General features: G+C 69.6%; 57 protein-coding genes, 1 tRNA gene and 1 pseudogene (2 of these 59 running past the window's edge). 45 read left to right on the top strand and 14 right to left on the bottom strand.

From position 1 onward, the window contains the following. On the top strand, positions 1 to 1,334 hold the 3' portion of the coding sequence (locus ACFZDK_RS41250; RefSeq protein WP_390980536.1) for a beta-1,3-glucanase family protein. Its footprint begins 25 nt before the window's first position; 1,334 of the gene's 1,359 nt are visible here — the last part of the coding sequence; the start codon falls outside the window, past its left edge; its stop codon occupies positions 1,332 to 1,334. Between the two features lie 364 nt (positions 1,335 to 1,698). Beyond that, on the top strand, positions 1,699 to 2,757 hold the full coding sequence (locus ACFZDK_RS41245) for an HNH endonuclease (RefSeq protein WP_390980534.1): 1,059 nt from the start codon (positions 1,699 to 1,701) through the stop codon (positions 2,755 to 2,757). Positions 2,758 to 3,049: 292 nt separating this feature from the next. Here the strand turns inward: ACFZDK_RS41245 and ACFZDK_RS41240 are convergent, their stop codons facing one another. Further along, the gene (locus tag ACFZDK_RS41240) at positions 3,050 to 4,612 is read right to left on the bottom strand and encodes an AAA family ATPase (protein WP_390980532.1); all 1,563 of its coding nucleotides are present in this window, start codon (positions 4,610 to 4,612) and stop codon (positions 3,050 to 3,052) included. 200 nt (positions 4,613 to 4,812) lie between these two features. Here ACFZDK_RS41240 and ACFZDK_RS41235 point away from each other — a divergent pair, with 200 nt between their 5' ends. After that, complete coding sequence (locus tag ACFZDK_RS41235; RefSeq protein WP_390980530.1) at positions 4,813 to 5,274, top strand: GntR family transcriptional regulator; 462 nt, start codon at positions 4,813 to 4,815, stop codon at positions 5,272 to 5,274. 1 nt (position 5,275) lies between these two features. Continuing rightward, the gene (locus tag ACFZDK_RS41230) at positions 5,276 to 5,842 is read left to right on the top strand and encodes an HD domain-containing protein (RefSeq protein ID WP_390980528.1); all 567 of its coding nucleotides are present in this window, start codon (positions 5,276 to 5,278) and stop codon (positions 5,840 to 5,842) included. Here the strand turns inward: ACFZDK_RS41230 and ACFZDK_RS41225 are convergent. Together ACFZDK_RS41225 and ACFZDK_RS41220 are read right to left on the bottom strand one after the other, a co-directional pair. After that, positions 5,830 to 6,303 (bottom strand): NUDIX domain-containing protein, encoded by a 474-nt coding sequence (locus tag ACFZDK_RS41225; protein WP_390980526.1) that lies wholly within the window; start codon positions 6,301 to 6,303, stop codon positions 5,830 to 5,832. The genes ACFZDK_RS41230 and ACFZDK_RS41225 overlap by 13 nt on opposite strands. Before the next feature lie 2 nt (positions 6,304 to 6,305). Next, a complete protein-coding gene (locus ACFZDK_RS41220; protein WP_390980524.1) occupies positions 6,306 to 7,064 on the bottom strand; it encodes a helix-turn-helix domain-containing protein in 759 nt (252 codons plus the stop codon). A gap of 490 nt (positions 7,065 to 7,554) precedes the next feature. Between ACFZDK_RS41220 and ACFZDK_RS41215 the strand changes: the two genes are divergently transcribed. From ACFZDK_RS41215 to ACFZDK_RS41125, 19 genes are all read left to right on the top strand, one after another. Then, complete coding sequence (locus ACFZDK_RS41215; RefSeq protein WP_390980522.1) at positions 7,555 to 8,004, top strand: transcriptional regulator; 450 nt, start codon at positions 7,555 to 7,557, stop codon at positions 8,002 to 8,004. A gap of 93 nt (positions 8,005 to 8,097) precedes the next feature. Next, entirely contained in the window at positions 8,098 to 8,388 is a 291-nt protein-coding gene (locus ACFZDK_RS41210) for a hypothetical protein (RefSeq protein WP_390980694.1), read from the top strand. Then, a complete protein-coding gene (locus ACFZDK_RS41205) occupies positions 8,385 to 9,503 on the top strand; it encodes a conjugal transfer protein (protein ID WP_390980520.1) in 1,119 nt (372 codons plus the stop codon). The genes ACFZDK_RS41210 and ACFZDK_RS41205 overlap by 4 nt, the downstream gene beginning before the upstream one ends. Continuing rightward, positions 9,500 to 10,114 (top strand): diguanylate cyclase domain-containing protein, encoded by a 615-nt coding sequence (locus tag ACFZDK_RS41200; protein ID WP_390980518.1) that lies wholly within the window; start codon positions 9,500 to 9,502, stop codon positions 10,112 to 10,114. The genes ACFZDK_RS41205 and ACFZDK_RS41200 overlap by 4 nt, the downstream gene beginning before the upstream one ends. Further along, positions 10,111 to 10,452, top strand: a complete 342-nt coding sequence (locus ACFZDK_RS41195; protein WP_390980516.1) for an RRQRL motif-containing zinc-binding protein — start codon at positions 10,111 to 10,113, stop codon at positions 10,450 to 10,452. The genes ACFZDK_RS41200 and ACFZDK_RS41195 overlap by 4 nt, the downstream gene beginning before the upstream one ends. An 84-nt stretch (positions 10,453 to 10,536) precedes the next feature. Beyond that, on the top strand, positions 10,537 to 12,768 hold the full coding sequence (locus ACFZDK_RS41190; protein ID WP_390980514.1) for a cell division protein FtsK: 2,232 nt from the start codon (positions 10,537 to 10,539) through the stop codon (positions 12,766 to 12,768). A 141-nt stretch (positions 12,769 to 12,909) separates the two neighbouring features. Next, positions 12,910 to 13,161 carry a hypothetical protein gene (locus ACFZDK_RS41185; RefSeq protein WP_390980512.1) on the top strand — a complete coding sequence of 84 codons (252 nt, stop codon included), beginning with the start codon at positions 12,910 to 12,912 and terminating at the stop codon, positions 13,159 to 13,161. 24 nt (positions 13,162 to 13,185) lie between these two features. Then, positions 13,186 to 13,440 (top strand): hypothetical protein, encoded by a 255-nt coding sequence (locus ACFZDK_RS41180; RefSeq protein WP_390980510.1) that lies wholly within the window; start codon positions 13,186 to 13,188, stop codon positions 13,438 to 13,440. A 15-nt stretch (positions 13,441 to 13,455) separates the two neighbouring features. Next, positions 13,456 to 13,650 (top strand): hypothetical protein, encoded by a 195-nt coding sequence (locus ACFZDK_RS41175; protein WP_390980508.1) that lies wholly within the window; start codon positions 13,456 to 13,458, stop codon positions 13,648 to 13,650. Positions 13,651 to 13,667: 17 nt separating this feature from the next. Continuing rightward, positions 13,668 to 14,135: a hypothetical protein gene (locus ACFZDK_RS41170; protein WP_390980506.1), complete on the top strand. Its 468-nt coding sequence runs from the start codon at positions 13,668 to 13,670 to the stop codon at positions 14,133 to 14,135. A gap of 14 nt (positions 14,136 to 14,149) precedes the next feature. Then, positions 14,150 to 14,482: a hypothetical protein gene (locus tag ACFZDK_RS41165; RefSeq protein WP_390980504.1), complete on the top strand. Its 333-nt coding sequence runs from the start codon at positions 14,150 to 14,152 to the stop codon at positions 14,480 to 14,482. 91 nt (positions 14,483 to 14,573) lie between these two features. Further along, the gene (locus tag ACFZDK_RS41160) at positions 14,574 to 15,290 is read left to right on the top strand and encodes an SAM-dependent methyltransferase (RefSeq protein WP_390980502.1); all 717 of its coding nucleotides are present in this window, start codon (positions 14,574 to 14,576) and stop codon (positions 15,288 to 15,290) included. Beyond that, positions 15,287 to 16,165: a bifunctional DNA primase/polymerase gene (locus tag ACFZDK_RS41155; protein WP_390980500.1), complete on the top strand. Its 879-nt coding sequence runs from the start codon at positions 15,287 to 15,289 to the stop codon at positions 16,163 to 16,165. Before ACFZDK_RS41160 ends, ACFZDK_RS41155 begins: the two co-directional genes overlap by 4 nt. Further along, complete coding sequence (locus tag ACFZDK_RS41150) at positions 16,162 to 16,485, top strand: hypothetical protein (RefSeq protein ID WP_390980498.1); 324 nt, start codon at positions 16,162 to 16,164, stop codon at positions 16,483 to 16,485. Before ACFZDK_RS41155 ends, ACFZDK_RS41150 begins: the two co-directional genes overlap by 4 nt. Continuing rightward, positions 16,482 to 18,044, top strand: coding sequence for a DUF3987 domain-containing protein (locus ACFZDK_RS41145; RefSeq protein WP_390980496.1), 1,563 nt, complete (start codon positions 16,482 to 16,484; stop codon positions 18,042 to 18,044). The genes ACFZDK_RS41150 and ACFZDK_RS41145 overlap by 4 nt, the downstream gene beginning before the upstream one ends. 342 nt (positions 18,045 to 18,386) lie before the next feature. Beyond that, positions 18,387 to 18,614, top strand: coding sequence for an excisionase family DNA-binding protein (locus ACFZDK_RS41140; RefSeq protein WP_390980495.1), 228 nt, complete (start codon positions 18,387 to 18,389; stop codon positions 18,612 to 18,614). 85 nt (positions 18,615 to 18,699) lie between these two features. Continuing rightward, positions 18,700 to 19,983: a tyrosine-type recombinase/integrase gene (locus ACFZDK_RS41135; RefSeq protein WP_390980493.1), complete on the top strand. Its 1,284-nt coding sequence runs from the start codon at positions 18,700 to 18,702 to the stop codon at positions 19,981 to 19,983. A 202-nt stretch (positions 19,984 to 20,185) separates the two neighbouring features. Beyond that, positions 20,186 to 20,764, top strand: a complete 579-nt coding sequence (locus ACFZDK_RS41130; RefSeq protein ID WP_390980491.1) for a hypothetical protein — start codon at positions 20,186 to 20,188, stop codon at positions 20,762 to 20,764. 41 nt (positions 20,765 to 20,805) lie between these two features. Next, the gene (locus ACFZDK_RS41125) at positions 20,806 to 21,318 is read left to right on the top strand and encodes a hypothetical protein (RefSeq protein WP_390980489.1); all 513 of its coding nucleotides are present in this window, start codon (positions 20,806 to 20,808) and stop codon (positions 21,316 to 21,318) included. Between the two features lie 165 nt (positions 21,319 to 21,483). Here the strand turns inward: ACFZDK_RS41125 and ACFZDK_RS41120 are convergent. Then, positions 21,484 to 21,555: transfer RNA gene (locus ACFZDK_RS41120), tRNA-Cys, on the bottom strand. 184 nt (positions 21,556 to 21,739) lie between these two features. Here ACFZDK_RS41120 and ACFZDK_RS41115 point away from each other — a divergent pair. The 5 genes from ACFZDK_RS41115 to dapE all read left to right on the top strand — a co-directional run bounded on the left by ACFZDK_RS41115 (position 21,740) and on the right by dapE (position 29,010). After that, the gene (locus ACFZDK_RS41115; RefSeq protein WP_390980487.1) at positions 21,740 to 23,188 is read left to right on the top strand and encodes an MFS transporter; all 1,449 of its coding nucleotides are present in this window, start codon (positions 21,740 to 21,742) and stop codon (positions 23,186 to 23,188) included. Between the two features lie 120 nt (positions 23,189 to 23,308). After that, the gene (locus ACFZDK_RS41110; protein WP_390980485.1) at positions 23,309 to 25,108 is read left to right on the top strand and encodes a DEAD/DEAH box helicase family protein; all 1,800 of its coding nucleotides are present in this window, start codon (positions 23,309 to 23,311) and stop codon (positions 25,106 to 25,108) included. Positions 25,109 to 25,448: 340 nt separating this feature from the next. Further along, positions 25,449 to 26,090: a helix-turn-helix domain-containing protein gene (locus ACFZDK_RS41105; protein ID WP_390980483.1), complete on the top strand. Its 642-nt coding sequence runs from the start codon at positions 25,449 to 25,451 to the stop codon at positions 26,088 to 26,090. Between the two features lie 428 nt (positions 26,091 to 26,518). Further along, positions 26,519 to 27,967 carry an amino acid permease gene (locus ACFZDK_RS41100; protein ID WP_390980481.1) on the top strand — a complete coding sequence of 483 codons (1,449 nt, stop codon included), beginning with the start codon at positions 26,519 to 26,521 and terminating at the stop codon, positions 27,965 to 27,967. Continuing rightward, entirely contained in the window at positions 27,964 to 29,010 is a 1,047-nt protein-coding gene (gene dapE, locus ACFZDK_RS41095; RefSeq protein WP_390980479.1) for a succinyl-diaminopimelate desuccinylase, read from the top strand. The genes ACFZDK_RS41100 and dapE overlap by 4 nt, the downstream gene beginning before the upstream one ends. On the opposite strand, the gene ACFZDK_RS41090 is transcribed toward dapE, so the two are convergent. Beyond that, positions 28,988 to 30,535, bottom strand: a complete 1,548-nt coding sequence (locus ACFZDK_RS41090) for a helix-turn-helix domain-containing protein (RefSeq protein WP_390980477.1) — start codon at positions 30,533 to 30,535, stop codon at positions 28,988 to 28,990. The genes dapE and ACFZDK_RS41090 overlap by 23 nt on opposite strands. Before the next feature lie 123 nt (positions 30,536 to 30,658). Here ACFZDK_RS41090 and ACFZDK_RS41085 point away from each other — a divergent pair, with 123 nt between their 5' ends. The 3 genes from ACFZDK_RS41085 to ACFZDK_RS41075 all read left to right on the top strand — a co-directional run bounded on the left by ACFZDK_RS41085 (position 30,659) and on the right by ACFZDK_RS41075 (position 33,423). Then, positions 30,659 to 31,441 (top strand): chorismate synthase, encoded by a 783-nt coding sequence (locus tag ACFZDK_RS41085; protein ID WP_390980475.1) that lies wholly within the window; start codon positions 30,659 to 30,661, stop codon positions 31,439 to 31,441. Next, complete coding sequence (gene menC / locus ACFZDK_RS41080) at positions 31,438 to 32,547, top strand: o-succinylbenzoate synthase (protein WP_390980473.1); 1,110 nt, start codon at positions 31,438 to 31,440, stop codon at positions 32,545 to 32,547. The genes ACFZDK_RS41085 and menC overlap by 4 nt, the downstream gene beginning before the upstream one ends. Positions 32,548 to 32,634: 87 nt before the next feature. Further along, positions 32,635 to 33,423: a S16 family serine protease gene (locus ACFZDK_RS41075; RefSeq protein WP_390980471.1), complete on the top strand. Its 789-nt coding sequence runs from the start codon at positions 32,635 to 32,637 to the stop codon at positions 33,421 to 33,423. 74 nt (positions 33,424 to 33,497) lie between these two features. Here ACFZDK_RS41075 and ACFZDK_RS41070 read toward each other — a convergent pair whose 3' ends face one another. The 4 genes and pseudogenes from ACFZDK_RS41070 to ACFZDK_RS41055 form a co-directional block, all read right to left on the bottom strand. Continuing rightward, entirely contained in the window at positions 33,498 to 33,674 is a 177-nt protein-coding gene (locus ACFZDK_RS41070) for a hypothetical protein (protein WP_390980469.1), read from the bottom strand. A gap of 10 nt (positions 33,675 to 33,684) precedes the next feature. After that, entirely contained in the window at positions 33,685 to 34,269 is a 585-nt protein-coding gene (locus ACFZDK_RS41065; RefSeq protein ID WP_390980467.1) for a helix-turn-helix domain-containing protein, read from the bottom strand. A gap of 90 nt (positions 34,270 to 34,359) precedes the next feature. Continuing rightward, positions 34,360 to 34,710, bottom strand: a pseudogene (locus ACFZDK_RS41060) (glycine betaine ABC transporter substrate-binding protein); the annotation flags it as partial. Between the two features lie 20 nt (positions 34,711 to 34,730). Then, entirely contained in the window at positions 34,731 to 35,210 is a 480-nt protein-coding gene (locus ACFZDK_RS41055) for an Lrp/AsnC family transcriptional regulator (protein WP_355711284.1), read from the bottom strand. A gap of 121 nt (positions 35,211 to 35,331) precedes the next feature. On the opposite strand from ACFZDK_RS41055, the gene hppD reads away from it, so the two are divergent. Next, positions 35,332 to 36,480: a 4-hydroxyphenylpyruvate dioxygenase gene (gene hppD, locus ACFZDK_RS41050; protein WP_390980464.1), complete on the top strand. Its 1,149-nt coding sequence runs from the start codon at positions 35,332 to 35,334 to the stop codon at positions 36,478 to 36,480. A 137-nt stretch (positions 36,481 to 36,617) separates the two neighbouring features. Here the strand turns inward: hppD and ACFZDK_RS41045 are convergent, their stop codons facing one another. Beyond that, positions 36,618 to 38,102, bottom strand: a complete 1,485-nt coding sequence (locus ACFZDK_RS41045) for a tetratricopeptide repeat protein (protein ID WP_390980462.1) — start codon at positions 38,100 to 38,102, stop codon at positions 36,618 to 36,620. A gap of 92 nt (positions 38,103 to 38,194) precedes the next feature. On the opposite strand from ACFZDK_RS41045, the gene ACFZDK_RS41040 reads away from it, so the two are divergent. Then, positions 38,195 to 39,601: an FAD-linked oxidase C-terminal domain-containing protein gene (locus tag ACFZDK_RS41040; RefSeq protein WP_390980460.1), complete on the top strand. Its 1,407-nt coding sequence runs from the start codon at positions 38,195 to 38,197 to the stop codon at positions 39,599 to 39,601. 30 nt (positions 39,602 to 39,631) lie between these two features. Here the strand turns inward: ACFZDK_RS41040 and ACFZDK_RS41035 are convergent, their stop codons facing one another. Then, positions 39,632 to 40,045 carry an SsgA family sporulation/cell division regulator gene (locus ACFZDK_RS41035; protein WP_390980458.1) on the bottom strand — a complete coding sequence of 138 codons (414 nt, stop codon included), beginning with the start codon at positions 40,043 to 40,045 and terminating at the stop codon, positions 39,632 to 39,634. Between the two features lie 242 nt (positions 40,046 to 40,287). On the opposite strand from ACFZDK_RS41035, the gene ACFZDK_RS41030 reads away from it, so the two are divergent. Next, entirely contained in the window at positions 40,288 to 41,826 is a 1,539-nt protein-coding gene (locus ACFZDK_RS41030; RefSeq protein WP_390980456.1) for an RDD family protein, read from the top strand. Positions 41,827 to 41,898: 72 nt separating this feature from the next. After that, entirely contained in the window at positions 41,899 to 42,594 is a 696-nt protein-coding gene (locus ACFZDK_RS41025) for an RDD family protein (protein WP_390980454.1), read from the top strand. A 95-nt stretch (positions 42,595 to 42,689) separates the two neighbouring features. On the opposite strand, the gene ACFZDK_RS41020 is transcribed toward ACFZDK_RS41025, so the two are convergent. Next, the gene (locus ACFZDK_RS41020) at positions 42,690 to 42,983 is read right to left on the bottom strand and encodes a hypothetical protein (RefSeq protein ID WP_355711291.1); all 294 of its coding nucleotides are present in this window, start codon (positions 42,981 to 42,983) and stop codon (positions 42,690 to 42,692) included. A 424-nt stretch (positions 42,984 to 43,407) separates the two neighbouring features. Here ACFZDK_RS41020 and ACFZDK_RS41015 point away from each other — a divergent pair, with 424 nt between their 5' ends. After that, a complete protein-coding gene (locus ACFZDK_RS41015) occupies positions 43,408 to 45,756 on the top strand; it encodes an immune inhibitor A domain-containing protein (RefSeq protein WP_390980451.1) in 2,349 nt (782 codons plus the stop codon). A gap of 122 nt (positions 45,757 to 45,878) precedes the next feature. Continuing rightward, complete coding sequence (locus ACFZDK_RS41010; RefSeq protein WP_390980449.1) at positions 45,879 to 46,208, top strand: hypothetical protein; 330 nt, start codon at positions 45,879 to 45,881, stop codon at positions 46,206 to 46,208. Between the two features lie 98 nt (positions 46,209 to 46,306). Here ACFZDK_RS41010 and ACFZDK_RS41005 read toward each other — a convergent pair whose 3' ends face one another. After that, on the bottom strand, positions 46,307 to 46,891 hold the full coding sequence (locus tag ACFZDK_RS41005) for an isochorismatase family protein (RefSeq protein WP_390980447.1): 585 nt from the start codon (positions 46,889 to 46,891) through the stop codon (positions 46,307 to 46,309). Between the two features lie 148 nt (positions 46,892 to 47,039). Continuing rightward, positions 47,040 to 48,386 carry a nicotinate phosphoribosyltransferase gene (locus ACFZDK_RS41000; RefSeq protein WP_390980445.1) on the bottom strand — a complete coding sequence of 449 codons (1,347 nt, stop codon included), beginning with the start codon at positions 48,384 to 48,386 and terminating at the stop codon, positions 47,040 to 47,042. A gap of 57 nt (positions 48,387 to 48,443) precedes the next feature. Here ACFZDK_RS41000 and clpS point away from each other — a divergent pair, with 57 nt between their 5' ends. The 8 genes from clpS to ACFZDK_RS40960 all read left to right on the top strand — a co-directional run. Next, the gene (gene clpS / locus ACFZDK_RS40995; protein WP_359226597.1) at positions 48,444 to 48,761 is read left to right on the top strand and encodes an ATP-dependent Clp protease adapter ClpS; all 318 of its coding nucleotides are present in this window, start codon (positions 48,444 to 48,446) and stop codon (positions 48,759 to 48,761) included. 70 nt (positions 48,762 to 48,831) lie between these two features. Further along, positions 48,832 to 49,437, top strand: a complete 606-nt coding sequence (locus ACFZDK_RS40990; RefSeq protein WP_390980442.1) for a DUF2017 family protein — start codon at positions 48,832 to 48,834, stop codon at positions 49,435 to 49,437. A 354-nt stretch (positions 49,438 to 49,791) separates the two neighbouring features. Beyond that, positions 49,792 to 51,252 (top strand): amino acid permease, encoded by a 1,461-nt coding sequence (locus ACFZDK_RS40985; protein ID WP_390980440.1) that lies wholly within the window; start codon positions 49,792 to 49,794, stop codon positions 51,250 to 51,252. 133 nt (positions 51,253 to 51,385) lie between these two features. Beyond that, positions 51,386 to 51,808, top strand: a complete 423-nt coding sequence (locus ACFZDK_RS40980) for a Mov34/MPN/PAD-1 family protein (protein WP_390980438.1) — start codon at positions 51,386 to 51,388, stop codon at positions 51,806 to 51,808. Between the two features lie 99 nt (positions 51,809 to 51,907). After that, positions 51,908 to 52,003: a putative leader peptide gene (locus ACFZDK_RS40975; protein WP_338059066.1), complete on the top strand. Its 96-nt coding sequence runs from the start codon at positions 51,908 to 51,910 to the stop codon at positions 52,001 to 52,003. An 87-nt stretch (positions 52,004 to 52,090) separates the two neighbouring features. After that, on the top strand, positions 52,091 to 52,369 hold the full coding sequence (locus ACFZDK_RS40970; protein ID WP_089106666.1) for a MoaD/ThiS family protein: 279 nt from the start codon (positions 52,091 to 52,093) through the stop codon (positions 52,367 to 52,369). 7 nt (positions 52,370 to 52,376) lie between these two features. Further along, positions 52,377 to 53,327 (top strand): cysteine synthase, encoded by a 951-nt coding sequence (locus ACFZDK_RS40965; RefSeq protein ID WP_365693035.1) that lies wholly within the window; start codon positions 52,377 to 52,379, stop codon positions 53,325 to 53,327. Positions 53,328 to 53,571: 244 nt separating this feature from the next. Then, a protein-coding gene (locus tag ACFZDK_RS40960; RefSeq protein WP_390980435.1) for a putative Ig domain-containing protein crosses the window boundary here: on the top strand, positions 53,572 to 55,522 show its 5' portion. The gene runs 122 nt beyond the window's last position; 1,951 of the gene's 2,073 nt are visible here — the first part of the coding sequence; it begins with the start codon at positions 53,572 to 53,574; its stop codon lies beyond the right edge, outside the window.

Genomic DNA, 55,522 nt, shown 5'->3' with positions numbered 1-55,522 from the left:
CCCGCAGACCCCCGTCCGGCGTCGCGCACCCACGCGCGGCTCTCGGTCTGGTCGTCGTCCTGATCGCCGCCTTCTTCGCCGTCCTCGCACCGTCGCCGCCCGCGCACGCCGCCGACCAGCTGCTGTCCCAGGGCAGACCCGCCACCGCCTCCTCGACCGAGAACGCGTCCTTCCCCGCGAGCGCGGCGGTCGACGGCAACACCGGCACCCGCTGGTCCTCGGCCTTCGCCGACCCGCAGTGGCTGCAGGTCGACCTCGGCTCCGTCCAGCAGCTCAGCAGCGTCACCCTGAACTGGGAGGCCGCCTACGCGAAGGCCTTCCAGATCCAGACCTCCACCGACGCCGCCACCTGGACCACCGTCTACTCCACCACCACCGCCACCGGCGGCACCCAGAACCTGACCGTCACCGGCAGCGGCCGCTACGTCCGCCTCTACGGCACCACGCGGGCCACCCCGTACGGCTACTCCCTCTGGGAGTTCCAGGTCTACGGCCCCGGCTCCACCACCCCGCCGGACGACTTCTGGGGCAGCACCAGCGACATCCCCGCCGCGAACAACGCCGTCGAGGTGAAGATCCTCAACCGCACCAACGGCAAGTACCCCGACAGCCAGGTCTACTGGAGCTTCAACGGCCAGACGCACTCCATCGCCGAGCAGCCCTACCTCGACATGCCGGCCAACTCGGCCGGCCGCATGTACTTCTACCTGGGCTCGCCCACCAGCGCGTACTACGACTTCATCGAGTTCACGGTCGGCGACAACGTCTTCAACGGCAACACCACCCGCGTCGACGCCTTCGGCCTGAAGCTGGCCATGCGCCTGCACACCGAGGACGGTTACGACACCGAGGTCGGCGAGAACCGGCAGACCTTCGCCGAGGACCGCGCCACCACCTTCCAGCGCTTCACCGACGCCGTGCCGAGCCAGTTCAAGGTCCTGGCCCAGACCCAGGCCCCGTACCGGATCATCGCGCCCGGCAGCGACCCGAGCTTCCGCGCGGGCGGCACCGACGCGAACTACTTCACCTCGTACGCCCAGTCGGTCGGCGTGACCGCGGCCACCTCCGACATCTTCGGCTGCGCGGCCTCCCTGGCGGCCAACCCCACCATGTGCGCAGCCCTCAACCGCCACGTCGCCACCCTGCCGGCCTCCCAGCAGTCCGACTCGGCCCAGTTCTACACGGCGGCCCCCGCCAACTACTACGCCAAGTTCTGGCACGACAACGCCATCAACCACCTCGCCTACGGCTTCCCCTACGACGACGTCGCCGGCCAGTCCTCCTTCATCTCCCACACCAACCCGCAGTGGCTCCTGGTCGCCGTCGGCTGGTAACCGGAAGGGCGGCACCCCCGCGAGGGTGCCGCCCTTCCGTTCTGCCTGGTCAGGCCAGATAGAGGCCGTGGCGGGAATTGAACCCACGTACCTCGCTTTGCAGGTTTGTCCGTGCTGATCAGGGCATGATCCGGGGTCGTTCAGAGGGGTTCAATCCCGTGCGGACGGCATGGCCGGCGGGGCTGAGCGAACGGTCCTGAACGGACGCGTACGGCTACGAACGAGACGGAAACTGAGACGGACGCGGGGTGTCCGGCCTGCATGGATGGATGGGCAACCGCGAGACGGCTTGCGGCCGGTCGGCTGCCGCGGTGCGTAGCGCAACTCTGAGGACGCTGTCACAGCCGAACCGTAGGCTTCTGCCATGGAAAAGGGAGCCATATCGCGGGACGACGTCCTGAAGACCATGCAGGAGTACGACGCGTTGGGGGGATCAGAGTTCCTCAACCTGTACGGCTTCAAAGCAGCCAGGAAATTCCTCATCCTGCACGACGGCAAGGAGTACGACTCCAAGGCCATCGCGGCCGTCGCTCACAAGCACCAGCACGGTAGGCCCCTCACCTGGCAGGAGCTAAGCGGAGGAGTAGGCCACGCCGTTGACTGGCTCAAGCGCGAGGGGTTCAAGATCGGTGTATCACGCAGCCCGAAGTGGACGCGCGACGAACTGATCCTGGCTTGTGACGTCGTCACGCGGAACGGCTGGCAGGGCTTGTCTGCCTCCGATCCGCGCATTGCGGAGCTGTCCGAACTCCTTCAGCTTCTGGGCGCCTATCCTCCTGAGGAGCGAGCGGCTGAGTACCGCAACCGCAACGGTGCCGCCTTGAAGACGATGAACATCGCCAGCTTCCATCCGGACTACCCGGGCACGCCGACGAACGGCGGGCAGCTGGATCGCGAGGTATTGCAGGATTTTCTTGCACGCCCGGAAGAGATGGCGAGGGCCGCGGCGCTGCTGCGTGAGGGGCTGCGCTCTGGGACTCTTCAGCCCGTGCTGCCTGAGGACGACGGAGCTGATGACGATGACGTCAGCGCACCGGAAGGCCGCGTGCTCTACCGCCGCCATCTCACACGCGAACGGAACAAGAGGCTCCGCCTGAAGAAGATCACCGCTGTCCTGAAAAAGGGCGGCATCCTGGCCTGCGAGGTGTGTGCCTTCGACTTCAACGCGGTCTACGGCGAGCGGGGGCAGGGCTATATCGAGTGCCACCACGTGGTGCCGCTTCACGAGGCAGGGGAGGGCACGACGAGGCTCGCAGACCTTGCCCTGATCTGTTCGAACTGCCACCGCATGATTCACCGCTGCGCGCCGTGGCCCACGCCGGCAGAGCTGCGTGAGTTGGTGCAGGAGCAAGCCCGTGTAGTGGCAGCGGCCGTGCCGAAGCCGCGGCTGGCGCCGGCCGGCACGCACCTCCTTGCCACCTGAGCGATGCCCAGTGCGTTTTCATGTCCCACCCGGAGCACTGAATCCGGCACGGACAGACGGACAAGCCCAGGGGGCCGGACCACTTTCGCCGTCCGGCCCTCTGGGCTGGCGGAACTCGTTAGAGGGTGTCCCCCAACATGCTTTTCAACTGTGCGCGCGGCTGTTCGGGGGCGTTCATAGAGGTTCGCGGAGCAGGTCAGAGGGGGTGCGCGTACGGTGGCGTCCGTCGGCGCACTGGACAAAGACCAGGGCAATGAGTGGCTCAGAGCAGGAGGCCTCAGGTCCCGTACGTTCAGCGAGGTGGGAACAATTCTGCCTCGATCTCTTGCAGGACCGAAATAACCTCGGCTGCCGACTCGGCAAACTCGGTTTGGGCGATATCTCGGTTTGCGTCACACCATTCTTGAACAACTTGCCTTAGGGCACTCTTGGCCTCTTGTTGTTCCACTCCTTTAGGGATGCTGAATGCGGTATCAATCTTTTCCTGGAACCGAGACGGATAGTAGTCCTCAAAGCGCTCCTTGGTGAAGCATCTGAACCGGTCGGTGGGCCACGCCTCGTATTTTTTCTTGAGTTTTTCGACCACGTCTTGTCCACTCTGATCGCCATCTACGATCACCCACGCGCGATGCTTCAATACTTCTTCCCGGTGGATGAAAAGGACGAGCTTAGCGAACTCCTTGAAGGTTGGGGCAACATCGCCTGTTCCCCCAGCGCCGATCGTGCGGACTCGTGTGAGCTTAGGTGCAAACCAAGGAATGAGATAATCACGGATAATGCGTTCGGCAGACGACTCTTCGAAGATAATCCAGCCTTCCGCTAGATCGAAATCGTGAAGATCGTATCCGAGATTTCGCAGTACAGTGCCTCGCGCTTCGGAAGTTTCGATAGCGTTGACGGTGGAAGTGGGCACCCCAGTTTCGTTGACGCTTTGTGTCACGTTAAATAGTCGACTGTGCGCGGCAGACGCGAGGTACTTGACGACAATGTTGGAGTGAGTAGATACGATGAACTGATTGGTTTCTGATTTTTCTATGATGACGTCAAGTAGGTCCTTCAGGCCTTGAGGGTGAATATCGTTTTCCGGCTCTTCGATGAGGAAGAGGTTGTTTTCTGCCGCGCACAAGTCGGTGATCAGGCCAAGTATGCCGGCGACGCCTTCACCCATTGACTCAATGGTGATTGTCCCGAGTTTTCCAACGTTGAAGCCGACCAGTTGGCCATTGTCAACTGGAATGGCCCCAAGATTCAACCCCAATAGTCGATTGACCAGCTGGAAAAATTGCACTCCCCCTGGCTGTCCTGGACTACCTAGGCGCGCTACTTTGGCGGGTAGTTGCTGCAAATTTCCAGTGACTTGAGAGGCTCTCTGTCGGTCTACCGTTCGATCGTAGCTTGGCACCTTTCGCTTTGAAAGGTAAGGGTAGATGTAGTTATTTGGCTCGGCTGGAGCCGTTTGCGGTTGTCCACTCCATTGATTATCGGGTCCGTGCAGGACGCTTGCCGTAGAGGCCCATGCGCGCTCTGACGATTGGGTAATAGAGACTTCCACTGTGACTTCCGGAATAATTTGACTGCCGTCCGGTCCAGTTAGTTGGTGCGTCGCGAATAGCTCTTTGGAATAAAGTGCGGCATCATAGTTCTCGATGGTGTAGTTGATTCGCGCATTCGGGGCACCTAGTCGGATATCGCCTGCCGGTACGTTAGGGCCCCCGTTTTGGAGGAACTGGGCGGCGCGTAGGAGTGCTGACTTGCCGCTATTGTTGCGCCCAACCAAAACGTTGATCTGTGTCAACTCCATGGTGGCTTCAGCGAAACTTTTCCAGTCGATTACGGTCATTGTCTTAATTCGCATGCGCGGATTGTAGGGGTAAGGGGTGAGCTTGGGCTACCTATTTGACGAAAAAGTCGCCGCGGGCATGGTCGTGCGCCGGATCTGAACAGACGTACGTCTGCGTGTGACTATTGTTGACAAGCCAGAACTTGGGATCTGTAACACAGAGGCAGTGCGTGGGAAGCTTGGGTCAGACGACGGCTACAGGAGAGGGGGCGTGAGTGTCGCAGGCAGCGAGTCCGCGCGGTACCTTCCACCAGATCGCGGACGCGTTGAAGTCGCAGATCGACGATGACCGTGAGATGGCTGAGTTGCCATCGGTCTCGGTACTCATGGACAAGTACGACGTCTCACGTGGTGTGGTGCTCCGGGCGTTCCAGGTACTTCGTGGGAGCGGTGATGCAGAGCCCGTACCCGGTGGGCGCTGGCGTGTGCTCAGGCGGGGGGACACCGTGGACCGTCGGCCGCTTGAGGAGCAGATCGCGGCCGTCATCACGGATGAGCGCTTGAAGGTCGGGGCACCGTTTTTTAGTGCGTCTGCGCTCGCCACCAGGTTCGGAGTCTCACGGCCCACCGTGACCAAGGCTCTCGACAAGCTGGAGGCGGCTGGCGTGCTGGAGAGCGGTGGGCAGGGCAAGGTGCGGACCGTCCGCGCAGTGCCGAATCGAGAGGAGCGTTCGTAGCTTGTCGGAGCTGACGGAGTGGGCCTATCCCCTGGCTGAGTCCCTGCTGGCTGAACCGTTGCCGCGTCGATGGAAGCATTGCCTCGGAGTGGCCGAGCGGGCGCGCACCATCGCGCTCATCCTCGGGGAAGATGCCGAGTTGTTGGAAGCCGCGGCCGTACTGCACGACATCGGCTATGCGCCTGACCTCGCCAAGACCGGTTTCCACCCGCTCGATGGCGCCCGCTACCTGCGGGACGTCGCCAACGCCGACGAACGGGTCGTGCACCTGGTGGCGCATCACTCCTGCGCGTGGATGGAGGCTGAAGCACGCGGCATGCGCGAGGAGTTGGAGGGAGAGTTCCCGCGCGAGAGCGCGCACCTGAACGACGCCCTTTGCTACTGCGACATGAACACCACGCCGGACGGCACTCCCACGAATCCCGTGGACCGGATCAACGAGATCGCCGGCCGGTACGGGCCGGAAAGCCTGATCGGTACGTTCATCCGTCGCGCTGAACCTGAGATTCTGGCGAGCACGGCACGCGTCTTCGAAAGGGTGGCTGCCGCCAAGCGTCAGCCGATGTAGGGAGTCGCCCGGGCCCGGTCCATCGCGTGCTCGATACGCAGACGCATGGTGGGGTGGACGTCCAGTTCAGCTAGGTCCGCTGGGTCCACCCAGCGGACTTGCGTTGTCTCGTTGCTGGTTCGCAGGTCGCCGCCCACTGGCCGGGCGCGAAAGCAGATGCTGAACTGCTGTCGTACCTCGCCGTCGTCGTACTGCATGACGTGCCCCGGGTCGGTGTAGATCCCGGACATGTCGACGACTTCGGCCTTGATGCCGGTCTCTTCCCAGACTTCGCGGACCACCGTGTCACTGATGGATTCACCCACGTCGTGACCGCCGCCCGGAAGTGCCCAGCGCCCGTTGTCGGATCGCTGAATCATGAGCACCTGCCCCGCGTCGTTCTGGACGAACGCAACGACTGAGGGAACGACCGAGTTGGCCGGCGGGGCGTCCGGGTCGTGCAAGTAGTCAATGCGTCCCATGATCAAGCTCCTGTGATGTCGTGCTCGGTTACTGGCCTGGCGCCTTCCCAGGTCTGCTGAACGCTATTGGCAAAGGTGTCGAACAGGCTGCCTCCGGGGAGTTGCCGCAGGTGAAGAACGGGCGCCATGTAGGCGCCGATGCCGTACACGTGCGTGTTGGCCAACATCTCGTCATCGGCGCGATAGATCGAGTTGTAGAGCACTGTGTCGTGCAGCCGGAAGGCAATCTCGGGGTGGCTGCTGAACAACGGGCGATAGTTGACCAGCGCATTGCGGATTTTTCCGTCCATGACGCGGTGTCCTTCGTCAATGCCGCGTCGAATGACGGCTTCGCACTCCGGGTCGCCCATGAGCACCCGGATGCGGACGTCGCTCTCGGCCCTCTCCTTCAGGGTTGAGAAGAAGAGCGGGTCTTCTGCCAGATAGATGCCGGCATATACAAGGATGTCAATGCGCTCCGTGGCACGCTCGCACATCTCTCGCCAGAGACCTGCCGGCACGACGTGCCGATGTGGGTAGACGGTCAAGATCTCCGCCTTGCTCAAGTCGGCAGCGGAGTCGTGCGTCCGGGAGTCCTCCCACAGCGTCGTCACGTCGACCTTGAGCGCTGCCGCGGTTGCGTACTGGTGGCGTCGGTACGGCACCTTGTCCTGGGTGATCCAGCGTTCAACTGTCTTCGGGTTGACCTCAATCGCGTCCGCGAGGCTCTGAACGGTCATGCCGCGGGCTAACAAGGCTGATCGCAAACGCTCGTTGGGCATCTGTACCCCTTCGAGGGACATCTAGGGACCTCTTGACGGTAGTGAGCTGATCGGGAGCTGTCCACGCAGGGGGTGACCAACTCCCCTGACCTGCGGCGATGCTGAGTGTGCGCCAAGAAGGTCCGGCGCGAAGCCAAGAGGTTCCGTCGATGTACTTGACGGATCCACATGCAGTACCTGTAAAACAGGTACTGCAACGACGACGCCCGGAGGGCCCTCGAAAGGGGCTCGAAGGAAGCGCCTGTTCCTTGAGAACTCAACAGAGTGCTTTGAGATTGGCGGGTCCTGTCCCCGTCCCCGTGACGGCCGGGTGATGACCGTCGGCCCCGGTATCCAGCCGTGAGGGCGCGGATTCGACGTCCGCCCGGGGTCACTTGGCCTGCCGTGACGTGCGGCGTTGGCCAGCACTTCCGGTCGCGGCGGCACTCCCGGACAGGACAGCCCGCCGCGCTGGAGATCCCGTCCCGACGTAGTCAGGAGATCTCACCCGATGCACGCTGCCACGTTCGCCGCCGTGTTCATCGCCCTGTACGTCGCTCACAGCGTGGGTGACCACTGGGTGCAGACCTCGCACCAGTCCGCGCTCAAGGGCCGTCCCGGCTGGGTCGGTCGGCTCGCGGACGCCCGTCACGTCGCCACTTTGACGCTCACCAAGCTCGCCGTGCTCATCCCGGCCGCCGCGCTGCTGGGGCTGCACCTGTCGGTGGTCGGCGTCGTCGCCGGCCTCGCGGTGGACGCGGTCTCGCACTGGTGGGCCGACCGCCGCACCACGCTTGCGTGGCTGGCCCGGGTGACCCGCAAGGGCGAGTTCTACCGGCTCGGTGCCCCGCGCGCCGGCCGCGACGACAACCCGCACATCGGTACCGGCGCCTACGCGCTTGACCAGTCTTTCCACTACCTGTGGCTGTTGGTCGCCGCGCTGGTCATCGCCACCGTCTGACCCCGTTCTTCGCGGGGCGGTTCGCACTCCCGGACAAGGACAGCCGACCGCCCCGCGCCCTTCCCGACGTTCAAGGAGAGACCCACCATGCGTATGCGTACCTTCGTCGCCGGCCAGGAAGTGCACGGCGACACGGAGTTCGCGGAACTGGCGCTCGGCATCGACGTCGACCTGTTCCGGGGCCCGCTGGAGTTCGAGACGGACGACGACCGTACGGCCCGCGAGGACGTGGCCCGCGAGGCCCTGCGGGACATGTTCGAGCAGGCGCGGGCTGGCGACGAGATCGCCGGTTGGGACGCCCTGTACGCCGGCGCGCTGACCCGTACGGTGCCGTTCCTGCGCGCCGCTCGCGGCTTCCGGCCGGGGACGGGGGAAGCGGCATGAGCGAGCCCCGCAAGCCCCTGACGAACATCCAGATCGGTGTTCTGACCGCCGCATTCGTTCCGATGCTCGCCACGGGCGTGGTCGGCGGGATCGGTACCTACAGCAACATCGGGCACGCCTACGGCACCGGCACCGCCCTGGGCGCCCTCGGTGCCGGTGAGGGTGCCACGGCCGTCCTCGCCCTGGTCCTGCTGGGGTTGACCCTGCTGGGGCAGTCCTCGCCGCGTGTCGTCCGGATCGGGCTGTGGGCACTGCCGGCCGCCGCCGCCGTCATGGGCGCGATGGCCGCACCCGACCCCGGCCGGACCGTGATCTACGCCCTGACTCCGCTGGGCATGTCGGTGTCCGCCGAAGGCATGGCGTTCCTCGCCCGCCGGATCGTCGTGCACACCGACGGCCGCGACGCGGAACACGAGCAGCGCACCGCCGACATCGTGCAGGCCCTCGCCTACCACCGCGCCCGTGCCGCCCACCACCCCAGCGATCGGGTCAAGTGGTGGTCGGAGCGCAAGTCGTGGCGTCTGGCCCGCAAGGTCGGTGTCGGGGACGTGGCGCTCGGATCGAGGCTGCTGGACGTGCAGCGGGACCGGATCACGGACGGCGCGGACGCGGCTCTCGCCTCGATGTTCGGTACCGCCGCCCCGATTCCTGTCGCAGTCACGAATGCGGAGGAATCGACCGGAAGCAGTCGAGAACGGTCTACCTCTGATCTGCCTGTATCGACCCCGGCCACGGTCGTGGTGACGCGGCTTTCGGTGCCCGATCCGGCGCCGGTCGACCTCGGCAAGTCGGGTGTCGGCGTGAAGCCGATGCCTGCCGTCGTCCCGGCCGTGAAGCCGGTCCCGATCGCCCCGGCGCCCGCCCGTTCGGTGCCGGCCGCGTCGACTTCGCCGCGTCGGGCGACGGGCCGTGTCCCGGTCGCCGCCAAGTCGACCCGCACGCGCCGCACCCCCGAACAGCTCATGGAGCAAGCGCGGAAGGCGACGGCCGGATGGGCGGACGCTGAGGTGACCGGGGAGGGCATCCGCCGGGCCCTGCGCACCTCGCCCGCCAACGCCCGCATGCTGCGTGACGCCCTGCTCGCCGAACGCGCCACCCAGGTGGTGACGCCGTGAGCACCCTCGCCGCGCTCTTACCGGCCGTGCCCGCTCTCGGGTGGGCGGTCCACGCCCGGTGGCTGCACTCCCGGTTGACCACGGCCCGCCGTGACCCGCTTACCGGGCTGTGGACGCGGGACGCGTTCACCCGCCGGGCCCGCCGCCTGCTGCGCGACCCCCGCGCCGTGGTCGTGCTGGCGGACGTCGACCATTTCAAGCAGATCAACGACACCCACGGCCACGCGGCCGGTGACGCGCTGCTCACCACGGTCGCCGCCCGCCTCGCCCACGGCACCACCCCCGGCGGTGTCGCGGGACGGCTTGGCGGGGATGAGTTCGCCGCCGTCGTCGTCGACCGCGACGGCACGATGGCCGACCGGCTGCACACCCTCGCCCGTGTGCTGGCCCGGCCGGTCGACACCGCTCCCGACGTGCACACCACGGTGTCCCTGGGGTGGGTACGGGCCGGTGACCATCAGGGCGAGGACCTGTCCGCGCTGCTGCGCCGTGCCGATGAGGCCATGTACGCGGCCAAGCGGTCCGGCCGGTCCGGACCCCGCCGGGCCCGCCTCGGGCGGCTGCTCGGGTCGGTGGCCGGTCGCCGTCCGGGACGGCGCGGCGCGGCGTGAGTGGGCTGCCGGTCTTCCGGTGGCACCTCGCCCCGGACGGCTACGCCACCCGCCGCCAACTGCGGGCCCGCAACCTGCGCCCCGGAGGGCAGGGCGTCGCCGCCCAGCTCGAACGCCCCCGGCGGCGGGGCCGACCGCCCCTGGTCGCCTACCTGTACCGCGTCGACCTCGCCAAACCGCTTCGGCCGATGACACCGGGCCGATGGCGGGCCCACGCCGCGATGATGCGCGCCCGCCGCACCTGCCCCGAGTGCCGCCGGGACGCCGGATACGTCATCCCGCCCACGCTCGGAACCTGCGTGACCTGTGCCTACCCCGAGGAACAGCGCGTCGCCTGAACCACCCTGCATCCCGGGTCCGGCCGCCCGACCTTCCACAGCAAGCCGGCCGGACCCTTCGACTCCCGAAGGAGTACGCACATCGTGACGGAAACCACCGCCTTCACGCCCCCGGACCACCCGGAGGGCACCGAGCAGGAGACGGCCGCCGTGCTGCCGTTCCCGCTGACCAAGCCGACCACCACCCCGGCCCCCGCCGCCCCGAGCGAGGGCGAGGCCAAGCCGGGCGAGTGGGAGGCCGAACTCCCCGACACCGAAGACCCCGAGGCCGAAGGGCTGACCGATGGGGCGCCGGTCGACCCGCCGCGCGAGGTCTACCCGCCCTCGGTCGCAGAGTGGATGGAGGCCAAGGACAAGGCCCGGCTGCCGGTGCTGCCGGACTGGGTGAAGCTCCCTGACCAGCGCACGGCCGTCCGCAAGTGGGCGATCCGGCACTACTCCGCCGTGGCCGGCTATCACGCGATCCGGCTGCCGCTGGTCTACACGCCGAAGATCTGCATGTACTCGCCGCGCGGCGCGTGGCGGTGGTCCACCGCGATCGGCCGGTGGGTGTCGGACGCAGAGGGCAAGTCGCTGCGCCTGGCGGCCGTGGCCGACGAGAACGCGGCGGACTACCTGAAGCTGTCGCGGCAGCGCAACGACCGCGTGAGGCTGCGGGGGATCGTGGCGACGATCGGCGGTTTCATCGGTCTGGCCGCCGCGCTGACCCTGTACGTCATGGCGCCATCGTGGCTGCTCGCGCTGGTCGTGGCGACGCTGACCACCACGCTCGGGGCGGTGGGGGCGCCGGCGGACCGGCCGCTGATCGATATGGCCAAGGTGACGTTCCGCAAGCGCAAGCTGTCCTCCGACATCGTCATCCGCGCCCACGAGGTGGCCGGGCTGACCACGAAGGATCAGACGATCGCGTTCCCGCGCCCGATCGGCCGGGACGGCGACGGATGGCGGGTCGTGGTGGACCTGCCCTACGGCAAGTCCTTCAAGGACGCGCTCAGCGCTCACACCAAGGTCGCGTCGGGCATGGACATCGCCGCCACTCAGCTCTTCCTGGACAAGGACGAGACGAGCGAGCGCAGGGTGTCGTACTGGATCGCCGACCGTGACCCGCTCGCCGTCCCGTCGGGCAAGTCCCCGCTGCTGGGGGCAACCCGGGTGGACTTCTGGAAGCCGTTCCCGTGGGGCGTGGACGAACGCGGCAACCCGGTCATGGCGACCATGCTGTGGCTGTCGCTGCTGGTCGGTGCCGTGCCGCGTCAGGGCAAGACGTTCTCCGCCCGCACCATTGCCCTCGCCGCCGCGCTGGACCCGTACGTCAGGCTGTACCTGTTCGACGGCAAGGCGTCGCCGGACTGGCGGAAGTTCGCGCTGGTCGCGCACCGGATCGGGTTCGGCATCGTGCCCAAGAACGGGGTTGACCCCGTACAGCATCTGCTCGCGTCGCTGCGGGAGTTGAAGGCGGACGTCGAAGACCGCTACCACCGGCTGTCCGAACTGCCGCTGCACGTCTGCCCGGAGGGCAAGCTCACCCCGGAGATCAGCCGGGACAAGAAGCTGAACATGCCCCTCACGCTGTTCGTGGTGGACGAGGTGCAGGAGTACCTGACCCACCCCGAGCACGGCAAAGAGATCCTGTCCCTGCTGGTCTACCTCGCCCGGGTCGCCCCCGCGGTGGGTGTCTCGGTGATGACGTCGACGCAGAAGCCGGACGACAAGGCGTGCCCCTCCGAGCTGCGTGACCAGCACCAGGCCCGGTTCGCCCTGCGGGTCGGCGCCTACCAGGTCTCCGACGTCATCCTCGGTGCCGGCTCGTACTCGGAGGGCTTGGACGCGTCCAAGCTGCTCAAGTCCCACAAGGGCGTCGGTCTGCTCAAGGGCATGTCGGACGACGCGGGGATCGTGCGCACCTACCTCGCCGACGGCCGCGACGCCGAACGCATCCTGACCCGTGCCGCCGCGCTGCGGAAGGCGGAGGGAACGCTGTCCGGCGACGCGGCCGGCGAGGCCCCGGCCCCGGAGACGTCCGCGACGATCCTGGACGACGTCGCCGCCGTCCTCGGCAAGGACGAGGCCAAGGTGTGGTCCGAGACCATCGTGGACCGGCTTGCCGACCTGCGCCCGGAGGTCTACGGCCCGTGGGCCGAACTGGAGCCCAAGCCCAAGGCCGAAGCGCTCACCGCCGCCCTCAAGCCGTTCGGCATCAACACCGTGCAGATCAGCCGGCGCATCGACGGCGAGCAGGTCAACAAGCGCGGCATCAAGCGCGACGACATCGCCACTGCGATTACGGAGCGCAACAACAAGAGGGACGCCGGATAGGTCCCGAACCCTGCTACCGGTAGCGGCCAGCGTCGCTACCGGTAGCAACCCTGCTAGCAACCCAAACCGCCTCTGATCAGGTCGCTAGCACGTAGCACCCCACCTGCGAAAACCCCTCCAAAGCCCGCTGAGAGGCCCCTGATGAGCCTTGCCACCCTCGCTACCTCCTTCCTGCTGGCCGTCACTCTGTGTTATGGCGTCAAGTGCTGGCTGAGCCCGTTCGGGGACTGCCGCAAGTGCGCCGGCATGGGCCACGCCATCACCACCGACCGCAAGGGCAAGACCAAGCGCGGCCGGGACTGCCGCCGCTGCCAGGCGACCGGCAAGCGCATACGCGTCGGCCGCTGGATCTACAACCGCGCCGCGCGCACCTACCGCGCCGACCACCGCTGACCCACCGCCCGAAGGAGCCCTGCAATGCGCAAGACCCTCGCGGCTGCCACGGCGACCATCGCCGCCGTCGCGGTCCTGACCGCGTGCAGCCCCACCTACGCCCCCGGCCCGGCCGGGACCGTGAGCGACCGCAACGCCGCCTACTTCAAGTCCGGCGGCTGGCACTACCGGCTGACCGTCACCACGAACGACGGCCGCCGCCACGACTTCCGCGTCACCCGCGCCGACTACCGGCACTGCTTCCGAGGCTCCGCCTATCCCACCTGCACCCACCGCTGACCCCTGGGAGGTCTCGTGACCCTCACCATCCCCCTGGTTCTGTTGCTCGCCGTCGTCGTCGTGCTGCTGCTGCGGTTCAAGGCCGTCGGCGGCGGAGCGCTGGTCGTCGTCGCCCTGTTCGGCTTCTACCTCGCCCACACCGGCGCGGCCGGCACCGTCAACCAACTCGTCACCGCCGTCACCGACGCCCTGCCCGGCGTCGGCCACTGACCCGAAGGGAGCGCACCGTGAACGAACCCACCGCGTACGGCCGCCCGGCCGGATGGGAGACGGCGGCCGTGGAAGTCCACACCCCCACCCCGCTCGCCCCCGCGCACACCGCCCCGCTCATGCCTGTGCAGCCGGGCGCCATCCCGACCGTGGCGAGCGTGGTCCTGCCCGACGGCCGGATCATCACCGGCTACGCCATCGAACCGGCCAAGGCAGAACCGCCCGCCGCCAAGCCGGCCGTCTCCCGCACGGCGGTGAACATCGCCCTCGGGGGCATCGGGTTCGGCGCGGTGTGCGGCGGACTGTTCCTGCTGACCACGTTCATCGCCGCGCTCGCCGCGCTCATCCACCAGCTCATCGTCCTCGCCGCCGTCATCTTCGGGGGCTGGGTCGCCGTGCAGGTGTTCAGCGCGAGCGGCCACCGGGGCGGGACCACGGTCAACATCCGCAAGGCCGTCATCAAGCGCAACAAGTTCTACAGCTGACAGGAGAAACCCACGTGAGTGCCATTCTGATCCCCGTCGCGGCCCGCATCGCCGCCGCCCTGAACGTCACCAACGGCGAGGACGAACACGAGGCCGCGATGCGGCTGATGAAGGTCGCTGAGGAAGCCGGCGAGGCATCCGCCGCGTACATCGGCATGACGGGCCAGAACCCCCGCAAGGGCATCAGTCACACCACCGCCGATGTCGCCGACGAACTGTGCGACGTCATCATCGCGGCCACCGTCGCCCTTCACTCCTTCACCGCGACACCGGCCGCCGACCTGACCGCCAAGCTCGACGCGGTTGCCCGCCGTATGGCGGGCAACGCCGCGCAGCGCGGCCTCTGAATGCGCCCGTGGGCGGTGGCACTCCCGGACAAGGACAGCCCACCGCCCACGGTCTCTCAGTCCCGACGTAGCAGAACAGGAGAGCTACAGCATGACCCAACTGCGCGTTTTCGGCGAGGGCCCCTCAGCCCCTGCCACCCGTACGGGGCGAGTGTCCGGCCGACGGCCGCGCCTGCTGGATCTGTACTGCTGTCAGGGCGGCGCGGCCAAGGGGTATGCGGACGCCGGATTCGACGTGACCGGCGTCGACATCGCCCCTCAGCCGCGCTACCCGTACCGGTTCGTGCAGGCGGACGCGATCGCCTACGTGCTGGAGCACGGCACGGAGTTCGACCTGATCCACGCGTCGTGCCCGTGCCAGTTCTACAGCGACACCCAGCGGCTCATGGGCAACCACCACCCCGACCTGATCGCTCCCACCCGCACCGCCCTGCAAGCCATCGGACGGCCGTACGTGATGGAGAACGTGCGCGGCGCCGTCCCGTACCTGCACGATCCGGTGATGCTGTGCGGGGCCATGTTCAGGGTGGAGACCTACCGCCACCGGTACTTCGAGACCGGTGGCTTCACGCTCACCCCGCCGCCGCACCCGGAGCACATGGCGCCGGTCGCCAAGATGGGCCGCCCGATCCCGCCCGGCCACTACGGGCAGTTCGTCGGCAACTTCTCTGGCGTCGACCACGCCCGCCGCGTCCTCGGGGTGCCGTGGATGAACCGCGACGGCATCCGCGAGTGCATCCCGCCCGTCTACACCGAATGGATCGGCCGCGGATTCCTCGCCGCCCGCACCGTGCGGGAGGCGGCATGACCACGGTCCCTGAACTCTTGCGGGCTGCCCTCGCCATCGCGGCGGCTGGTGTCCCGGTCCTGCCGCTGCGGGCAGGAAAGGTCCCGTTCGGCAACTGCCGTACCTGCAAGGACAACGAGTGCGGCGGACGGCCCAACATGAAGGCGGCGGGCCCCTGCCGGTGCCCCGCGCCGTGCCACGCGTGGGCCGCCGCGACAACCGACCCGCACGTCCTCACCTCGCCCGCATGGGCGCCGGTGTGGCGTGAGGCGGTGGCGGTCGCCTACCACCCCGGCGGGGCCGGGCTGACCGTGGTCGACCTGGACAACGCGGCGGCCGTTGCATGGGCCCGCGAGACCCTGCCCACTACCCGCACCGTGCCCACGACGCGCGGCGAACACTGGATTTACCGGGGCACTATGCCGTCATCGAACGCGGTCCGACCGGGTGTCGACATCAAGTCCGCGACCCAGTACGCCCGTTGGCTCGGACCCGGGACCGGCCGTATGGCCGTTCTCCCGTCGGCCGTCCGCGCCCTGCTGGTGAAGGAAGACACCACCCCCGCGCCGGGCGGGGTGGCCTCTTCTCTCCCCGCCCGCGCCCCGTGGGGCCGGGCGGTGGCCACCGGGTGCCGCCACACCGAGCGCTACGTCCGCACCGGTCTGGAACGCGGCCTCGCTATGGTGCGGGCCCGCACTGAATCCGGCGCCGGCTCGCAGGCGTTCGGCGTGGCCCGGTTCCTCGCCGCACAGCACACCGCGTGCCCCGGCCCGTGCGGACTCCCGGAGATCGGCGAGGAGATCACGGCCGCCGCCGTCGCGGTGGGCGTCCCGGAGGCCTACGCGCGCCGCGCGGTCACCAACGGCCTCGGGGCGGCCGTGGAGCGAGCGGCATGACCAAAGCGTCCCGAACCCCCGCGAACGGCCCTCAGGGCGCCGTACAGGGTCCGCCACGGCCGTCCGTGGGCGAACCGAAGGGCGTCGCCCGCAAGGGCGCCCATATCGCTGTTGGTTCTGACCCGCAGACGGTCACGGTCACCGGCATCACCCCGGGGTTTCAGATCCAGTGCGAGGGCGTACCGGTCGCGGACTGGCTCTGTGCCTGCGGGCAGCACGAACGCGCCCGGGGCCGTGCCGCCGTCATCAGGCTCACCGCCCGCGTTCTCGCCCGTGTCTGCCTGCACGAGGCGGCCGACGAAGGGAGGGCCGCGTCATGACTCCACAGGCTGTGGACAGTCCCGACCTGTGGGCCGGACTACCTACCCTGGAAGACCCGTCCGACGAGGACGACACGGCACCGGACGTGTGGGAGGACCCCATCCCCCTCACCGGCCGCCGCGAGCGTCCGCCGTTCCCCGCCCACGTCCTCCCGACATGGCTGGGGGAGTTCGTGACGGCCGTCGCACACGAGACGCAGACCCCCGTGGACCTCGCCGGTTCGATCGCCCTCGCCGTGCTCGCCACGGCTGCCGGCGGCCGGTCCGTGGTCCACGTACGCGGCAACTGGCGCGAGCCCACCAACCTCTACACCGTGGTCGCGCTGCCGCCGGCGAACCGCAAGTCGGCCGTCTTCGCGCTGCTGACCAACCCCCTGTATGAGGCGGAGAAACAGCTCAAGACGGCGATGAAGCCGGTGATCGTGGAAGCGGAGCTGACGGCGAGGCTGGCCAAGGAAGCGGCGGACAAGGCCGCTGCCAAGGCCGCGTCCGCCGACGGCGACAAGCGCGATGACATGGTGGCCACCGCGGTTGGTCTCGCGCAGACTGCCGACACGCTCACCGTGCCCGCCGAACCGGTCCTGCTGGCGGACGACTCGACACCCGAGACGGTCACCTCGCTCATGGCCGAACAGGGGGGCCGGCTTTCGGTGATGAGTGCCGAGGGCGGCATTTTCGACATCATCGCCGGCCGCTACTCCGGTGCCCCCAACATGGAAGTCTTCCTGAAAGGGCACGCGGGGGACCGGCTGAGGGTGAACCGGCAGACCCGCCGCGAGTACATCGACGCCCCCGCTCTGACCATCGGCCTCGCCGTACAGCCGGACGTCCTGAGGGACATCGGCAAGGTGAAGGGGTTCGAGGGACGTGGACTGCTGGCCCGGTTCCTGTACTCCCTGCCGGTGTCCACGGTCGGTGAACGCGAGATCATCACCGACCCGGTCCCCGTGCAGACGGCCGCCACCTACACCGCCCGGGTCATCGACCTCTCCCTGTCCCTGGCGGAGTGGACCGACCCGGCCGTCATCCAGCTCACCCCCGAGGCGGACGCGGCACTGATCGCGTATCAGAAGCGCATCGAACCGCAGCTCAAGGCACGCGGCGGCAAGCTGGGCCACATCTCCAACTGGGCCGGAAAGCTTGCCGGGGCGACCGCCCGCATGGCCGCGCTGTTGCACCTCGCCGAACACGGCGGCAACGGCTACGCCCACCCGGTCACCGAAGACACCATGCGCGCGGCGATCGTGCTGGGGGACTACTACACCGCCCACGCCCTCGCCGTGTTCGACGTCATGGGCGCCGACCCGGTCCTGTCCCGCGCCCGCAGCGTGCTGGAAGCGCTGAAGGACAACGGATGGGACGACGTCAGCCGGCGGGACGTCTTCACCGTCCTGTCCCGCAGCGAGGTGCCCACCGTCGCCGACCTGGAACCGGCCCTCGCGCTGCTGGAAGACCACGGCTACCTGCGGTCCTACCAACCCGAGCGCACCGGCAAGCGCGGACGCCCCCCGGCACCCCGCCTCGCCGCCCACCCGTCCCTGCGCCACGGCGGCCGGTGACCCTCGCCCTCGCGGACAACCCCTCCCGCACAAACCGCGAAATCCGCAGAAACCCCCGAACACCTCGCTGACCTGCGACGGGTCCCCACGCCGACCCCGGACGGGACCCCGTCGCACAATCCCGCGATATTCCGCAAAAAACCGAGCGCCCCCCCTGCCCCTGGCGACCGGCTCACGGCCGCCCCTGATTTTTGCGGAATATCGCGGGTTTCTGCGGAGTACCACCCGCCGCCAGCCGCGCACCGCATCACCGCAGGTCAACTGCCCTCCCCGGGTTTTCTGCGGATTTTGCGGTTTGTGCGGCGGCACTTGCCCCTGAACTCAGCCTCACAGGAGTGAGCCGTGGACGAACCCACCACCCTGCCCCTCGCCCTCGCCGACGACCCGACCCTGGTTCTCCTCAAGGTCGAAGAGGCCGCCCACCGACTCCGAGTCGGCCGCACCACCTGTTACGCCCTCATCCGCACCGGCGAACTGGAATCCGTGATGGTCGGCACCCTGCGCAGGGTCCCGGCCGCCGCCGTTCCTGAGTACGTCACCCGTCTCCGAACCGCCCAACGCGCCGCTTGACGACGCCCGGGGCGGCGGCACTCCCGGACAAGGACAGCCCGCCGCCCCGGTCTCCCACCCGACACCCAGAAACAGGAGTCTGCCTGTGGCAGAGGACAAGAAGAAGCGCACCCGACAGCCCAACGGCCGTAGCTCGATCTACCTCGGCAAGGACGGCAAATGGCACGGTCGCGTGACCGTCGGCGTCCGCGACGACGGCACGCCGGATCGTCGCCATGTCGAGCGCAAGACCAAGACCGAAGTAGCGGAGGCTGTTCGAGAGCTGGAGAAACAGCGCGACGCCAAGACCGTGAAGAAGCCCGGCAAGGCGTGGACGGTCAAGGCGTGGTTGACGCACTGGGTTGACAACGTCGCATCCCTCGCCGTGAACGACAACACGATGGTCGGGTACGGCGTTGCGGTCCGGAAGCACCTCATCCCCGGCTTGGGCGCTCACCGGCTCGACAGGCTCAAGCCCGAGCACATCGAGACGTTCTACGCCAAGATGCAGGCCAACGGCAGTAAGCCCGCCACCGCGCACCAGGTGCACCGAACCTTCCGCACCGCCCTCAATGAGGCCGTACGGCGCGGCCATCTCGGCAAGAACCCCGTCCTGTTGGCCAAGGCACCGAAGACGGGGGATTACGAAGTAGAGCCCTACAGCGTCCAAGAGGTACAGCGACTGTTGAAGGCCGCTGACCAGCATCGCAACTCCGCACGGTGGGCCGTCGCGCTCGCCCTCGGATTGCGCCAAGGGGAAGTACTGGGGCTGACCTGGGACGACGTTGACCTTGAGGGTGGATTCCTTGTCGTCCGCCGTAGTCGCCACCGCCCGCAGTACGCCCACGGGTGCACGGAGCCCTGCGGACGCAAGGCCGCCGGGTACTGCCCCCAGAGGCGACGAACCAACCCCGAGTTGTCCACCACCAAGTCGCGCGCCGGCCGTCGTGCGGTCGGTCTCCCCGATCAACTCGTTGACCTACTCCGTGCGCACCTCAAGGCGCAGGGAGCGGAGCGAACGAGGGCCGGGAAGCGCTGGGAGGACAACGGCTTGGTCTTCCCGGATGAGCACGGCCGTAGCCCGTCCCACCGCCGGGACTGGACCGAATGGAAGGCTCTTCTGACAGAAGCGAAAGTCCGGGACGGGCGTTTGCACGATGCGCGCCACACGGCCGCCACGGTCCTACTCATCCTGGGTGTCCCCGAGCGGGCCGTCATGGGTCTCATGGGATGGTCGACCACGGCCATGGCTGCCCGCTATCAGCACATGGTGGATGCCGTGCGGACGGACATCGCGCGACAGGTGGACGGCCTGATCTGGAAGCCCGAGATGGACCGGCCGGACGACGGCGACGACGGGGCGGCCGGCGTGCCCTTGCCGGTCCGTTAGCCGTCTCCCTCGCGGCTCAGACTCGATCGGATGAGCCCGTGGCATCAAGCCAGTTCAGAGATGCCACGGGCTCCCGATGTCTGTCATTGGAAGGCCCTGATCGCTTTGGCGATCTCGGTGTGGGGGAGAGTTCCGCACAGTATCCTCAAGCTGGTCAATGCGTGTGCTTCGGGGAGCGGGGACATTGAAACACGGAATCTTCTTGGTTGAGGCGCAGGCGAAAAGCTCCGACTGGCGAATTTCAGTCGCGGTCGCAGCCGTTCCTGCGCTGGCTTCTATTCTGGCGGCTGTTGTTGCTGCTCTCTCTGCAAGAAAAGCTAAGAAGTCTGAAATCGACGCTCAGCGTCTCAGAGATTTGGAGGCTCGGATCTCTGAAAAGAAATACGAAGTATACAAGCCGATGATTAACCTATTCCGGGACATTCTTGATCAGCGGAGTATGCCGGAGGAGGATCTCAGAAGTCGAATTTCTGAATTCTCGGCCTGGGTTTCAATCTTTGGCTCGGATGAGGCGGTCAGAGCGTTTCACAACTTCATGCAGGCTGCGTACACGGGCAACCCTCCGGCCGTCGTCTTGATGAAGCTGTATTCCGATTTCGTTTTGTCTGCGCGTCGCGACATGGGGTACCCCGACACTGCGGTTGACGCTAGGTGCCTGCTTGGCATGCGTATCAGTGACCTATATACAAGTGGGCAAATGGTTGACGTTAATGCGTCTCTGGCTGAACTGTGTCGCGCGACTGGTTGGACGCCGCCGTGGGAACCCGTGCCGGCAACGTAGCTCCGTGATACTGGTTCAGTGGCATTGATTTGGGGGATGGCGTGGATGTGGCAAATTTTGTCATAGCGTTGATTGGTCTGATAGCTGCCGTGGCCTCTCTGGTCTGGCAGGCGGTTACGTTTGTCCTTTCCGGAATTAGGCCGCAATGTAAAATGATGCATGGGGCTATTAATCCGGGTCGCCAGTACGCCACATATCCGATTGTCGGGCGCACGCTACGGTTGCCTGGTTCGGTGGTTGCGCAAGGATTCACTGAAGAGGCGCTGTTCGTCACGGTGCACAATGCGGGCCGGCTCCCTTTCAGCGTGAAGAGCTGGCATCTAGTGTTGGAGGGTGGGGTGAGTACTGGGGTTCTGAACAACCCTTTCGGGCCTGCTCTGCCGCATCGCCTTGACGTTGGAGAGGAAGCGACTTGGGCGATCGAAATGAGCCAAGCGCAACAAGTGGCAGATGCCTGGCGAAGTCAACGCGGCGGTGTATCTGTTCCCGCCTGGATGGAGGTTCAAGTGGGAAACGGCAAGACCTATAGAAGTAAAGAAGTCGTGGATCTCTGAGAGATGGTTACCGGTGACTGTCCGGCAGAGCTGAGTCGGCGGTCGGGCTCGTACTGCACGAAGGCGTCACGCGGGCAACTGAGACGGAAACTGAGACGAACCACGGGGAGGGCGGCACCCCCGCGAGGGTGCCGCCCTTCCGTTCTGCCTGGTCAGGCCAGATAGAGGCCGTGGCGGGAATTGAACCCACGTACCTCGCTTTGCAGGCGAGTCCCTAAGCCACTCGGGCACACGGCCGTGTCGGTGAGACGAAGGTATGGGGGCGTGGGGGAGGGGGACAAGGGGATCGGCGGGGGTGCAACGGGACTGCCATACGGCGTTCATGAAACGGGAGGGGGAGGGGGGTCTACGACCAAGGTCCGAGGTGGGGTACGGCTCTCGACAGGGGCCAAAGTGGTACTTGGGCCTTACCGTGGTCAGCATGACCGCCCTTGAGCCGAGCGACGCCGTTGTCGCAGATGAGACCGCTGACAGAGTCGATGACGAGGGTGTGCTGGGGCGGTCGTACCGGGCGCTGAGCGTCGGGATCGTGTCCGTGGTGCTGCTGATCGCGTTCGAGGCGACGGCCGTGGGGACGGCGATGCCGGTCGCGGCCCGGGAGCTGGACGGGCTGTCGCTGTACGCGTTCGCCTTCTCCGGGTACTTCACGACCAGCCTGTTCGGGATGGTGCTGGCCGGGCAGTGGTCGGACCGGAAGGGGCCGCTCGGGGCGCTGACGACGGGGATCGGGGCGTTCGCCGCCGGGCTGGTGGTCGCCGGGGCCGCGCAGAGCATGTGGGTGTTCATCCTGGGGCGGGCCGTGCAGGGGTTCGGCGGCGGGCTGGTCATCGTCGCGTTGTACGTGGTCGTGGGGCGGGCGTACCCGGAGCGGTTGCGGCCCTCGATCCTGGCGGGGTTCGCCGCCGGGTGGGTGGTGCCGTCCATCGTCGGGCCGCTCGCCGCCGGGACCGTCACCGAGCAGCTCGGGTGGCGGTGGGTGTTCCTCGGGATACCGGTGCTCGTCCTCCTGCCGGTGGCGCTCGCGCTGCCGCAGATACGGCGGCGGGCCGGCGGTCCCGTGCCGGGCGGGGGCCGGGAGGCCTTCGACCGGCGGCGGATCCGGCTCGCCCTCGGCATCTCCCTGGGCGCGGGGCTGCTCCAGTACGCGGCCCAGGACCCGCGATGGGTGTCCCTGCTGCCGGGGGCCGCCGGTGCCGCGCTGCTCGTACCGTCCGTGCTCGGGCTGCTGCCCCGCGGGACGTACCGCGCCGCGCGCGGTCTGCCCTCGGTCGTGCTGTTGCGCGGGGTCGCCGCCGGTTCCTTCATCTCCGCCGAGTCCTTCGTACCGTTGATGCTCGTCACCCAGCGCGGACTGTCCCCCACACTCGCCGGGTTCTCGCTGGCGGCGGGCGGGGTGACCTGGGCGGTGGGCTCGTGGGTGCAGGCGCGGCCGGGCATGCAGCCGTACCGGGAACGGCTGATGACCCTCGGCATGGTGCTGGTCGCCGCGGCGGTCGCGACCGCCCCCAGCGTGCTGCTGCCCGCCGTGCCGGTGTGGACCGTCGCCGTCGCCTGGAGTTTCGGCTGTTTCGGGATGGGGCTGGTGATCGCCTCGGCCAGCGTCCTGATGCTCCGGCTCTCCGCCCCCGAGGAGGCCGGCGCCAACTCCGCCGCCCTGCAGATCTCCGACGCCCTGTCCAACGTGGTGCTGCTCGCCGCGACCGGCGCGGCCTTCGCCGCCCTCGGCGGCGGCAGCATGACGGGGACGGCCGGCTCCGGTTCCCACCCCGGCGCCTTCGCCGTCGTGTTCCTGCCGATGGCGGGCGTGGCGCTCGTCGGGGCCTGGGTGGCGACCCGGCTCCGGGACCCGGGTGGCCGCACGGCTTCGTGATCTGTGACGTGAGTCCCACCCGGGGTGACCCGGCCTTGTCCGCGCGTTGACAGCCACAGCACGCCGGTAGGGTGGCCCGGTTGTCATACGTAGCCGCCCGACCCCCTTCCTACGGAGACCGTGACTACCACCGCCGCTTCCTCCGCGTCCTCCCACCACCTTTCGCCGGCCTTCCCGGGCCGGGCGCCCTGGGGTACCGCCAGCAAGCTGCGGGCCTGGCAGCAGGGGGCCATGGAGAAGTACGTCCAGGAGCAGCCACGCGACTTCCTGGCCGTGGCCACGCCCGGCGCCGGAAAGACGACCTTCGCGTTGACGCTCGCCTCCTGGCTGCTGCACCACCATGTCGTGCAGCAGGTCACCGTCGTCGCCCCCACCGAGCACCTGAAGAAGCAGTGGGCGGAGGCCGCGGCCCGGATAGGGATCAAGCTCGACCCGGAGTACAGCGCGGGCCCGCTCAGCCGTGAGTACGACGGGGTGGCGGTGACGTACGCCGGTGTCGGCGTGCGGCCCATGCTGCACCGCAACCGCTCCGAGCAGCGCAAGACGCTCGTCATCCTCGACGAGATCCACCACGCCGGTGACTCCAAGTCCTGGGGCGAGGCCTGCCTGGAGGCGTTCGAGCCGGCCACCCGGCGGCTGGCCCTGACCGGTACGCCCTTCCGCTCCGACACCAACCCCATCCCCTTCGTGACCTACGAGGAAGGGCAGGACGGGATCCGGCGATCGTCCGCCGACTACACGTACGGCTACGGCAACGCGCTCGCCGACCACGTCGTCCGCCCCGTCATCTTCCTCTCCTACAGCGGCAACATGCGCTGGAGGACCAAGGCCGGTGACGAGATCGCCGCCCGGCTCGGCGAGCCCATGACCAAGGACGCCGTCAGCCAGGCCTGGCGTACCGCCCTCGACCCGCGCGGTGAGTGGATGCCGGCCGTGCTGCGCGCCGCCGACCAGCGGCTGACCGAGGTGCGCAAGGCCATCCCGGACGCGGGAGCCCTGGTCATCGCCTCCGACCAGGAATCGGCGCGCGCCTACGCCAAGTTGATCCGCGAGATCACGGGCACCAAGGCGACCGTCGTCCTCTCCGACGACACCGGCGCCTCCAAGCGGATCGACGACTTCAGCGCGAGTGACGACCGGTGGATGGTCGCGGTGCGGATGGTGTCCGAGGGCGTCGACGTGCCGCGGCTGGCGGTGGGCGTCTACGCCACGACCATCTCCACACCCCTCTTCTTCGCCCAGGCCGTCGGGCGCTTCGTGCGGTCCCGGCGGCGCGGCGAGACCGCGTCCGTGTTCCTGCCGACCGTCCCGGACCTGCTGACCTTCGCCAACGAGATGGAGGTCGAGCGCGACCACGCCCTCGACAAGCCGAAGAAGGACGGCGAGGAGGACCCGTACGCCGAGTCCGAGAAGGAGATGGAGGAGGCGAACAAGGAGCAGGACGAGGACACCGGCGAGCAGGAGCAGTTCGCCTTCGAGGCGCTGGAGTCCGAGGCCGTCTTCGACCGGGTGCTCTACGACGGCGCCGAGTTCGGCATGCAGGCCCACCCCGGGAGCGAGGAGGAGCAGGACTACCTCGGTATCCCGGGTCTCCTCGAACCCGACCAGGTGCAGATGCTGTTGCAGAAGCGGCAGGCCCGGCAGATCGCGCACAGCCGCAAGAAGCCGGACACCGAGGCCGACCTGCTGGAGTTGCCGGCCGAGCGGCGGCCCGTCGTCTCCCACAAGGAGATGATGGAGCTGCGGAAGCAGCTGAACACGATGGTCAGCGCGTATGTGCATCAGAGCGGGAAGCCGCATGGGGTGATCCACACCGAGCTTCGGCGGGTGTGTGGGGGGCCGCCGAGTGCGGAGGCGACTGCGGGGCAGTTGCGGCAGCGGATCGCCAAGGTGCAGGAGTGGGCCACCCGGATGCGGTAGTCGGTCCGGTGCGGGTCGTCTGTGGTTGCTCGCGCAGTTCCCTGCGCCCCTGAGGGGGCGCGTCACGCTGCGCATACCGATACAAACCGAAGTAGTCCGTACCGGCGTGTGACCGGATTCTGGACGGAGACTTCCGCTCAGCGAACCCGCTTCGCTACTGTCCGGCTACGCACACGCCCCGTGGCAGCGCCGCCGCGGAGCGCAGCCGTGAAGCGACTGGGCCCGGAGCCGCCGGGCCGCCATGCCGATCGGCGGCCTCTGAAGCGCGTCGCTGACGGGACTCGGCGACGCATCCGCCGCGTCGGAGGTTGCCGACCTCACCACTTAAGGAGTGGGCGTCGTGACCGCGGAGACCTCTCAGACGCTCGACCGGGGACTACGGGTCCTCAAACTGCTGGCCGACACGGACCACGGGCTGACCGTCACCGAGCTTTCCAACAAACTGGGCGTGAACCGGACCGTGGTGTACCGGTTGCTCGCCACGCTTGAGCAGCATGCACTGGTACGGCGTGACCTGGGCGGGCGAGCCCGGGTCGGGCTGGGCGTGCTGCGCCTCGGCCGGCAGGTTCATCCGCTCGTACGGGAAGCAGCCCTGCCGGCGCTTCGTTCGCTCGCCGAGGACATCGGGGCGACGGCGCATCTGACACTGGTCGACGGGACCGAGGCGCTGGCCGTCGCGGTCGTCGAGCCGACCTGGACGGACTACCACGTGGCGTACCGGGCCGGGTTCCGGCATCCGCTGGACCGCGGGGCCGCAGGGAAGGCCATCCTGTCCGCCCGGCACTCGCCGAAGGTCGACCCGGGGTACACGCTGACCCACGGCGAACTGGAGGCCGGGGCGAGCGGGGCGGCCGCCCCGCTCCTCGGGGTGACCGGAGTGGAGGGGAGCGTCGGGGTCGTGATGCTGGCCGACGCCGTGCCGGAGCGGGTCGGGGCACGGGTCATGGACGCGGCACGGGAGGTCGCGGACGCGTTGCGGTAGGGAGTGAGTGCGGGGGTGGTGGGGGCTGGGGGCGGGGATTTCGCTCACCGGCGCCGGCAGGGCGCCTCCCCCACTCTCGGCTTCGCTCGAGCGGGGGGACCCCCATCGCCCACCCGTGCCGCCCCATGGGGGCACCTCCCAGGCCCTTGAGGCGCTGGGGGAGGCACGCATGCCCGCAGCTACGACGTGCCCCGTAAGGGGCGCGGGGCTGTATCGATGTGCGGCTCCGCCGCGTGGGCGCGACCAGCCCCCCCATGCACCCGCACCCACCCACGGCCCTCCGCCCCCCTTTGTTTCACCCACCCACCCGCATTGGCCGATCCGCCAACCCCACCCCCCACCCTCTGGCCGATCCCCCCACCACCCCGACCCCCCTCCCTCCGCATCATCAGGGCCGGACAAGAGCCCACGGCGGAGGGAGCCGGAACATGGAGACGGTGGGGACACGGCCCCGGCCAGGGGGACAGGGCCGTACCGCGAGTCGGCTCACCCGACGGCAGTCCGTCGACACCCTCGTGGGCGAGGCCGGCGCCAGCCCGCTCACGCGCACGATGGGCGTCACCCAGCTCACCCTGCTGAGTGTCGGCGCGACCCTCGGCACCGGCATCTTCGTGGTGCTCGGGCAGGCCGTGCCCGAGGCCGGCCCCGCGATCGTCGTCTCCTTCGTGCTGGCCGGCGTCACCGCCCTGTTCTCGGCCCTGTCGTACGCCGAGCTGGCCGGCATGATCCCCGGCTCGGGATCGTCGTACAGCTACGCCTACGCCACCCTCGGCGAGCTCGTCGCGTGGGTGTGCGGGTGGTGCCTGATCCTGGAGTACGGCGTCTCCGTGGCCGCCGTCGCCGTCGGCTGGGGGCAGTACGTCAACGAACTGCTCCACCTCACCTTCGGCGTCACCCTGCCGGACTCGCTCAGCGCCCCGCCCGGCGCCGGCGGCACGCTCAACATCCCGGCCGCGCTCATCGTCGTCCTCGCGATGGTCGTGCTGTTGCGCGGGGCCAGGGAGAGCGCCGTCGCCAACGTGGTGATGGTCGGGGTGAAGATCGCGGCGCTCGTCCTCTTCTGCGCGGTCGCCTTCACCGCGTTCCACGCCGGGAACTTCCAGCCGCTCTTCCCGCTCGGCGCCGCCGGGATGAGCGCGGGGGCGGCCTCGCTGTTCTTCTCCTACATCGGCTTCGACGCCGCCAGCACCGCCGGCGAGGAGGCGCGCAACCCGCAGCGCGACCTGCCGCGGGCGATCATCCTCTCCCTCGTCCTGGTCACGGCCCTGTACGTGCTGGTCGCGGTCGCCGCGCTCGGCGCGATGCCGTGGAAGGAGTTCGCGGGGACCGAGGCGACGCTCAGCGAGGTGCTGGTGCGGTCCGTCGGCGGCGGGAACCTGTGGCCGATCCTGCTGTCCATCGGTGCCGTGGTCGCCACCACCAGCGTGGTGCTCACCGTGCAGTACGGGCAGATCCGGATCCTGTTCGCGATGTCCCGGGACGGGCTCGTGCCGCCGCTGTTCGCGAAGGTGCACCCGCGCACCGGGGTGCCCCGCGCCAACACCGTGATCGTCTCCTCCTTCATCGCCGTCCTCGCCGCCCTCGTGCCGCTCGGCAGCCTCGCCGACGCCACCAGCATCGGCACGCTCTTCGCGTTCATGCTGGTCAACCTGGCCGTGGTGATCCTGCGGCGGCGCAGCCCGGACACACCCCGCTCCTTCCGTGTCCCCTTCTCCCCGGTCGTACCCGTCCTCGGCGTCGGCTTCTGCGGCTACATGCTGTTCAGCCTCGGCGCCGACACCTGGATCGCCTTCGGGGTGTGGATGGCCGTCGGCCTCGTCCTCTACGGCTGCTACGGCATCCGCCACTCCAAGCTCGCCACCCGGGACCTGGTATGACCGCCCTCGACCTCACCGCCGACGTCGTCGACCTCACCCGGGCCCTCGTCGACCTCCCCTCCGAGAGCGGGGCGGAGGCCAGGATCGCCGATGCAGTGGAGCACGCCCTGCGCGGCCTCGGGCACCTCAAGGTCGACCGGGTCGGCAACACCGTGGTCGCCCGTACCGCCCTCGGCCGGGACCGGCGCGTCCTGGTCGCCGGGCACCTGGACACCGTCCCGGCCGCCGGGAACCTGCCCTCCCGGCTCGCCGACGGGTGCGTGCACGGACTCGGCGCCTGTGACATGAAGGGCGGGGTCGCGGTCGCGCTGCGGCTGGCCGCCACCGTCCCGGAACCGGCCGTCGACCTCACCTTCGTCCTCTACGAGTGCGAGGAAGTGGCGGGGGAGCGCAACGGGCTCGGTCTCCTCGGGCCGGACCTCCTCGCCGCCGACCTCGCCATCCTCATGGAGCCCTCCGACGCCGGGGTCGAGGCCGGCTGCCAGGGGTTTCTGAGCGCCGACATCGTCGTATCCGGCCGACGCGCGCACACCGCCCGCGCCTGGCAGGGCGTCAACGCCGCCCACCGGGCCGCCCGGGTGCTCCAGCGGCTCGACGACCACACCGCCGAGCGGGTCGTGATCGACGGGCTGGAGTACCGGGAGGGGCTGAGCGCGGTCGCCGTACGGGCGGGGGTCGCCGGGAACGTCGTACCGGACGAATGCGTCATCTCCGTCAACTACCGCTTCGCTCCTTGTCGTTCGGTGGCGGACGCGGAGGCGTACGTACGAGAGCTGTTCCCGGAGTACGAGGTCCGGGTCACCGAGGTGGTCGCCGGTGCGCTGCCCCGGCTCGACCGGGTCGCCGGGCTCGTCGAGGCGCTCGGGGCCGTGCCCCGGCCCAAGTTGGGGTGGACCGACGTCGCCCGGTTCGCGGCGCTGGACGTGCCCGCGCTCAACTACGGTCCCGGGGACCCCTCCCTGGCGCACACGGCGGGGGAGTACGTGCCGGTCGGGCAGCTGCGCGCCTGCGAGGAGGGCCTCAGGGCGTGGCTGCTGCGCTGAGCCCGGCCAGCACCCGCAACTGCAGCCACAGCACCAGCCGTTCGTCGGGATCGTCCAGGTCGATCCCGACGTGCCGGCGGACCTGGCGCAGCCGGTAGCGGCAGGTATTGGGGTGGACGGCCAGCAGCTCGGCCGCGCCCGCCATGTCGCAGCCCGCGTCGAACCAGCAGACCAGGGTGCGGGCGTACTCGGTGCCGTGCCCGGCGTCGTACGCCAGCACCCGCTGCCACGCCCCCGCGGTCAACTCCCGCCGATCGCCGAGCACTTCGGCCAGCCGCAGCAGGGTGACCCGGGGGCGCACCTCGTCCACCGTGGCCACCGGCGAGTGCGCGTCCAGCACCCGCAGCACCAGATCCGCGTCCGCCCGCGAGCCGACCACCTCGCCCACGTCCGGGACCAGTTCGCCCAGCCCCGCCCGCACCGGCACCCGCAGCGCCTGCCCGGCCCGCCGCACGATGTCCTCGGCCAGCGGCCGGTGCCGTGCCCCCGGACCCGGCAGCAGCGCGTACACCACCCCGTCGACCAGCACACACGCGTGCCGTCCGTAGCGCGCCTCGCACTGCAGCCGTACGACGTCCAGCAGGCGCAGCGCGGTGCGCTCGGCGTCCGGCACGCTGGTGGTGGTGTCGAGCGCGAACGCGGCCACCCGCACCTCGCCCTCGACCCCCAGCCGGACCGCGGCTGCCGGGGCGTCCGCCGTGCCGTCGAGCAGCCGGCGCAGCAGGTCGCCGCTCTGGTGGCGGGCCAGCTCCTGTGCCGCCCGGGCGCGCAGCAGGAGCAGGGCGGCGGTGGCGGCGCCCTGGACGAGGGTCTCCTCGGCGTCCGGCGCGAGCGCGCCGCCGTCGACCACCCAGACCGAGCCGAGCGTCTCGCCGCCGGCCCGCACCGCCATCGCCAGCCGGGGCAGGTCGGTGTCCGTCAACGCCGGGAGCCGGACCGGGCGTTCGGCCGCGAACAGGGTGCGGTACTGCTCGGTGTTCTCGGCGCTGGCCGGCACCTGGAGGCCCAGGATGCCCTGCCGGCGGTCCTCGTCGACGGGCTGCCCGGCGACGGTGGAGTAGGCGAGGATCCGCTGCCGGGGGTCCTCGATCGCGGTGGCCCCGCCGACCCCCGCCGCGATCGCGTCGGCCAGCGCGAACAGATCGCCGAGCCCGCTCCCGGGGGCCGCCGGGCGGGCGCCGATCGCCGAGGCCAGCAGCAGGTGGACGTGGTGCCAGGCCGCGTCCTCGTCGACCGACAGCAGCGCGACCCCGTGCGTCTCCGCCTCCCCGACCGGCCCGTCCGCGCCCCGCACCACCACCCCGGTCAGCCCCGCCTCGGCCGCCGCCCGCACCAGCGGCCCGGCCGCCGCCGCGCGCACCCCGACCGCCAGCAGCAGCGCCCCCGGCCGCCGGGGCAGCGGGGCGTGGGCGTCGTACAGCACCGCCTCGGTCACCGGCACGGTCAGCCCGGCGGGGGCCGTGTGCAGCCGGACGGAGGGACCGCCGACGATGTCGAGCAGGTCGCCGAGGGTGCAGGCGTCCATGGGAGTCCCCAACCAGGAGTGGGCCAACCGAAGAGAGGTTCTTGGCCGATTTCCTCATGACGCTACGCATTCCTTGTCCGTCCGCACAACACGGGGGTGGGCGTCGGCTCCGAGACTCGGATCATGACCCTGACCGAGACCGGAGTCGGCATCCGTACCGTCCACGACGTCGCCGGGCTCGCGGCCGTGACCGACTACTTCAGCGACGTCTGGCAGACGCCCCGCACCGCCCCGCCCTACCCGGCCGAGGTCCTGCACAGCCTGGTCCACGCGGGCGGCGCCGTGCACGCCGCCTACGACGGCACGCGGCTGGCCGGGGCGGCCGTCGCCGTGTTCGGCCCGGACCGCGACACCTACTCCCTCGTCGCCGCCGCCGACCAGGGCCTCGGGTACGCCGTGAAGCGGGCCCAGCGCGCCTGGGCCCTGGAGCGCGGCGCCCGCACCATGCGCTGGACCTTCGACCCGCTGGTCGGCCGCAACGCCCGCTTCAACCTGGTCAAGCTGGGCGCCACCGGCACCGAGTACCTCGTCGACTTCTACGGCCCGATGACCGACGGCGTGAACGACGGCGACGAGAGCGACCGGCTGACCGTGACCTGGGACCTGACGGCGGACGCCGCCGCGGTGCCTTCCACGTCGTACGACAGGCACGATGCCCCGGCCAGCCACCACGGCCCCGACGGCGAGGTCCTCGCCCGCCGCGACCTCGGCGACCGGGCCGTGTGGTGCCGGGTGCCGGAGGACGTCGTAGGGCTGCGGGCCGCCGACCCGGCGCTCGCGCTGCGCTGGCGGCACGCCGTCCGCGAGGTGTTCACGGCGGCCTTCGCCGAGGGCTTCCGGGCCGTGGGGATGTCCAGGGACGGCTGGTACACGCTCGCCCGCACGGCAGAGGGGACGACAGTATGAAGCTGGAACGCGTGGAGATCGTGCATGTCGCGATCCCGCTGGTCACGCCCTTCCGTACGTCCTTCGGGACCATGACGACCAAGGACACCTTCCTCCTCCACGTCGTCACGGACACCGCCGAGGGCTGGTCGGAGTTCGCCGCCGACCCCGAGCCGCTGTACTGCTCGGAGTTCGTCGCCGGCGCGGAGATCGTGCTGCGGGACTTCCTGGTGCCGCGCGTGGCGGCGCTGCGGGAGCTCACCTCGGCCGCGGTCGGGCCGGCCACGGCGAAGGTCAAGGGGCACGAGCTGGCGAAGGCCGCGCTGGAGACGGCGGTGCTGGACGCGGAGCTGCGGACCTACGGCATGCCGTTGTCCGTGTTCCTGGGGTCGGTACGGGACCGGGTGCCGGCGGGTGTCTCGGTCGGCATCAAGGACTCGGTCGGCGAGCTGCTCGACGACGTCGAGCGGTATCTCGCCGAGGGGTACGTCCGGATCAAGCTGAAGATCGAGCCCGGCTGGGACGTCGAGCCGGTACGGGCGGTGCGTGAGCGGTTCGGGGACGCGCTGCCGCTCCAGGTCGACGCGAACACGGCGTACGGCCTCGCCGACGCGGAGCATCTGCGGCGGCTCGACGAGTTCGGGCTGCTGCTGATCGAGGAGCCGCTGGAGGAGGACAACCTGCACGGCCACGCCCGGCTGCAGCGGCGGATCGCGACGCCGGTCTGTCTCGACGAGTCCCTGCACAGTGCGCGGGACACGGCGGCGGCGATCGCCATGGACGCGTGCCGGGTGGTGAACGTCAAGCCCGCGCGGGTCGGCGGCTACCTGGAGGCCCGCCGCGTCCACGACGTGGCCCGGGCGCACGGGGTGCCGGCGTGGTGCGGCGGCATGCTGGAGACCGGGATCGGGCGGGCGCCCAACCTGGCGCTGGCGGCGCTGCCGGGGTTCACGCTGCCGGGCGACACCTCGGCGTCGAGCCGGTACTTCGCCGAGGACATCACCGAGCCGTTCGTCCTGGACGACGGCCATCTCCCGGTGCCGACCGGTCCCGGGATCGGGATCGAGCCGCTGCCGGACGCGCTGCGCCGGTTCACCCGTGAACGCCGCGAGCTGCTCTCGCGCTGACCGGGGCGGGGCCGGGGTGGTGCGGGGGTGGTGCGGGGGTGGTGCCGGGGCGGTGGCCTGAACAGGTCGTCGCGTTAGATTGACTCCGTGCTCTCACGTCTCACGCGTCTCCAGGCCATCGCCGTCTGTGCGATTCCCGTCGTGGCTCTGATCGGTACGGCCGTCTTCGCGCCGTTGCCGTTCTCGGTGGCCCAGCCCGGGATGACGGCGAACGTGCTCGGCGACAACCAGGGCACCCCGGTGATCACCATCGCCGGGGCGCCGACCCGGAAGACCAGCGGCCAGCTGCGGATGACGACGATCGAGGCGACCGGGCCGGACGCACGGGTGTCGCTGAGCGATGTCATCGGCAACTGGTTCCGGACGGACCGGGCGGTGATGCCGCGCGACTCGGTCTACCCGAGCGGCAACAGCGTCAAGGAGGTCGAGCAGCACAACACCGAGCAGATGGAGCAGTCGCAGGACGCGGCGGCCCAGGCCGCGCTGAAGTACCTCGATCTGAGCGCCGGCAAGGTCAAGGTGACCTTGAAGCTGGCGGATGTGGGCGGGCCGAGCGCGGGGTTGCTGTTCTCGCTCGGGATCATCGACAAGCTCGACGGGAACGGCAGCGGGGGAGACCTCACCGCGGGGAAGAACATCGCCGGTACGGGCACGATCAGTGCGGACGGCGCGGTGGGGGCGGTGGGCGGGGTCGCCCTCAAGACGCAGGCGGCGCGGCGGGACGGGGCGACGGTTTTTCTGGTGCCGCGGGATGAGTGCGCCGATGCGAAGGCGGAGCTGCCGAAGGGGTTGCGGTTGGTGCCGGTGACCACCCTCAAGGGGGCGGTGTCTGATCTGGTGGCGTTGGAGAAGGGGACCAAGGTTCCCAGCTGTTGAGTTTTGGGTGCGGGTGGGTGGGGGCTGAGCGCGCCCGCGCGGCGGAGCCGCAGATGGATACAGCCCCGCGCCCCTTACGGGGCGATTGCCGGGGCCGGGGTTGCCAGGCGGAGGCCTACTTCCACCAGGGTCCAGCCGAGTCGGGTGCGGAGTTCCCGTTCCGGCTTGGCTTCCTTTGCCAGGCGGTAGGCCTCTGCCTGGGTGTGCAGGTCGGTCATGTGGTGCTGGGCGAGGTGGGTCTGGGTGTGCATGGAGTGCCTCTCAGTCCGTCTCGATGGGGAACAGGTGGGTGTGGATGCGTACTTGCTCGGATTCCGGGGTGTCCTGGTCGGGGACCCGGTCCCGGTAGCCGTCGATCAGGTCGTGCAGCTTGCCGATCAGTTCGAGGGCGAGGTCGGGGGTGAGCCGCAGGGTCATGTCGCTCATGTCGGTGGAGCGGGCCCAGGGCTGGGGCCACTGGTCCCGGGTGCCGAGCCAGGTGGACAGCTCGCGGGCGTGACGTGCGGCGCCCTCCTGCAGGAACACCTCCGTCAGTCCCCGTACCTCGGGACTCGCGTCCTCGAAGTCCGCGCTGTCGAAGCGGATGCTCTGGTCCACCACCTGCCACCACCGCTCGCGGCCCTTGCCGCGCCCGGGGGCGTCCTCGACGAAGCCGTGTTCGGCCAGCTGGCGCAGGTGGTAGCTGGTCGCGCCGCTGGACTCGCCCAGCCGTTCGGCCAGTTGGGAGGCGGTGGCGGGACCGTGCTGCCGAAGCGCGTCCAGCAGCTGCATCCGCAGCGGGTGTGCGAGCCCCCGCAGTGAGCGGGCGTCCAGCCGGCGCTGTTTTCGTTCCTCGTGCTCCGTCATGCGTACAAAGATAGCTATGCAAAGGGTCCTTTGCAACCACTCTTTTGCATCGACTTCTTTGGAACTCCCCCCGGAACCCCACTACTTCTCGAGCTTCGCCGTCACCGGGTCCAGGACCGTCGCGATCGCCGGCCACTTCTCCTGGGTCATGGTGTTGATCACGGGCGCCGCGTTGTCGGCCATCACGACCAGGTTCATGGACCTGATGCGGCCGTCGGTCGTGAAGACCTCGCCGTACATCCCGTCCGCGTCCCCGGACTTGACCGCCTCGCGGGCGCCGATCGAGCCCTGGATGCCGGTGCGGTCCAGGACCTGCGCGCCCGCCGCCTGGAAGGCGATGCCCGTGATCGCGCCGAGGATCAGCTGTTCCGTGAACTCCGCGGACGTGACGGTGAGATGGGCGCCCTTGAGAGGTTCGCCCGTGCCGATCGAGCCGTCCCGAGTCGCTCAGGTCCCTTCGCTCAGGTCCCTTCGCTGTCTGCCGCGGCCTGTTCCACCAGCGGGATGATCCGCAGCGGAACGGGGTTCTCCATGACGATCGCCGTGGAGGCCCGGACAATGCCATCAAAACCGACGACCCGGTCGATCACCCGCTGGAGATCGGCGTTGGAGCGGGCCACCAGCCGGCACAGCATGTCCCCGCTGCCGGTGGTGGTGAGCAGTTCCAGTACCTCCGGCACGGTCGTCAAGTGCGCTCGGACGTCCGGGCCTTGGCCCTGCCGGATCTGGAGGGTGGCGAAGGCGGTGACCGGGTAGCCGAGGGCCGCCGGATCGACCTGGGGGCCGAATCCCTGGATCACTCCATTCGACTGAAGCCGGTCGAGACGGGCCTGCACGGTTCCCCGCGCCACCCCCAGCCTGCGGGACATCTCCAGCACGCCGATGCGCGGTTCCCGGGCCAGCAGCACCAGGATCCGCCCGTCCAGATGATCGATCGCCATGCCCGCCTCCGGATGGTCATCCTGTACAGAAAGTCCGCCGTCACCGGCGTGCTGCTGAACATATTGCCCAGCCGAAACGCGAACTATTGCGCACCTTGCCCCCCAGGTTCACCCTTCGACCATGACGCAGACCACACAGCACACTCCCGACACGACCGTCCGGCAGGCCGACCCCTTCCCGGTCAAGGGAATGGACGCGGTCGTCTTCGCCGTGGGCAACGCCAAGCAGGCGGCGCACTACTACTCCACCGCCTTCGGCATGCGGCTGGTCGCGTACTCCGGACCGGAGAACGGCAGCCGTGAGACCGCGAGCTACGTCCTGGAGAACGGCTCGGCCCGGTTCGTGTTCACCTCCGTCATCAAGCCGGACACCGACTGGGGCCGCTTCCTGTCCCGCCATGTCGCCGAGCACGGCGACGGGGTCGTCGACCTCGCCATCGAGGTCCCGGACGCCCGCGCCGCGTACGCCTACGCGGTCGAGCACGGGGCGCGGTCGCTGGCCGAGCCGTACGAGCTGAAGGACGAGCACGGCACGGTGGTGCTGGCCGCGATCGCCACGTACGGCGAGACCCGGCACACCCTCGTCGAGCGGGTCGGCTACGACGGCCCCTACCTCCCGGGGTTCGTCGCCGCGTCCCCGATCGTCGCCCCGCCCGCCCGCCGTACCTTCCAGGCCGTCGACCACTGCGTCGGCAACGTCGAACTCGGCCGGATGAACGAGTGGGTCGGTTTCTACCACCAGGTCATGGGCTTCTCGAACATGAAGGAGTTCGTGGGCGACGACATCGCCACCGAGTACAGCGCGCTGATGTCCAAGGTGGTCGCCGACGGGACGCTGAAGGTCAAGTTCCCGATCAACGAGCCGGCCATCGCCAAGAAGAAGTCCCAGATCGACGAGTACCTGGAGTTCTACGGCGGCGCGGGCGTCCAGCACATCGCGCTCAACACGAACGACATCGTCGAGACGGTACGGACCATGCGCGCGGCCGGTGTGCAGTTCCTCGACACCCCGGACTCGTACTACGACACCCTCGGCGAGTGGGTCGGCGACACCCGGGTGCCGATCGACACCCTGCGCGAACTCAGGATCCTCGCCGACCGTGACGAGGACGGCTATCTGCTGCAGATCTTCACCAAGCCGGTCCAGGACCGGCCGACGGTCTTCTTCGAGATCATCGAACGCCACGGGTCGATGGGCTTCGGCAAGGGCAACTTCAAGGCGCTCTTCGAGGCGATCGAGCGGGAGCAGGAGCGGCGCGGGAATCTGTGAGCCGGGGGCGGGTTCGGCCGGTGGGCGCGTGCGGGCTGGAGGGGGCTGGTCGCGCCCGCACGGCGGAGCCGCATATCGGCACAGCCCCGCGCCCCTGGGGTGTTGCCCTCACCGGTGTTCGGCGTTCGGCTTCTTCGTCAGCCCGGCAGGGGCTCCTCCGGGGGTTCCTGGCCGAGGGCGGTGAGGGTTGTCTTCGCTACCGGTACCTGGAGGGGGGAGAAGTACGGGTTGATGCGTAGCGCGTCCTGGAGGTGGCGGCGGGCCGGGGCGTCGAGGTCCAGGTCGCGTTCGATCATGCCGCGGTGGAAGGCGTAGAGGGCGCTGCGGATGCCGCCGCCCTTGGTGGAGTCCGTTGCGATGGAGGCGTAGCGCAGGGCTTCCTGGTCCTCGCCGGAGCGGTGCAGTGCCCAGCCGAGGGCGTCCGCGACCTCGATGCCGGGTTGGCGGTCCCACTCGGCCTCCAGGTGCTGTACCGCCTCCTGGACGTCCCCGTGGTCCGCCTCGTACTGCCCGATCACCAGGTCGTCGTCGATCCCGGCGTCCAGTTCCCGCCGCACCTGCGTCCGCAGCAGCCCGTACTGGGCGTCGGCCTCCCGCCCCAACCCCAGCGACTCGTACAACTCGCCCAGCTCCAGCGCGACCTGGGGGGCCGGCCGATGGGCGAGAGCCCCCTGGTAGGCGGTCACCGCCTCCTGCGTCCGGCCCAGCGCGGCGAGTGCCCGCCCCTGCCCGGCGCGCGCCGCCGACTGGTCGGGGTCGAGGGCCACGGCCGCCTTGAAGTGCCGGAGCGCGTCGTCGCGGTCGCCCCGCTCCCAGGCCAGCTGCCCGGCCTGGCACAGATACGCGGCCTGCTCGGCGGGCGTCCGCGCGGCCGCCGCCGCGTCCGTCACCTGCGCCGCCGCGTCCTCGCGCCAGCCCCGGTCCCGGTACACGGCCGAGGCGCGTGCCATCACGGCCGGCTTCACGTCCGCCCCGACCTTCAGCGCCATCAGCTTGTCCAGCGCGGACCGGGCCGCCTTGTAGTCGCCGAGCCCGTTGTAGGCGTCGATCAGCGCCGGATACGTCGACCACCGCTTCGGCGCCGCCTTCACCGCCTCCTCGCCGAACCGCTTGGCCTCGGGGAAGTCCCGGCGCGCGTTCTCCAGCGCGGCGAGCGCACCGAGCGCCTCGGAGTTGCCCTTGGCGGACACCTCCAGCGAGGTCTGCAGCGCGTTCTCGGCCTTGGGGAAGTCGGCGGTGTCGGCGGTCCGGCGGGCCCGCTCCAGGTACGCGGCCCCCAGCACCGCCCAGGCGTGCGCGTCCCTCGGCCGCTCCCGCACCCGGGCCTCCCGCTCGCCGATCAGGGTCGTGAGGTCGGGCAGCGCGGCGGGCAGCCCGTTGACGACCGCCGTCAGCAGCTGCGCCGACGCCTGCCGGTTCGCCTGGGGCCCGGCCGCCGGGGGCCGGGGAGAGCGGCGCGGTTCGTGGGGATGCCACAGCAGCAGCACCCCGCCGGCCGCCGCCCCGCCCGCCAGCGCGACGACCAGCAGCCGCCGCAGCACCTTTCGCCGCCGGCGTGGCGGCTCCGGCTCCGTGAGCAGCGAGGTGGCAGGTCCGGACGGTCGGTTGTCGAGCGCGCACATGCCGGACACTGTGCGTCAATACGACGACCACATCCATGCGGCCCAAGGACGGACCCTGTGGGGTTCACACCGATGGCCCCGGGTGCGACGCTGTGATCATGAGCCGTATCGAAGCGCCTCGGGACGAGACCACCGGCAACCTCACCGACCGGCTCCTCGCGGGCCTGCCGGCCGACGCGGTGCTCGTGGACCCGGACGTGACCACGTCCTACGCCAACGACATGGCGAGCTTCTGCCCGGCCGGCACCCCGGCCGTGGTCGTGCTGCCGCGCACGGTCGAGCAGGTCCAGCACGTCCTGCGCGTCGCCACCGAGCTGCGCGTCCCGGTCGTCCCGCAGGGCGCCCGCACCGGCCTGTCCGGCGGCGCCAACGCCACCGACGGCTGCATCGTGCTCTCGCTGACCAGGATGGACCGCATCCTGGAGATCTCGTCGGTCGACCGGATCGCCGTCGTCGAACCCGGCGTCGTCAACGCCACCCTCTCCCGCGCCGTCGAGGAGCACGGCCTCTCCTACCCGCCGGACCCCTCCAGCTGGGAGATGTGCACGATCGGCGGCAACATCGGCACCGCCTCGGGCGGGCTGTGCTGTGTGAAGTACGGGGTGACCGCCGAGTACGTGCTGGGCCTGGACGTCGTCCTCGCCGACGGACGGCTGATGTCCACCGGCCGGCGTACGGCGAAGGGCGTCGCCGGATACGACCTGACCCGGCTCTTCGTCGGCTCCGAGGGCTCGCTCGGGGTCGTCGTACGGGCGGTCCTCGCGCTGAAGCCCAAGCCGCCCGGGCAGCTGGTCCTGGCCGCCGAGTTCGGTTCCGCGGCCGCCGCCTGCGACGCGGTGTGCCGGATCATGGAGGGCGGCCATGTGCCGTCCCTGCTCGAACTGATGGACCGTACGACCGTCAAGGCGGTCAACGAACTCACCCACATGGGCCTGCCGGAGTCCACCGAGGCGCTGCTGCTCGCCGCCTTCGACACCGCGGACCCGGCCGCCGACCTCGCCGCCGTCGGCGAGCTCTGCGAGGCCGCGGGCGCCACCCAGGTGGTCCCGGCCGACGACGCCGCCGAGTCCGAACTCCTGCTCCAGGCCCGCCGGTCCTCGCTCGTCGCCCTGGAGGCCGTCAAGGGCACCACGATGATCGACGACGTGTGCGTGCCCCGGTCGAGGCTCGGCGACCTGATCGAAGGGGTCGAACGCATCGCGGACAAGCACCGGCTGACCATCGGGGTCGTCGCCCACGCGGGCGACGGCAACACGCACCCCACCGTCTGCTTCGACGCCCAGGACGCCGACGAGTGCCGCCGGGCCCGCGAGTCCTTCGACGAGATCATGGGCCTCGGGCTGGAACTCGGCGGCACCATCACCGGCGAACACGGCGTCGGCGTCCTGAAGAAGGAGTGGCTGGCCCGGGAGATCGGGCCGGTGGGCGTGGAGATGCAGCGGGCCGTCAAGAGCGTCTTCGACCCGCTGGGCATCCTCAATCCCGGCAAGCTGTTCTGACCGTCGTTCCGACTTCATCCGCAGGCGGCCTCACTGGGCGAGCAGCTGGTCGAGCGCGTCGTCGATCCCCAGCTGCGCGCCCTCGGTCCCCGGGGGCACCACCCGCAGCGTCCGCTCCAGCCAGGCGGACACCTGGGGGATCGGCGCCTCAAGGAGGGCGTCGCCGTCGGGTGAACTCAGCGCCATCAGCACGACGCTGCGGCCCTGCGACTTCGTCGGCCACACCCGCACGTCCCCCTGCCCGCTCGGCCGGAACACCCCCTCCACGAGCAGATCGCGGGCGAAGGTCCAGTGGACCGGGCACTCGGAGTTGACGTGGAAGCCGACGTGGACGGCGTACGGGTCGTCGGAGCGGTAGGTGAGCCGGGCCGGGACCGGGATGCTCCGCTCGGGGGACAGGATGAGCCGCAGCTCCAGTTCGCGTTCCACCACGGTGTGATGCATGACGTCCGTTTCCTCTCTCGATCAGTCGTGCGGGCGCCTGCGCGTGGGCCCGTACGTGTGGAGAGGGGCTGGAGCCGCGAGCATTACGCGGGTTCCGGGAAATTTTTTTCGGGTGCGGTGAAGGGGGTGCACAGGGCCGCCCGGAAAGGGGCGGGTCCTGCGGGACTGGCGGTGGCGGGCACCCGGGTCTGGTAGATGTGGAGGCTCCCACACGACCCCCGAGCAGATACGGGACGACGGACATGAGCGCCCCAACTCCGGCACCCGGTGACGAACGGCCCCGCGAGGGCTACTACCCGGACCCGTCCATCCCCGGCTACGTCCGTTACTGGAACGGTGCCGCGTGGGTGCCGGGCACCAGCCGCCCGGCCCCGTCCGACGGCGAACCGCTCGCTGCGCCGCCCGGCTCAGGACCGGCGACTCCCGTGCCCTCCGGAGTGGAGGAGACCGGCCCGCACTTCTTCGACGAGGACCCGCAGCCGGGCCCGGCCGCCGGCTGGACCGCAGAAGGCGGCGCCTGGGGTACCGACCCCCGGGCCGCGGCGGGCGCCCCGCCCCGGCCGGACGGGCACGCCTCCCGCACCGACGGCACGGCCACGATCCCGCCGGCGGACCAGGGGGACGTCGACTCCGGCGGCACGTTCATCTTCCGCAGGCCGACGCTCGGCCCGGCGGGCACCCCGCCCACGGCCCAGCCCCCCATGGACGACGGCACGATGACGTTCCGCCCGATCCGCGGCGAGAACACGCCGTCCCCGGGTTCGGGCGCGGGCGGGTTCGGCGCGGCGGGTTCGGGCGGGTTCGGTGCGCCGGGGTCCGGTGGCCCGGGTGCGGCCGGGGCCGGTGGCGCGGGTGGTTTCGGTGCGCAGGGGCCGGTGGGCGCGCCCGGAGTCGCAGGGGCTGCCGGAGCTACCGGAGAGGCCGGAGCCGCCGGGCCGGGTACCGGCCGTCCCGGCTTCGGCGCCGGCAAGGCGGCCGCGGCCCGGGCGGCGGCGGCCCAGTCGCAGCCCGCCCCACCCGCCAGCCAGTCGCAGCCCGCCCCACCCGCGCAGGCCCGGCCCGCGCAGGGGGCGGCCCCAACCCCCGTCGCCTCCCAGGCCGTCGCCCCCGCCGTACCCCCGCAGCAGTCCGCCGCGGCCCCGTCCCCGATGGCGTCCGGTACTCCCATGGCCCCGGGCGCCGGCGGCGGGCAGTCCTCCTGGGCGCAGCAGGTGCACCAGCTCGCCGGCGACCAGCAGGTGACGCCCTGGAAGCCGCCGGTGGACGACGTCTTCCAGGCGGCCGCCCGGCGGCAGGCGGCCGCTCGTCCCGCCGGGCTCGGCAAGCGGTTCGCGGCGCGGCTCGTCGACAGCCTGGTCGTCGGCGCGGTGACCGCTGTGGCCGCCGTACCGTTCGGCACCCGGGCCGCCGACCACGTCCAGGAAAAGATCGACGCGGCCAAGCTGTCCGGTCGTACCGAGACCGTCTGGCTGCTCGACGGCACGACCGGCCTGTACCTCGGGATCGTGCTCGGCGCCCTGCTCCTCGTCGGCCTCCTCTACGAGGTGCTGCCCACCGCCAAGTGGGGGCGCACCCTCGGCAAGAAGCTGTTCGGTCTGGAGGTGCGGGACATCGAGGGCCACGAGCCCCCGGCCTTCGGCGCCTCGCTGCGCCGCTGGCTGGTGTACACCGTGCCCGGTCTGCTCGGCATCGGGATCATCGGCGTCGCCTGGTGCCTGTTCGACCGCCCCTGGCACCAGTGCTGGCACGACAAGGCGGCGCACACCTTCGTCGCGGGCTGACGGTACAGCCGCCGTACCCCGTACGGCCGCGCGCCGGATGCGGACTCGGCCGCCGCGCGGTCCACTCGGGCCATGAGCACCGAACCGCCTCCGCCCCCGGGCTCCGGACAGCCGCCGGACGACGACCCGTTCAGGAAGCAGCCGCCGTCGGGCCCGAGCGAGGGCCAGAGCGGGGGACCGAGCGGGGGACCGAGCGCGGGCCAGGGTGCGGGCTCGCCGTACGACGCTCCGTACGGCGGCGCGCAGCCCCCGCCGCCCTCCTACGGCGGCGGTCCCTACGGCGCGGGCGGCGGCCAGGGCGGTCCTGAGGACCCGCTCGCCGGGATGCCCCCGCTCGCCGACAGCGGCAAGCGCACCCTCGCGCGCATCATCGACATGATCCTGGTGGGCATCGTGGTCGTGCTGCTCACCTGGGCGTTCGGGGTGAGCGAGTACCAGATGGACGGGGACAAGATCTCGGCCGGCAGGTCCTTCGCCCAGTCGCTGATCGCCGCCGTCCTGTTCGTCGCCTACGACACCCTGATGATCGCCAAGTCGGGCCGCACCCTCGGCAAGAAGTGGCTCGGCATGCGGGTCGCCAACCTGAACGACGGCGCCACACCCTCCGCCCAGACCTCGCTGGTGCGCGCCCTGGTGCTGTGGATCCCGTTCGCCTTCTGCTGCGCCTGCGTCTGGACCGTGATCTGCGGCGGCTGGAGCTTCTTCGACAAGCCGTACAAGCAGGGGCTGCACGACAAGGCCGCGAAGACGGTCGTCGTCACTGCGTGAGGGGCCGGGAGGGCAGGGGGCACCACAGCAGTCGGCGGGTCCGTCAGTCTCACGGACCCGCCGACTTCGGCTTCACTGGTGTGCGTGTGCGTGCGTCAGGGCGCGGTGGGCTCCCGGACGGGCTCGGCCGCGGCGGCGGCCACGGTCTCCCGGTGTACGGGGACCCGCACCTCGGGCAGTGCGGTCGGGGTGGGCAGGGACTGTGCGACCGTGCGCGGCCGGGGAAGCGGGACCGTCATGGCGACCAGCAGTCCCAGACCGAGCGCCGCGAGCGCGATGACCGCGATCCCGATGCCCGAACTCGTCTGTGACAGCAGCAGCATGGCGAGCGTCGAGCAGATCACGGTGCACGAACCGTAGACGAGCTGTGCCGGGGTCGGACGAGGCATGGCAATCGTGTCCTCGGGAGAATTGGGGGTGAGACGGGGGAACCGGCCTTGTTTTCACCGGTTTCCGGGCGTTCCACCGTTCGACTCTATTCGCGTGCATGCCCGAGCGGAACGTCCGGTAAGCGTGACCTAACCCACGGTACCGGTGCACAGGGGGCGCACGGTCGCATGGCATACGGCAACCGCAGGCATATGCGCGCCGGTTGAGCGAGGTCCTTCGTGGGCAGTGCGCACCCTCGGCGTCCGTAAAGCGAACTTCCTCTCCGCATAGTGCAGTTGAATGCTCCGAGCCAAGGTCTGTCTTTTCTCGTAAACCAGTAGTCAAATGTCGTCACTTGAATCGACGCGTTGAACGTGCGCGCACGGACCCCCAACCATCACCCGGTCCTCCTTGCCGTGCGCGCGGCGCGGGGGAGGAACTCAAGTGACCAGCAGACCCTGGACGTTCAGAGCACTCGCCGTCGGCGTGACGCTCGCGACCGCCTCCGTAGGCTTCGCCACCTTCGCGGTCGCGGAGGCCGCGACACCGGCGAAGGCCGCCACCGTCGACCGGCACGACCCGTCGACGAAGCAGGAGGAGCACGACCTCGACGGCCCCCTGAGCAAGACCCAGGAGGCCCAGCGTCAGGAGGCCCTCGACCAGGTCATATCCGGCAAGGCCCAGGTCAAGGACCGCGACGGATCCAAGGTCGTCCAGCTCAAGGGCAAGAAGGGCGACAGCAAGTACGTCGAACTCGGCCGCGAGAAGACGGACAAGATCTTCACGATCCTGGTGGAGTTCGGCGACCAGACCGACCCCCGGTACAACGGCACGGCCGGTCCGCTGCACAACCGGATAGCCGAGCCGGACCGCACCAAGGACAACTCCACGGCGTGGCAGGCGGACTACAACCAGGCCCACTTCCAGGACCTCTACTTCGGCACCGGCAAGAACACCGAGTCGCTGAAGAAGTACTACGAGAAGCAGTCCTCGGGCCGCTACTCGGTCGACGGTGAGGTCACCGACTGGGTCAAGGTCCCCTACAACGAGGCGCGTTACGGCAACAACGCCTGCGGCTCGACCACCTGCTCCAGCGTCTGGAACCTGGTGCGCGACGGCCTGACCGCCTGGGTCGCCGACCAGAAGGCGGCCGGCGAGTCCGACGCCGCCATCAAGGCCGACCTGGCCCAGTACGACCAGTGGGACCGCTACGACTACGACGGCGACGGCAACTTCAACGAGCCCGACGGCTACGTCGACCACTTCCAGATCGTGCACGCCGGCGAGGACGAGTCCGCGGGCGGCGGCGCCCAGGGCACCGACGCGATCTGGGCGCACCGCTGGTACGCCTTCGGCACCGACGCCGGCGCCACCGGCCCGGACAACAACAAGCTCGGCGGCACCCAGGTCGGCGACACCGGCATCTGGGTCGGCGACTACACCATGCAGCCGGAGAACGGCGGCCTCGGCGTCTACGCCCACGAGTACGGCCACGACCTCGGCCTGCCGGACGAGTACGACACCAACGGCGGCGAGAACTCCACCGGTTTCTGGACCCTGATGTCCTCCGGCTCCTGGCTGGGCACCGGCAAGGAGGCCATCGGCGACCTGCCGGGCGACATGAACGCCTGGGACAAGCTCCAGCTCGGCTGGCTCAACTACGACGTGGCCAAGGCCGACACCAAGTCCAGCCACAAGCTGGGCGTCGCCGAGTACAACACGAAGAACAAGCAGGCCCTCGTGGTCTCGCTCCCCGACAAGGCGGTCACCACCACCGTCGTCACCCCGGCCGAGGGCTCGGCCCAGTGGTGGAGCGGCAGCGGCGACAACCTCAAGAACACGCTGACCCGTGACGTCGACCTCACCGGCAAGTCGTCCGCGACCCTCTCGCTCGACGGCTGGTACGACATCGAGGCGAACTACGACTACCTCTACGCCGAGGTGTCCACCGACGGCGGCGCCAACTGGACCGCCCTGGACGGCACGGTGAACGGCGCGGCCATCCCGCGCGACGGCAGCGACAAGCCGGCGCTCACCGGTTCGGTCGACGCGTACACCAAGCTGTCGTACCCGCTGGACGCCTACGCCGGCCAGAAGATCCAGCTCCGCTTCCGCTACCAGACCGACGGCGGTGTGGCGCTGAAGGGCTTCGCGGCCGACGAGATCACGGTGACGGCCGACGGCTCGGCCCTCTTCTCCGACAACGCGGAGTCCGCGGACGCCGCTTGGACCGCCTCCGGCTTCTCCCGCATCGGCGCGTCCTTCACCAAGGACTACGCGCAGTACTACATCGCGGAGAACCGCCAGTACGTGTCGTACGACAAGACCCTCAAGGTCGGCCCGTACAACTTCGGCTTCTCGACGACCCGTCCGGACTGGGTGGAGCACTACCCCTACCAGAACGGCCTGTTGATCTGGAAGTGGGACACCTCCGAGGCGGACGACAACACCAGCGTCCACCCCGGTACCGGTCTGATCCTCCCGATCGACTCGCACCCGACGGCGCTGAAGTGGTCCGACGGCACGCTGATGCGCAACCGCATCCAGGCCTACGACTCGCCGTTCAGCCTCTACGCGTCGGACGGCATCACGCTGCACAAGGCGGACGTGGCGACCAAGATCAGGAAGTCGTCCGGGGTGTCGGTCTTCAACGACCACAAGAGCGACTACTACGACGCGTCGAACCCGGCCGGCGGCGTCAAGATCACTGACACCAACACGAAGATCAGCATCGAGAAGGAGGCCCGGGACGGCTCGACGATCTCCCTCCGGGTCGGCCCCGCTGTGAAGTAATTCGAGTTTTCGCAGGTCAGACACGTTTCGGCGGTGACCCCCCTGGCGGGTCGCCGCCGATCGTGTTTAGGTGCGTCCTGTGGCTTTCTTATTGACACCGAGACGCACGGGGGTATGACCGCATGGCCGCAGGAGGCTTCTGCAAGCTGCCGAACGGCAGGGTGGTCGTGGCGCTGAACCTGCCCAGCCCCGCCACCGCGGACGGCTGCTCCGCCGTCCGCGTACTCGTCCACGCCCAGAACCGCGCCCGGGCCCTGACGAGGCTCCGCAACCTGGGCATGCGCGCCGTCTACCTGCGCGGCAATGCCGCCCCACCGACCCCGGACGAGATCACGGCCGTCCTCCACCACCCCGACGGCCTCATATGGAGAACGGCCCCTGACAACGGTGTCACCGCCACCGAACTCTGGAGACCGATCAGATCCCTCCTCCGAAGACCCACGGCGGCATAGCGCCCCGCAGGGGGGCGGGGTTGTAGAGACATGCGGCTCCGCCGCGTGGGCGCGACCAGCCCCCACCGGCCCGCGGCCGCCCACTACCGAAGCAAGTGTCAGACCACCGGCTTCCCCGTAAGTTCCACGCCCGCTTCCCGGAGCTCCTCCAGCGCGCGTTCCGTCGTCTCCTCGGCGACGCCCGCCGTGAGAGCGAGGAGCACCTGCGTGCGGAAGCCCTCGTTCGCGGCGTCCAGGGCGGTCGCCCGCACGCAGTGGTCGGTCGCGATGCCCACCACGTCCACCTCGTCGATCTTCCGCTCGCGCAGCCAGTCGCCGAGCCCGACCCCGTTCTCGTCGGTGCCTTCGAAGCCGCTGTACGCCGCCGCGTACGCGCCCTTGCTGAACACCGCGTCCACCGCGCCGGAGGCGACCGCCGGGGCGAAGTTGGGATGGAAGCCCACCCCCTCCGTACCGGCGACACAGTGCGCCGGCCAGCTGTGGACGTAGTCGGGGTTGTCGGCGAAGTGGCCGCCCGGCGCGATGTGGTGGTCGCGGGTCGCCACCACGTGGCGGTAGCCGGCCGGGGCCTGCCCGATCAGCTCCGTGATCGCGGCGGCCACATCGGCACCTCCGGCCACCGCGAGGCTGCCCCCCTCGCAGAAGTCGTTCTGCACATCAACGACGATCAAGGCGCGGCGCATGGTCGGTGTCCTTCGCTTTAGGTATCGGGTCCGTCGACGGGGGAGACGCGGAAAAGAGGGGTGCGGGCCCGGCCTGGACCTCCGAGCGTAGAGACTTACGGGGGCGTAGGGGAGGGGGCTTTGCGGGGCGCGTACGCGGGCACCCGCTCTAGCTACCCGAGCGCCCCCGCACATACTCCGTCGGAATGACCGGTTCCCCACGGGAGAGCTGGGTCGCGGAGAGGGGCAGATTGGCCCGGGCCGCCGCGTGCCGCCCACGGGCCGCGTCCAGGGGCTCGCGGGCGACGACCTCGCCGGACTTCACCAGTTCGATCAGGAGCTGCTGGTCGACCAGGTCGGCCGGGACCTCGCCGGTGCCGACCACCTCGGCCTCCGCCACCCCGTCGGCGTCCAGCCGCCGCGCCGCCCACTTGCGGCCGCCGACGGACGTCTTGCCGCCCGACGACTTCTTCGCCACCGGCACCAGCGGCGCCTTCGGGTCGGCGGACTCGGCGCGGGCGACCAGCTTGTAGACCATGGAGCAGGTGGGGTGCCCGGAGCCGGTGACCAGCTGGGTGCCGACGCCGTACGCGTCCACGGGGGCGGCGGCGAGCGAGGCGATGGCGTACTCGTCGAGGTCCGAGGTGACGGTGATCCGGGTGTTCACGGCGCCCAGCTCGTCCAGCTGCTGGCGCACCCGGTGGGCGACGAGCAGCAGGTCGCCGGAGTCGATGCGGACCGCGCCCAGCTCGGGCCCGGCCACCTCCACGGCCATCCGGACCGCCTCGGCGACGTCGTACGTGTCCACCAGGAGGGTGGTGCCCCGGCCGAGCGAGTCCACCTGGGCCCGGAAGGCGTCCCGCTCGTGGTCGTGGAGCAGGGTGAAGGCGTGGGCGCTCGTCCCCACCGTCGGGATGCCGTAGCGGAAGCCGGCGGCGAGGTCGGAGGTGGTGGCGAAACCGCCGACGTAGGCGGCGCGGGAGGCGGCCACGGCGGCCAGCTCGTGGGTGCGGCGGGCGCCCATCTCGATCAGCGGGCGGTCCCCGGCGGCCGAGGACATCCGGGAGGCGGCGGCCGCGATCGCCGAGTCGTGGTTGAGGATCGAGAGGATCACGGTCTCCAGGAGCACGCACTCGGCGAAGGAGCCCTCCACCCGTACGATCGGCGACCCCGGGAAGTAGACCTCGCCCTCGGGGTAGCCCCAGACGTCCCCGCTGAAGCGGTAGCCGGCCAGCCACTCCAGGGTCGGCCCGTCGACGATGCCCCGCTCCGCCAGGAAGCCGAGGACGTCGTCGTCGAACCGGAAGTTCTCGACCGCGTCCAGGACGCGTCCGGTGCCCGCCACGACGCCGTAGCGGCGCCCCTCCGGCAGTCGCCGGGTGAAGACCTCGAAGACGCTCCGCCGCTCGGCCGTACCCGCCTTCAGGGCGGCCTGCAGCATCGTCAGCTCGTACTGGTCGGTGAAGAGCGCCGTCGACGGAACATCCACCGGCAGCCCAAGGTCCGCAGTGTTCATGGCAACAGATGCTACCCCCATTTCGTCAGTGTGACGATTTTTGGCTGCCGTGGCAGCATGGGCCATGTGACGTCACCCGCTCCCGTAGAGATCGAACGCACCGAATCGGCGGAGGAGACCTTCGCCGTACCCGAGCCCGACGTCCCGTGGATCACGCTCGTGCACAACGACCCGGTCAACCTCATGAGCTATGTGACGTACGTCTTCCAGACGTACTTCGGCTATCCCAAGGACAAGGCCCACAAGCTCATGCTGGACGTGCACCACAAGGGCCGGGCGGTCGTCTCCAGCGGTACCCGCGAGGAGATGGAGCGCGACGTGCAGGCGATGCACGGCTACGGACTGTGGGCCACCCTCCAGCAGGACCGGAAATAGCCGGACCGGAAGCAGCCAGACTCCTCGACCAGGACTCCTCGACCAGGACCGGAAGCAGCGAACCCCCTCCATGCCAGGAATCTTCGAACCGCTCCCCGGCGGCGGCGCGGCCGTCGCCCTCGACGACGTAGAGATCTCGATCATCCGGACGCTGGCCGTCCAGCTCCTGGAGCTCATCGGCCCCGGTCCCGCCGAGGACGCCTCGGACGACCCGCTCGCCGAGCTGTTCGCGGAGGGCCCGAGCGAGGCGCCCGCCGACCCGGTGCTGCGCCGGCTCTTCCCGGACGCCTACTGCGACCCGGAGAAGCCCCCGGACTCGGAGCAGGCGGCGGCGGAGCAGCGGGACCACTCGGCCGAGTTCCGCCGCTACACCGAGAACGACCTGCGGGCCGGCAAGCGGGAGAGCGCCCTGGCGGTGATCCGCTCCCTGGACGCCCTCGCCCCCGTGGAGAAGTCCGGCGCGGTCCTCAAGCTGTCCCAGGACGAGTCCCGGCAGTGGCTCGGCGCCCTCAACGACCTGCGTCTCGCCATCGGCTCCCGGCTCGACATCACCGACGAGGACGACACCGACCTGCTCTACCGGCTCCCGGACGAGGACCCGCGCAAGCCGATGGTGATGGCCTATCTGTGGCTCGGCGGCCTCCAGGAGACTCTCGTCGTCACCCTGATGCCGTAAACCGCGACCCTTATGTCGTAGAAGGTTCGGATTTCGCGTTCGCTCAGAGGACGCTCAAATCCGGATAACGATCCAGTCACCGATGCGGCCATGTATGCCCTTTTCGGCCGCACTTTGTCCGCTTCTTCCAGTGGCGTGCGCCACAATCCCTCTCGGCGGATCCCGGTGATCAGTGTTGCGGCCGTGATAAATCTTCACGACCGCCCGGCGCGCACACCACCCATGTGTACGTCCGGGTGCGCCACCGAACCGGCCACCACCGGTCAGGCACCGCTCCATCATCCGGGGGGATCGAAACCCGATCCGAGGCCGACGAGAGGCCCGGTTCGGCATGGAGAAAGGCGCACACCACACATGACCTCCGCTCAGGTCGACACGCCGGAGAAGGACTCCGGAAAGGCCACCGGGGCCTCCGAAGCCTCTGAAGAGGGGTACGAGCGCGGGCTCGGCAGCCGCCAGGTCCAGATGATCGCGATCGGCGGCGCCATCGGCGTCGGGCTCTTCCTGGGTGCCGGGGCGAACATCGCCAAGGCCGGACCCAGCCTCATCCTGATGTACGCCCTCGCCGGCGCCATCGTCTTCTTCATCATGCGGGCCCTCGGCGAGCTGCTGCTCTACCGCCCGGTCTCCGGCTCCTTCGCCGAGTACTCCCGGGAGTTCCTCGGCCCGTTCTTCGGCTACTTCACCGGCTGGACGTACTGGCTGATGTGGGTCGTCACCGGCATGGCCGAACTGACGGCCGCCGCGATCTACGTCAACTACTGGTTCCCGGCCGTGCCGCAGTGGGTGACCGCGCTCGTCTTCCTGGTGATCCTCTTCGGGGTCAACCTGATCTCCGTGAAGGTGTTCGGAGAGCTGGAGTTCTGGTTCTCCATGGTCAAGGTCACCGCCCTGATCGGCATGATCGTGATCGGCCTGGGCGTCCTGACCTTCGGCTTCAGCAGCGCCGGCGACACCGCGTCGGTCGCGAACCTCTACCAGTTCGACGGCTTCTTCCCCAAGGGCGTCGGCTCCTCCCTGATGACCCTGCAGGGCGTCATGTTCGCCTACCTCGCGGTCGAGCTGGTCGGCGTCACCGCCGGCGAGTCGGAGAACCCGGAGAAGACCCTCCCCAAGGCGATCAACACCCTCCCCTGGCGCATCGCCCTCTTCTACGTCGGCGCGCTCACGGTGATCCTCTGCGTCGTGAAGTGGACCGAGTTCGCCCCGGGCGTCTCGCCCTTCGTCGCGGCCTTCGCGAAGATCGGCATCCCGGCCGGCGCCGGCATCGTCAACTTCGTCGTCCTCACCGCGGCCCTCTCCTCCTGCAACTCCGGCATGTACTCCACGGGCCGCATGCTGCGCACCCTCGCCGACAGCGGTGAGGCCCCGGCCGTCTTCCGCAAGCTGTCCGCGTCGAAGACCCCGGCGTTCGGCATCACCGTCTCGGTCCTCTTCATGGGCATCGGCGTGCTCCTCAACTACGTCGTCCCGGAGAAGGCCTTCGGCTACGTCACCTCCGTCGCCACCGCGGCCGGCATCTGGACCTGGCTGATGATCCTGATCAGCCACGTCCTGTACCGGCGCGCGGTGGAGGCGGGCCGGCTGCCGGCCTCCACCTTCCCGGCCCCGGGCGGCGCGGTGTGCAGCTGGATCGCCATCGTGTTCCTGCTCTTCGTCACCTGCCTGATCGCCTACGACGCCGACTCCCGCGTCTGCCTCTACGTGATGGCCGGCTGGGCCGCCGCGCTCGGCGTCGGCTGGCTGGTCCTGAAGAACCGCAATCCCGAGGTGGCCGAGCGCCGTGAGCCGGCACCGCTGGAGAAGGTGAACTGACCAACCCCTCCGGGACGCCCGCCGCGGGGAGCACTCGTGGCGCCCCCTGCGGCAGCCGCTCAGGGCGTCCGGCATCCGGGCCGTCCCGTACCACCCACCGGTACGGGGCGGCCCTTTGCTTATCCTGGCGAACATGCTGACCATCACCCAGGCCCTCGTCGACCAGATCGTCGCCCACGCGCGCAAGGACCACCCCGACGAGGCGTGCGGCGTCATCGCGGGCCCGGCGGGCTCGGACCGCCCCGAGCGGTTCGTCCCGATGCTGAACGCGGCGATGTCCCCCACGTTCTACGAGTTCGACTCCGGCGACCTGCTGAAGCTCTACCGCGAGATGGACGACCGCGACGAGGAGCCGGTGGTGATCTACCACTCCCACACGGCGACGGAGGCGTACCCGTCCCGGACGGACATCTCCTACGCCAACGAGCCCGGCGCCCACTACGTCCTGGTGTCCACGGCGGACACCGACAACCTCGGCGACTTCCAGTTCCGCTCGTACCGGATCGTGGAGGGCGAGGTGACGGAGGAGGAGGTCGTGGTGGTGGGGTCGTACTAGATCCGCGGGCCTCGACCTCGTCTCAAAGTGCGGCCGGAATCCGTCCGGCATGTGGGATCACACTCCAGGACCCCGCCCGGGAATCGATACGATGACCGCATGGTTTTCCACGACGTGAGCGAGAAGGCGCCGGGCAGCATGCTCGTGGCGCGGCTGCACGTCGACCTGTGCAGGCTGAACAGCGCCATCTGTTGACGTTTCCCTGCCGCCGTACGGCCATGAGCCGCGGCGTGCTGCTGTGCGCGCCCAACCACCCAGACTTTCCGACAGGAGCCCGCAACCATGGCCATCGAGGTCCGCATCCCGACCATCCTCCGCCAGTACACCGACGGTCAGAAGGCGGTGGAGGGCAGCGGTGACACCATCGCCGACCTCTTCAACGACCTCGAGACCCGGCACGCCGGCATCCACGCCCGCATCGTGGACGACGGCAAGCTGCGCCGCTTCGTCAACGTGTACCTGAACGACGAGGACGTCCGTTTCGTCGACGGCATCAACACCAAGCTCACCGACGGCGACACCGTGACGATCCTGCCGGCGGTCGCCGGTGGCATGGCCTGAGATCGGCATGCGCTACGACTCCCCGTTGGCCGCGGTCGGCAACACCCCCCTGGTGTGCCTGCCGCGGCTCTCGCCGTCCGCCGACGTCCGGATCTGGGCGAAGCTGGAGGACCGCAACCCGACCGGCTCGGTCAAGGACCGCCCGGCCCTGCACATGATCGAGCAGGCGGAGAAGGACGGCCGGCTCACCCCGGGCTGCACCATCCTGGAGCCGACCTCCGGCAACACCGGCATCTCGCTCGCGATGGCGGCCAAGCTCAAGGGCTACCGCATGGTCTGCGTGATGCCCGAGAACACCTCGCAGGAGCGCCGGGACCTGCTGGGCATGTGGGGCGCGGAGATCATCTCCAGCCCGGCGGCGGGCGGTTCCAACACCGCCGTGCGGGTGGCGAAGGAGCTGTCCGCCGAGCACCCGGACTGGGTGATGTTGTACCAGTACGGCAACCCGGACAACGCCGGTGCGCACTACGCGACGACCGGTCCGGAGATCCTCGCCGACCTGCCGTCGGTCACGCACTTCGTCGCCGGGCTCGGCACCACCGGCACGCTCATGGGCGTCGGCCGGTACCTGCGCGAGCAGAAGCCGGACGTGAAGATCGTCGCCGCCGAGCCCCGGTACGACGACCTGGTCTACGGGCTGCGCAACCTCGACGAGGGCTTCGTGCCCGAGCTCTACGACGCCTCCGTGCTCACCACCCGCTACTCGGTCGGCTCGGCGGACGCCGTGACCCGGACCCGGGAGCTGCTGCAGCAGGAGGGCATCTTCGCGGGCATCTCCACCGGCGCCGCGCTGCACGCCGCGATCGGCGTCGGGAAGAAGGCCGTACAGGCCGGGGAGAGCGCGGACATCGTGTTCGTGGTCGCCGACGGCGGCTGGAAGTACCTGTCGACCGGCGTCTACACCGCCGCCACCACCGAGGAAGCCATCGCGACCCTCCAGGGTCAGCTCTGGGCATAGTCTTCATCATGTACGCGCCAACCCCCTCCTATGAGGGGGCTAAGCGCTCGCTATGCCGGGGCAAAGATCTTCGTCCGGGGGAGCCGTCCGCGACCGGATCCCGTTAGGTTCTGCACCGTCCTGTCATGCCACGCACCTTGGTGTCGCAGGGTGTTCGAAGTGTCATGCTCATGATCGCGCACTCTGCCGCCGCTACGCGCGTCACGGGCCTGCCTTGTAACCCCACTGATGGAGGCAGTACCCCATGCGTGAATCACGACGGAGCCTGCGAAGACTCCTGGCCTTCGCCTTCCCCGCCCTCGCCCTCACCGTCTCCGGATTCGTCGCGGCACCGACCGCGCAGGCGCAGACCGCCGCGGCCCAGACCGCCCACACCGCCCACACCTCCCGGGTCACCCAGAACGCCAAGGCGCTCACCGACCCGGCCCGGCAGGCCGTGCACAGCACCGGCAAGGCCGGCCAGAAGGTGCCCACCAAGCACCTGTGCGCCACCGCCACCAAGCCCGGTTCGGTTTCCTGCTTCGCCCAGCGCCGCACCGACATCAAGCAGCGGCTGTCCTCGGCGCTCGCCGCCGCCCCCTCCGGTCTGAGCCCGACCAACCTGCACAGCGCCTACAACCTGCCCTCGACGGGCGGCTCCGGTCTGACCGTTGCCGTGGTCGACGCCTACAACGACCCCAACGCGGCCTCCGACCTGGCCACTTACCGCTCCCAGTACGGCCTGTCGGCGTGCACCGTGGCCAACGGCTGCTTCAAGCAGGTCAGCCAGACCGGTTCGACGACCTCGCTGCCCACGAACGACTCCGGCTGGGCCGGCGAGGAAGCGCTCGACATCGACATGGTCAGCGCGGTCTGCCCGAACTGCAACATCATCCTCGTCGAGGCCAACTCCGCCACCGACTCCGACCTCGGCACCGCCGAGAACGAGGCCGTCGCGCTCGGCGCCAAGTTCGTCTCCAACAGCTGGGGCGGCTCCGAGTCGTCCTCCCAGACCAGCGAGGACACCTCCTACTTCAAGCACCCGGGCGTGGCGATCACCGTCTCCTCCGGTGACTCCGCCTACGGCGCCGAGTACCCGGCGACCTCCCAGTACGTGACCGCCGTCGGCGGCACCGCGCTCTCCACCTCCTCCAGCACCCGCGGCTGGACCGAGTCCGTGTGGAAGACCAGCTCCACCGAGGGCACCGGCTCCGGCTGCTCCGCCTACGACGCGAAGCCGAGCTGGCAGACCGACACCGGCTGCACCAAGCGCATGGAGTCCGACGTCTCCGCGGTCGCCGACCCGGCCACCGGTGTGGCGGTCTACGACACCTACGGCGGCTCCGGCTGGGCGGTCTACGGCGGCACCAGCGCCTCCTCGCCGATCATCGCCGGCGTCTACGCCCTCGCGGGCACCCCGGGCTCCAGCGACTACCCGGCGAAGTACCCGTACTCGCACACCAGCAACCTGTACGACGTCACCAGCGGCAACAACGGCTCCTGCTCCACCTCGTACTTCTGCACCGCCGGCACCGGCTACGACGGCCCGACCGGCTGGGGCACCCCGAACGGCACCGCCGCCTTCACCTCCGGCACCAGCACCGGCAACACGGTGACCGTCACCAACCCGGGCAGCCAGTCCACCGCCACAGGCAGCTCGGTCAGCCTGCAGATCTCCGCGAGCGACAGCGCGGGCGCGACCCTCACCTACAGCGCGAGCGGTCTGCCGACCGGCCTGTCCATCTCCAGCTCCACCGGCCTGATCTCCGGTACGGCGTCCACCGCGGGCACCTACAGCGTCACCGTCACCGCGTCCGACTCCACCGGCGCCTCCGGCTCGGCCTCCTTCACCTGGACGGTCAGCACCAGCGGCGGCGGCTCCTGCAGCTCGTCCCAGCTGCTCGGCAACGCCGGCTTCGAGTCGGGCAACACCACCTGGACCGCCTCCAGCGGTGTCATCACCAACTCCAGCAGCGAGGCCGCCCACGCGGGCTCGTACAAGGCCTGGCTGGACGGCTACGGCTCCTCGCACACCGACACGCTCTCCCAGTCGGTGACGATCCCGGCCGCCTGCACCAACACCACGTTCACCTTCTACCTGCACGTCGACACGGCCGAGACCACCACCAGCACCCAGTACGACAAGCTGACGGTCACCGCCGGTTCGACCACCCTGGCCACGTACTCCAACCTCAACGCGGCCTCCGGGTACGTGC

Origin of the sequence: Streptomyces sp. NPDC007901 (genome assembly GCF_042959465.1) — a bacterium.
Lineage (GTDB): Bacteria > Actinomycetota > Actinomycetes > Streptomycetales > Streptomycetaceae > Streptomyces.
This window is presented reverse-complemented; position numbering and strand designations above follow the sequence as displayed.

Bases quoted from the DNA above. Each gene is read 5' to 3' on its own strand.
- ACFZDK_RS41245 (WP_390980534.1), top strand. From the start codon at position 1,699: ATGGAAAAGGGAGCCATATCGCGGGACGACGTCCTGAAGACCATGCAG.
- ACFZDK_RS41240 (WP_390980532.1), bottom strand. From the start codon at position 4,612: ATGCGAATTAAGACAATGACCGTAATCGACTGGAAAAGTTTCGCTGAA.
- ACFZDK_RS41225 (WP_390980526.1), bottom strand. From the start codon at position 6,303: ATGGGACGCATTGACTACTTGCACGACCCGGACGCCCCGCCGGCCAAC.
- ACFZDK_RS41220 (WP_390980524.1), bottom strand. From the start codon at position 7,064: ATGCCCAACGAGCGTTTGCGATCAGCCTTGTTAGCCCGCGGCATGACC.
- ACFZDK_RS41215 (WP_390980522.1), top strand. From the start codon at position 7,555: ATGCACGCTGCCACGTTCGCCGCCGTGTTCATCGCCCTGTACGTCGCT.
- ACFZDK_RS41210 (WP_390980694.1), top strand. From the start codon at position 8,098: ATGCGTACCTTCGTCGCCGGCCAGGAAGTGCACGGCGACACGGAGTTC.
- ACFZDK_RS41205 (WP_390980520.1), top strand. From the start codon at position 8,385: ATGAGCGAGCCCCGCAAGCCCCTGACGAACATCCAGATCGGTGTTCTG.
- ACFZDK_RS41185 (WP_390980512.1), top strand. From the start codon at position 12,910: ATGAGCCTTGCCACCCTCGCTACCTCCTTCCTGCTGGCCGTCACTCTG.
- ACFZDK_RS41180 (WP_390980510.1), top strand. From the start codon at position 13,186: ATGCGCAAGACCCTCGCGGCTGCCACGGCGACCATCGCCGCCGTCGCG.
- ACFZDK_RS41160 (WP_390980502.1), top strand. From the start codon at position 14,574: ATGACCCAACTGCGCGTTTTCGGCGAGGGCCCCTCAGCCCCTGCCACC.
- ACFZDK_RS41155 (WP_390980500.1), top strand. From the start codon at position 15,287: ATGACCACGGTCCCTGAACTCTTGCGGGCTGCCCTCGCCATCGCGGCG.
- ACFZDK_RS41150 (WP_390980498.1), top strand. From the start codon at position 16,162: ATGACCAAAGCGTCCCGAACCCCCGCGAACGGCCCTCAGGGCGCCGTA.
- ACFZDK_RS41145 (WP_390980496.1), top strand. From the start codon at position 16,482: ATGACTCCACAGGCTGTGGACAGTCCCGACCTGTGGGCCGGACTACCT.
- ACFZDK_RS41115 (WP_390980487.1), top strand. From the start codon at position 21,740: ATGACCGCCCTTGAGCCGAGCGACGCCGTTGTCGCAGATGAGACCGCT.
- ACFZDK_RS41100 (WP_390980481.1), top strand. From the start codon at position 26,519: ATGGAGACGGTGGGGACACGGCCCCGGCCAGGGGGACAGGGCCGTACC.
- dapE (WP_390980479.1), top strand. From the start codon at position 27,964: ATGACCGCCCTCGACCTCACCGCCGACGTCGTCGACCTCACCCGGGCC.
- ACFZDK_RS41090 (WP_390980477.1), bottom strand. From the start codon at position 30,535: ATGGACGCCTGCACCCTCGGCGACCTGCTCGACATCGTCGGCGGTCCC.
- ACFZDK_RS41085 (WP_390980475.1), top strand. From the start codon at position 30,659: ATGACCCTGACCGAGACCGGAGTCGGCATCCGTACCGTCCACGACGTC.
- menC (WP_390980473.1), top strand. From the start codon at position 31,438: ATGAAGCTGGAACGCGTGGAGATCGTGCATGTCGCGATCCCGCTGGTC.
- ACFZDK_RS41070 (WP_390980469.1), bottom strand. From the start codon at position 33,674: ATGCACACCCAGACCCACCTCGCCCAGCACCACATGACCGACCTGCAC.
- ACFZDK_RS41065 (WP_390980467.1), bottom strand. From the start codon at position 34,269: ATGACGGAGCACGAGGAACGAAAACAGCGCCGGCTGGACGCCCGCTCA.
- ACFZDK_RS41055 (WP_355711284.1), bottom strand. From the start codon at position 35,210: ATGGCGATCGATCATCTGGACGGGCGGATCCTGGTGCTGCTGGCCCGG.
- hppD (WP_390980464.1), top strand. From the start codon at position 35,332: ATGACGCAGACCACACAGCACACTCCCGACACGACCGTCCGGCAGGCC.
- ACFZDK_RS41045 (WP_390980462.1), bottom strand. From the start codon at position 38,102: ATGTGCGCGCTCGACAACCGACCGTCCGGACCTGCCACCTCGCTGCTC.
- ACFZDK_RS41035 (WP_390980458.1), bottom strand. From the start codon at position 40,045: ATGCATCACACCGTGGTGGAACGCGAACTGGAGCTGCGGCTCATCCTG.
- ACFZDK_RS41030 (WP_390980456.1), top strand. From the start codon at position 40,288: ATGAGCGCCCCAACTCCGGCACCCGGTGACGAACGGCCCCGCGAGGGC.
- ACFZDK_RS41025 (WP_390980454.1), top strand. From the start codon at position 41,899: ATGAGCACCGAACCGCCTCCGCCCCCGGGCTCCGGACAGCCGCCGGAC.
- ACFZDK_RS41020 (WP_355711291.1), bottom strand. From the start codon at position 42,983: ATGCCTCGTCCGACCCCGGCACAGCTCGTCTACGGTTCGTGCACCGTG.
- ACFZDK_RS41010 (WP_390980449.1), top strand. From the start codon at position 45,879: ATGGCCGCAGGAGGCTTCTGCAAGCTGCCGAACGGCAGGGTGGTCGTG.
- ACFZDK_RS41005 (WP_390980447.1), bottom strand. From the start codon at position 46,891: ATGCGCCGCGCCTTGATCGTCGTTGATGTGCAGAACGACTTCTGCGAG.
- ACFZDK_RS41000 (WP_390980445.1), bottom strand. From the start codon at position 48,386: ATGAACACTGCGGACCTTGGGCTGCCGGTGGATGTTCCGTCGACGGCG.
- clpS (WP_359226597.1), top strand. From the start codon at position 48,444: ATGGGCCATGTGACGTCACCCGCTCCCGTAGAGATCGAACGCACCGAA.
- ACFZDK_RS40990 (WP_390980442.1), top strand. From the start codon at position 48,832: ATGCCAGGAATCTTCGAACCGCTCCCCGGCGGCGGCGCGGCCGTCGCC.
- ACFZDK_RS40985 (WP_390980440.1), top strand. From the start codon at position 49,792: ATGACCTCCGCTCAGGTCGACACGCCGGAGAAGGACTCCGGAAAGGCC.
- ACFZDK_RS40980 (WP_390980438.1), top strand. From the start codon at position 51,386: ATGCTGACCATCACCCAGGCCCTCGTCGACCAGATCGTCGCCCACGCG.
- ACFZDK_RS40975 (WP_338059066.1), top strand. From the start codon at position 51,908: ATGGTTTTCCACGACGTGAGCGAGAAGGCGCCGGGCAGCATGCTCGTG.
- ACFZDK_RS40970 (WP_089106666.1), top strand. From the start codon at position 52,091: ATGGCCATCGAGGTCCGCATCCCGACCATCCTCCGCCAGTACACCGAC.
- ACFZDK_RS40965 (WP_365693035.1), top strand. From the start codon at position 52,377: ATGCGCTACGACTCCCCGTTGGCCGCGGTCGGCAACACCCCCCTGGTG.